The 56,737-nt window shown below is 62.8% G+C and carries 51 protein-coding genes (1 of these 51 cut by a window edge); 24 read left to right on the top strand and 27 right to left on the bottom strand.

The window, feature by feature from the left end; genetic code table 11:
• From fabV to PM2_RS25570, 3 genes are all read right to left on the bottom strand, one after another.
• Positions 1-535: the 5' portion of an enoyl-ACP reductase FabV gene (gene fabV / locus PM2_RS25585; RefSeq protein WP_016713467.1), read on the bottom strand. Its footprint begins 677 nt before the window's first position; only the first 535 of its 1,212 coding nucleotides appear in the window; the start codon lies at positions 533-535; its stop codon lies beyond the left edge, outside the window.
• A 250-nt stretch (positions 536-785) separates the two neighbouring features.
• Positions 786-1,319, bottom strand: a complete 534-nt coding sequence (locus PM2_RS25575; protein ID WP_028699868.1) for a cytochrome b/b6 domain-containing protein — start codon at positions 1,317-1,319, stop codon at positions 786-788.
• Positions 1,316-1,582, bottom strand: a complete 267-nt coding sequence (locus tag PM2_RS25570; protein ID WP_028699867.1) for a PepSY domain-containing protein — start codon at positions 1,580-1,582, stop codon at positions 1,316-1,318. Before PM2_RS25570 ends, PM2_RS25575 begins: the two co-directional genes overlap by 4 nt.
• Positions 1,583-1,757: 175 nt before the next feature.
• On the opposite strand from PM2_RS25570, the gene PM2_RS25565 reads away from it, so the two are divergent.
• Positions 1,758-2,936, top strand: a complete 1,179-nt coding sequence (locus tag PM2_RS25565) for an acetyl-CoA C-acetyltransferase (RefSeq protein WP_016713463.1) — start codon at positions 1,758-1,760, stop codon at positions 2,934-2,936.
• A 107-nt stretch (positions 2,937-3,043) separates the two neighbouring features.
• Here PM2_RS25565 and PM2_RS25560 read toward each other — a convergent pair whose 3' ends face one another.
• Positions 3,044-3,868 carry a 5-methyltetrahydropteroyltriglutamate--homocysteine methyltransferase gene (locus PM2_RS25560; RefSeq protein ID WP_028699866.1) on the bottom strand — a complete coding sequence of 275 codons (825 nt, stop codon included), beginning with the start codon at positions 3,866-3,868 and terminating at the stop codon, positions 3,044-3,046.
• Positions 3,869-4,076: 208 nt separating this feature from the next.
• On the opposite strand from PM2_RS25560, the gene PM2_RS25555 reads away from it, so the two are divergent.
• The gene (locus PM2_RS25555) at positions 4,077-5,564 is read left to right on the top strand and encodes a methylenetetrahydrofolate reductase C-terminal domain-containing protein (protein WP_028699865.1); all 1,488 of its coding nucleotides are present in this window, start codon (positions 4,077-4,079) and stop codon (positions 5,562-5,564) included.
• Here PM2_RS25555 and yjiA read toward each other — a convergent pair.
• From yjiA to PM2_RS25540, 3 genes are all read right to left on the bottom strand, one after another.
• Positions 5,524-6,501: a GTPase gene (gene yjiA, locus PM2_RS25550; RefSeq protein ID WP_028699864.1), complete on the bottom strand. Its 978-nt coding sequence runs from the start codon at positions 6,499-6,501 to the stop codon at positions 5,524-5,526. The genes PM2_RS25555 and yjiA overlap by 41 nt on opposite strands.
• 77 nt (positions 6,502-6,578) lie before the next feature.
• Entirely contained in the window at positions 6,579-6,776 is a 198-nt protein-coding gene (locus PM2_RS25545; protein WP_016713459.1) for a YbdD/YjiX family protein, read from the bottom strand.
• Between the two features lie 17 nt (positions 6,777-6,793).
• Complete coding sequence (locus PM2_RS25540) at positions 6,794-8,860, bottom strand: carbon starvation CstA family protein (protein ID WP_019098817.1); 2,067 nt, start codon at positions 8,858-8,860, stop codon at positions 6,794-6,796.
• A gap of 177 nt (positions 8,861-9,037) precedes the next feature.
• On the opposite strand from PM2_RS25540, the gene PM2_RS25535 reads away from it, so the two are divergent.
• Entirely contained in the window at positions 9,038-9,403 is a 366-nt protein-coding gene (locus PM2_RS25535; RefSeq protein WP_019098816.1) for a PilZ domain-containing protein, read from the top strand.
• Positions 9,404-9,666: 263 nt separating this feature from the next.
• The gene (locus tag PM2_RS25530; RefSeq protein WP_019098815.1) at positions 9,667-11,184 is read left to right on the top strand and encodes a nucleobase:cation symporter-2 family protein; all 1,518 of its coding nucleotides are present in this window, start codon (positions 9,667-9,669) and stop codon (positions 11,182-11,184) included.
• A gap of 95 nt (positions 11,185-11,279) precedes the next feature.
• On the opposite strand, the gene radA is transcribed toward PM2_RS25530, so the two are convergent.
• Positions 11,280-12,650 (bottom strand): DNA repair protein RadA, encoded by a 1,371-nt coding sequence (gene radA, locus PM2_RS25525; RefSeq protein ID WP_012274175.1) that lies wholly within the window; start codon positions 12,648-12,650, stop codon positions 11,280-11,282.
• Between the two features lie 176 nt (positions 12,651-12,826).
• Between radA and mscL the strand changes: the two genes are divergently transcribed.
• A complete protein-coding gene (gene mscL / locus PM2_RS25520; protein ID WP_028699863.1) occupies positions 12,827-13,246 on the top strand; it encodes a large-conductance mechanosensitive channel protein MscL in 420 nt (139 codons plus the stop codon).
• Between the two features lie 33 nt (positions 13,247-13,279).
• On the opposite strand, the gene PM2_RS25515 is transcribed toward mscL, so the two are convergent.
• Positions 13,280-14,056 carry a ferredoxin--NADP reductase gene (locus PM2_RS25515; protein WP_028699862.1) on the bottom strand — a complete coding sequence of 259 codons (777 nt, stop codon included), beginning with the start codon at positions 14,054-14,056 and terminating at the stop codon, positions 13,280-13,282.
• A 214-nt stretch (positions 14,057-14,270) separates the two neighbouring features.
• On the opposite strand from PM2_RS25515, the gene PM2_RS25510 reads away from it, so the two are divergent.
• Both PM2_RS25510 and PM2_RS25505 read left to right on the top strand, forming a co-directional pair.
• Entirely contained in the window at positions 14,271-14,978 is a 708-nt protein-coding gene (locus PM2_RS25510; protein WP_028699861.1) for an autoinducer binding domain-containing protein, read from the top strand.
• An 84-nt stretch (positions 14,979-15,062) separates the two neighbouring features.
• The gene (locus PM2_RS25505) at positions 15,063-16,187 is read left to right on the top strand and encodes a methyltransferase (protein WP_016713452.1); all 1,125 of its coding nucleotides are present in this window, start codon (positions 15,063-15,065) and stop codon (positions 16,185-16,187) included.
• A gap of 31 nt (positions 16,188-16,218) precedes the next feature.
• Here PM2_RS25505 and PM2_RS25500 read toward each other — a convergent pair whose 3' ends face one another.
• Genes PM2_RS25500 through PM2_RS25490 form a run of 3 tightly spaced genes read right to left on the bottom strand, consistent with a single transcriptional unit; the run spans position 16,219 to position 18,831 of the window.
• The gene (locus tag PM2_RS25500) at positions 16,219-16,374 is read right to left on the bottom strand and encodes a DUF2474 domain-containing protein (RefSeq protein ID WP_016713451.1); all 156 of its coding nucleotides are present in this window, start codon (positions 16,372-16,374) and stop codon (positions 16,219-16,221) included.
• Positions 16,375-16,383: 9 nt separating this feature from the next.
• The gene (gene cydB, locus PM2_RS25495; RefSeq protein WP_016713450.1) at positions 16,384-17,391 is read right to left on the bottom strand and encodes a cytochrome d ubiquinol oxidase subunit II; all 1,008 of its coding nucleotides are present in this window, start codon (positions 17,389-17,391) and stop codon (positions 16,384-16,386) included.
• A 3-nt stretch (positions 17,392-17,394) separates the two neighbouring features.
• The gene (locus PM2_RS25490) at positions 17,395-18,831 is read right to left on the bottom strand and encodes a cytochrome ubiquinol oxidase subunit I (protein ID WP_016713449.1); all 1,437 of its coding nucleotides are present in this window, start codon (positions 18,829-18,831) and stop codon (positions 17,395-17,397) included.
• 345 nt (positions 18,832-19,176) lie between these two features.
• Between PM2_RS25490 and PM2_RS25485 the strand changes: the two genes are divergently transcribed.
• The 5 genes from PM2_RS25485 (at position 19,177) to PM2_RS25465 (ending at position 24,493) form a co-directional block, all read left to right on the top strand.
• Positions 19,177-20,397, top strand: a complete 1,221-nt coding sequence (locus PM2_RS25485) for an MFS transporter (protein WP_016713448.1) — start codon at positions 19,177-19,179, stop codon at positions 20,395-20,397.
• A gap of 217 nt (positions 20,398-20,614) precedes the next feature.
• Positions 20,615-21,910, top strand: a complete 1,296-nt coding sequence (locus tag PM2_RS25480) for an NCS2 family permease (RefSeq protein WP_016713447.1) — start codon at positions 20,615-20,617, stop codon at positions 21,908-21,910.
• On the top strand, positions 21,907-22,992 hold the full coding sequence (gene trmA, locus PM2_RS25475) for a tRNA (uridine(54)-C5)-methyltransferase TrmA (RefSeq protein ID WP_016713446.1): 1,086 nt from the start codon (positions 21,907-21,909) through the stop codon (positions 22,990-22,992). Before PM2_RS25480 ends, trmA begins: the two co-directional genes overlap by 4 nt.
• Positions 22,993-23,049: 57 nt before the next feature.
• Positions 23,050-23,955 carry a LysR family transcriptional regulator gene (locus PM2_RS25470; protein WP_016713445.1) on the top strand — a complete coding sequence of 302 codons (906 nt, stop codon included), beginning with the start codon at positions 23,050-23,052 and terminating at the stop codon, positions 23,953-23,955.
• A 103-nt stretch (positions 23,956-24,058) separates the two neighbouring features.
• Complete coding sequence (locus PM2_RS25465) at positions 24,059-24,493, top strand: cupin domain-containing protein (protein ID WP_016713444.1); 435 nt, start codon at positions 24,059-24,061, stop codon at positions 24,491-24,493.
• A gap of 34 nt (positions 24,494-24,527) precedes the next feature.
• Here PM2_RS25465 and pcaG read toward each other — a convergent pair whose 3' ends face one another.
• Both pcaG and pcaH read right to left on the bottom strand, forming a co-directional pair.
• Positions 24,528-25,133: a protocatechuate 3,4-dioxygenase subunit alpha gene (gene pcaG / locus PM2_RS25460; RefSeq protein ID WP_028699860.1), complete on the bottom strand. Its 606-nt coding sequence runs from the start codon at positions 25,131-25,133 to the stop codon at positions 24,528-24,530.
• Positions 25,134-25,143: 10 nt separating this feature from the next.
• A complete protein-coding gene (pcaH, locus tag PM2_RS25455; protein ID WP_009682255.1) occupies positions 25,144-25,863 on the bottom strand; it encodes a protocatechuate 3,4-dioxygenase subunit beta in 720 nt (239 codons plus the stop codon).
• A gap of 200 nt (positions 25,864-26,063) precedes the next feature.
• Between pcaH and ypfJ the strand changes: the two genes are divergently transcribed.
• Together ypfJ and PM2_RS25445 are read left to right on the top strand one after the other, a co-directional pair.
• Complete coding sequence (gene ypfJ / locus PM2_RS25450) at positions 26,064-26,957, top strand: KPN_02809 family neutral zinc metallopeptidase (protein ID WP_016713442.1); 894 nt, start codon at positions 26,064-26,066, stop codon at positions 26,955-26,957.
• Positions 26,958-27,131: 174 nt separating this feature from the next.
• On the top strand, positions 27,132-29,051 hold the full coding sequence (locus tag PM2_RS25445; protein WP_016713441.1) for a methyl-accepting chemotaxis protein: 1,920 nt from the start codon (positions 27,132-27,134) through the stop codon (positions 29,049-29,051).
• 118 nt (positions 29,052-29,169) lie between these two features.
• On the opposite strand, the gene ggt is transcribed toward PM2_RS25445, so the two are convergent.
• The 3 genes from ggt to mdaB form a co-directional block, all read right to left on the bottom strand.
• Positions 29,170-30,837, bottom strand: a complete 1,668-nt coding sequence (ggt, locus tag PM2_RS25440; protein WP_028699859.1) for a gamma-glutamyltransferase — start codon at positions 30,835-30,837, stop codon at positions 29,170-29,172.
• Between the two features lie 117 nt (positions 30,838-30,954).
• Positions 30,955-31,851: a LysR family transcriptional regulator gene (locus PM2_RS25435; protein ID WP_028699858.1), complete on the bottom strand. Its 897-nt coding sequence runs from the start codon at positions 31,849-31,851 to the stop codon at positions 30,955-30,957.
• A gap of 30 nt (positions 31,852-31,881) precedes the next feature.
• Entirely contained in the window at positions 31,882-32,472 is a 591-nt protein-coding gene (gene mdaB, locus PM2_RS25430) for an NADPH:quinone oxidoreductase MdaB (RefSeq protein ID WP_028699857.1), read from the bottom strand.
• A 162-nt stretch (positions 32,473-32,634) separates the two neighbouring features.
• Between mdaB and PM2_RS25425 the strand changes: the two genes are divergently transcribed.
• Positions 32,635-32,949, top strand: a complete 315-nt coding sequence (locus PM2_RS25425) for a putative quinol monooxygenase (RefSeq protein WP_016713437.1) — start codon at positions 32,635-32,637, stop codon at positions 32,947-32,949.
• Here the strand turns inward: PM2_RS25425 and PM2_RS25420 are convergent.
• The gene (locus tag PM2_RS25420; protein WP_028699856.1) at positions 32,939-33,703 is read right to left on the bottom strand and encodes a sulfite exporter TauE/SafE family protein; all 765 of its coding nucleotides are present in this window, start codon (positions 33,701-33,703) and stop codon (positions 32,939-32,941) included. The genes PM2_RS25425 and PM2_RS25420 overlap by 11 nt on opposite strands.
• Before the next feature lie 138 nt (positions 33,704-33,841).
• On the opposite strand from PM2_RS25420, the gene PM2_RS25415 reads away from it, so the two are divergent.
• From PM2_RS25415 to PM2_RS25390, 6 genes are read left to right on the top strand one after another with little or no spacing between them, the layout of a single operon-like run.
• Complete coding sequence (locus PM2_RS25415; protein WP_016713435.1) at positions 33,842-34,453, top strand: CDP-alcohol phosphatidyltransferase family protein; 612 nt, start codon at positions 33,842-33,844, stop codon at positions 34,451-34,453.
• 24 nt (positions 34,454-34,477) lie between these two features.
• Positions 34,478-36,232: a bifunctional alpha/beta hydrolase/class I SAM-dependent methyltransferase gene (locus tag PM2_RS25410; RefSeq protein ID WP_028699855.1), complete on the top strand. Its 1,755-nt coding sequence runs from the start codon at positions 34,478-34,480 to the stop codon at positions 36,230-36,232.
• Positions 36,233-37,546, top strand: coding sequence for a phosphatase PAP2/dual specificity phosphatase family protein (locus tag PM2_RS25405; RefSeq protein WP_028699854.1), 1,314 nt, complete (start codon positions 36,233-36,235; stop codon positions 37,544-37,546). It abuts the gene before it with no gap.
• Positions 37,543-37,974 carry a hypothetical protein gene (locus PM2_RS25400; RefSeq protein WP_016713432.1) on the top strand — a complete coding sequence of 144 codons (432 nt, stop codon included), beginning with the start codon at positions 37,543-37,545 and terminating at the stop codon, positions 37,972-37,974. The genes PM2_RS25405 and PM2_RS25400 overlap by 4 nt, the downstream gene beginning before the upstream one ends.
• Positions 37,975-37,984: 10 nt before the next feature.
• A complete protein-coding gene (locus tag PM2_RS25395) occupies positions 37,985-38,608 on the top strand; it encodes a lysophospholipid acyltransferase family protein (protein WP_016713431.1) in 624 nt (207 codons plus the stop codon).
• Position 38,609: 1 nt separating this feature from the next.
• On the top strand, positions 38,610-39,542 hold the full coding sequence (locus PM2_RS25390; protein WP_019098796.1) for a phosphatidate cytidylyltransferase: 933 nt from the start codon (positions 38,610-38,612) through the stop codon (positions 39,540-39,542).
• Positions 39,543-39,634: 92 nt separating this feature from the next.
• Here the strand turns inward: PM2_RS25390 and PM2_RS25385 are convergent, their stop codons facing one another.
• The gene (locus tag PM2_RS25385) at positions 39,635-39,910 is read right to left on the bottom strand and encodes a metal/formaldehyde-sensitive transcriptional repressor (RefSeq protein WP_019098795.1); all 276 of its coding nucleotides are present in this window, start codon (positions 39,908-39,910) and stop codon (positions 39,635-39,637) included.
• A gap of 70 nt (positions 39,911-39,980) precedes the next feature.
• Here PM2_RS25385 and dmeF point away from each other — a divergent pair, with 70 nt between their 5' ends.
• Positions 39,981-40,916, top strand: a complete 936-nt coding sequence (gene dmeF / locus PM2_RS25380; RefSeq protein ID WP_028699853.1) for a CDF family Co(II)/Ni(II) efflux transporter DmeF — start codon at positions 39,981-39,983, stop codon at positions 40,914-40,916.
• Positions 40,917-41,012: 96 nt separating this feature from the next.
• A complete protein-coding gene (locus PM2_RS25375; protein ID WP_003258412.1) occupies positions 41,013-41,357 on the top strand; it encodes a cupin domain-containing protein in 345 nt (114 codons plus the stop codon).
• Between the two features lie 89 nt (positions 41,358-41,446).
• Here the strand turns inward: PM2_RS25375 and mmsB are convergent, their stop codons facing one another.
• Together mmsB and PM2_RS25365 are read right to left on the bottom strand one after the other, a co-directional pair.
• Positions 41,447-42,334, bottom strand: a complete 888-nt coding sequence (gene mmsB, locus PM2_RS25370) for a 3-hydroxyisobutyrate dehydrogenase (RefSeq protein WP_028699852.1) — start codon at positions 42,332-42,334, stop codon at positions 41,447-41,449.
• Between the two features lie 9 nt (positions 42,335-42,343).
• Complete coding sequence (locus PM2_RS25365; RefSeq protein WP_016713426.1) at positions 42,344-43,870, bottom strand: CoA-acylating methylmalonate-semialdehyde dehydrogenase; 1,527 nt, start codon at positions 43,868-43,870, stop codon at positions 42,344-42,346.
• Positions 43,871-44,002: 132 nt separating this feature from the next.
• On the opposite strand from PM2_RS25365, the gene PM2_RS25360 reads away from it, so the two are divergent.
• Positions 44,003-44,953 carry a LysR family transcriptional regulator gene (locus PM2_RS25360; protein ID WP_028699851.1) on the top strand — a complete coding sequence of 317 codons (951 nt, stop codon included), beginning with the start codon at positions 44,003-44,005 and terminating at the stop codon, positions 44,951-44,953.
• A 30-nt stretch (positions 44,954-44,983) separates the two neighbouring features.
• On the opposite strand, the gene yfiB is transcribed toward PM2_RS25360, so the two are convergent.
• From yfiB to recC, 6 genes are all read right to left on the bottom strand, one after another.
• On the bottom strand, positions 44,984-45,475 hold the full coding sequence (yfiB, locus tag PM2_RS25355; RefSeq protein ID WP_028699850.1) for an outer membrane lipoprotein YfiB: 492 nt from the start codon (positions 45,473-45,475) through the stop codon (positions 44,984-44,986).
• A 4-nt stretch (positions 45,476-45,479) separates the two neighbouring features.
• Complete coding sequence (dgcN, locus tag PM2_RS25350; RefSeq protein WP_028699849.1) at positions 45,480-46,751, bottom strand: diguanylate cyclase DgcN/YfiN; 1,272 nt, start codon at positions 46,749-46,751, stop codon at positions 45,480-45,482.
• Complete coding sequence (gene yfiR, locus PM2_RS25345; RefSeq protein WP_016713422.1) at positions 46,748-47,314, bottom strand: regulatory sequestration protein YfiR; 567 nt, start codon at positions 47,312-47,314, stop codon at positions 46,748-46,750. Before yfiR ends, dgcN begins: the two co-directional genes overlap by 4 nt.
• 100 nt (positions 47,315-47,414) lie before the next feature.
• The gene (gene recD, locus PM2_RS25340; protein ID WP_028699848.1) at positions 47,415-49,490 is read right to left on the bottom strand and encodes an exodeoxyribonuclease V subunit alpha; all 2,076 of its coding nucleotides are present in this window, start codon (positions 49,488-49,490) and stop codon (positions 47,415-47,417) included.
• Positions 49,487-53,161 (bottom strand): exodeoxyribonuclease V subunit beta, encoded by a 3,675-nt coding sequence (gene recB, locus PM2_RS25335; RefSeq protein WP_028699847.1) that lies wholly within the window; start codon positions 53,159-53,161, stop codon positions 49,487-49,489. The genes recD and recB overlap by 4 nt, the downstream gene beginning before the upstream one ends.
• A complete protein-coding gene (gene recC, locus PM2_RS25330; protein ID WP_028699846.1) occupies positions 53,158-56,637 on the bottom strand; it encodes an exodeoxyribonuclease V subunit gamma in 3,480 nt (1,159 codons plus the stop codon). Before recC ends, recB begins: the two co-directional genes overlap by 4 nt.
• Positions 56,638-56,737 lie beyond the last annotated feature (100 nt).

Raw genomic sequence — 56,737 nt, 5'->3', positions numbered from 1 at the left:
TGATGGTGTCCTTGTTAGTGTCGATGGCGGTCGACTTGTACGGCTGGCCAATTGGCTTCAGTGCCGAACGCACCAGTTCACCGGTCTGCGGCAGCTTGCGCACAGGCGAAGCCAGCGAGTAGATGACCAGGTCAACCTTGCCACCCATTTCGTTCTTGATCAGTTCGATGACTTTGGCACGGGCCTCGTCAGAGAAGGCGTCACCGTTGATCGACTTGCTGTACAGGCCCTCGGCCTTGGCAAACTTGTCGAAGGCGGCGGCGTTGTACCAACCAGCAGTGCCGGCCTTGGTTTCGGTGCCTGGTTTTTCGAAGAACACGCCCAGGGTGTCGGCCTTGAAGCCGAACGCTGCGGTAATGCGGGCCGCCAGGCCATAGCCGCTGGAAGCACCGATGACCAGGACCTTCTTCGGGCCATCCTCGCGCACGCCCAACTTGCGGGTGGCTTCGATCTGGTCACGGACGTTGAGCTCGCAGCCCTTCGGGTGAGTCGTGGTGCAGATGAAACCGCGAACCTTAGGATGAATGATGGCCAATGTCTGTACCTCGTCAGGTTTATGCCGGGGAAGCGCCGTTTGAGGCGATTCCGATTGATCAGAGGGTGAGACTACCCCCGCAGGTTATCCGACACATATTACGGGGTGATCATGGGGATGCAAAACCGGGGTTCTTCTATCCCGGCCTCTTCGAGGGTAAATCCGCTCCCACAGAGACCGCGCTGCCCACAAGGTCTGTGCAATTCCTGTGGGAGCGGCTTTAGCCGCGAAGAGGCCGGCACAGGCATACTCAATCGCGGCGCCGACGGCGCCCGGTAATCATCGACCAAGGCAGGTTTTCCCGCAGGCGCACGCTCTCGTAAACGGCCGCCAGCACATGCACGCAAACCAGCACCAGCACAGCATCGGCCAACCCGCTGTGCAGATCAGTCGGCCAGTCCTCGCCCCACAAGGCATCCACCTCCTGCGACGCCCATCCGGTCAGGACCAGGCCGACAATGCCGGTCAGCATCAGCAACATCACCAAGGCGCCAATCGGCGAATGCCCAAGGCGATGACAAGGCTCCCCCCGCAGCAGCTTGCGGGCATGCCCCGCCAGACGCGACGGGGTTGGCCAGAAGTCAGCCCAGCGCGCGCTACGTGGCCCGACAAAGCCCCACACCAGGCGCAACACCACGCAGGCCAATGCGTAGTAGCCCAGCCACTGGTGCCAGTTGTCACCTTCTTCGTTGAAAAAGTAATCAGCGAAGAACACACCGGCGATCGAGAGATGGCACAGCCGCAGGAGCGGGTCCCACAGCTGCACCGTGCCGTTGCTGTTCAATCGTGGTACTCGGACTTGACCGCCTTGCCGGTCACCGGGTCATGGTAGATCTCGACCTTGCGGCCGTCCTTGTCGAAACCGTAGATCTCGTAGCAGTTGCCCTCGGTCACCTTGAACTTGTTGATCTTGTAGCCCTGTTCCTTGAGCTGCGCCTGGAATTTTTCCTGGTCTTGCCAGGTGCTTTTGTCAGCGGTGGTGCATTGGGTGGCGGCGAATGCTGTGCTGCTGCCGATCAGGATAAGCAGGGCTATCAGGATACGCATGGGAATGAGCTCCATTCAGTTGGGTGAAAACAGCACGGGAAACAGCTTAGTTGGATAGCGCGCCTGGTGCTCATTGATTTGCTTTTCACATCAATCAGAAAGAAAAACAAACTTAACAAATAAGCCAAAGCCACCGATGCTTGGGCATTACGCCCATCGCACGGAGAACAACAACATGAACGACGTGGTCATTGTCGCCGCAACCCGTACCGCCATCGGCAGCTTCCAGGGCGCCCTGGCTACGGTGCCTGCGGTCGACCTCGGTGCCGCCGTGATCAAGCGCCTGCTGGAACAGACCGGGCTGGACCCGGCGCAGGTCGACGAAGTGATCCTTGGCCAGGTACTCACCGCAGGTGCCGGGCAGAACCCGGCGCGCCAGGCCGCGATCAAGGCCGGCCTGCCCTACAGTGTTCCGGCACTGACCCTGAACAAGGTCTGCGGCTCGGGCCTCAAGGCCCTGCACCTGGCGGCCCAGGCCATTCGCTGCGGTGACGCCGAGGTGGTGATTGCCGGCGGCCAGGAAAACATGAGCCTTGCCCCTTACGTGATGCCTTCGGCACGTACCGGCCAGCGCATGGGCCATGGCCAGCTGATCGACAGCATGATCACCGACGGTTTGTGGGATGCCTTCAACGACTACCACATGGGGATCACCGCCGAGAACCTTGTGGACACGTACAGCCTGAGCCGAGAGCAGCAGGACGCCTTTGCCGCAGAATCGCAGCGCAAGGCGGTGACGGCTATCGAGGCCGGGCGTTTCGATGACGAAATCACGCCGATTGTGATGCCGCAGAAAAAGGGTGAGCCCAAAGTGTTTGCGCGCGACGAACAGCCACGCCCGGACACCACCGCTGAATCCCTGGCCAAACTGCGCCCTGCGTTCAAGAAAGACGGCAGCGTCACTGCGGGCAACGCCTCCAGCCTGAATGACGGGGCAGCCGCCGTGCTGCTGATGAGCGCCGCCAAGGCCAAGGCCCTTGGGCTGCCGGTACTGGCGAAGATCGCAGCCTATGCCAGTGCCGGCGTAGACCCTGCAATCATGGGTATCGGGCCGGTTTCCGCGACCCAACGTTGCCTGGAAAAGGCCGGCTGGCAGTTGGCCGAACTGGACCTGATCGAAGCCAACGAAGCGTTTGCCGCACAGGCGCTGGCGGTGGGCAAGGCACTGGAATGGGATGCGGCACGGGTCAACGTGAATGGCGGGGCGATTGCGTTGGGCCACCCGATTGGTGCATCCGGCTGCCGGGTGCTGGTGACCCTGTTGCACGAGATGATCAAGCGGGATGCGAAGAAAGGCCTGGCCACCTTGTGCATTGGCGGTGGGCAAGGGGTGGCGCTGGCGATCGAACGTTGATCACAGCCTGAGTTGAACAGGCCCTTGCTGGCGCCGACCACCAGAACTCTCATCGCATCACTCCCTGTCGATTTGAATCGGAGTAGGCATTCTAGGGGGATTGAGGATCAAGCGGCGATAGCGACCTGTTTCAGCGCGTTATTCAGGGCCCTGACCAGTACAGCCACTTCCTGGCACTTCTGCACAGCCAGGTCCACTGGGCTGTGCAGCAACGCGCAAGATGGCGCCACCCACAGCCGCTCACCCAGACGCTCGTGGGCATCGCGCAGCAGGTCCAAGGTCTTTTCCAGGTCGCACGGCGAAGCATTGCGGCCGTCGACCAGGCCCAGCGACAGCACCTTGTAGGCCGGAAGGCGGTCGAGCATGGCGGTGTACTGGTCGGGCGCCTGCACCAGGTCGATGTGCAAGCCATCGACCGGCAGGTTCGCGGCCAGGCCAAGGTTGCCTTCAAGGCCACCCGCGTAAGTGGCGATCAACTTCTTCAACGGTGCGCGCTGAAGAATGTTGTAGCCGCGCTCGTAGGCGTTTTTCCAATCTTGCGGCAACTCAAGGGCGAGGATCGGTTCGTCGATCTGCACCCATTCAACGCCCAGGGCAGCCAGGCGGTTGAGAGCTTGGTCATACAGTGGCAGCAGGCTGTCGAGCAGCTCCAGCTTGTCGACATCACCGGCCTTGGCTTTGGCCTGCCACAGGTAGCTCAACGGGCCCAGCAACACCGGCTTGACCGCATGGCCAAGGGCTGTGGCTTGGGCTACTGCCTCGAAAAGCTGTTCCCAGTTCGGGGCAAACTGCTGGTGGTCACCGGCCAACACCTGGCCGTACCAGGCAATGTCGCCGACTGGCAGCAGTTCAATGCCGGCGTCTTTCTGCACCTGCCACAGCTCATTGTCGCAGCCGGTGTGTGGAAAGCCCAGGTTGTGTGCCAGTGCCATGTCTTGTCCCTTCAGCATGCATAAATGATTGAGGGGATTTTCCGGTTCTCGGACCGTTGAGACAAACTCATTAAATTTGAGATGAACTCAAGATTTCTTCATGATCATGTTCATGTCTCAATCAGAGCACCATCCTGCGCATCCGGACATGACCCGGTCCGCCTTGTGCCGCACAATGGCACCCTGACCACACCAGGTACCCGGCCACATGAGCCTGCTGAAAACCGCGCTGCGCGAACAGAATTTCGTCTGCGTGATGGAATTCGTCCCCAAGCCTTCCGCAGAACGCTTCGCCGCCATGGAAGCGATCATGGCCCGTGCGCACCTGTGTGGCTGGCCGATGACCGTGGCCATCGGCGACCGTGTCGGCAGCCCGCTGGACATGTCGCCGCTGGACGCCCTCGCCTCGTTCAGCAACCCGGTGCCTGCCCTGCCGCACTTTTCCGGCAAGGACCGCGAACGCCACCACCTGCTCGCCCAGTTGCAACGCATGGACGCCGCCGGCCTCGACCAGCTGTTACTGCTGACCGGCGACCGCCTGCCCGGCCACGAGCCTGGCCAGCGCCCGGTGCGTTATCTGGAGTCGGTCGCCGCCCTGCAAATCGCTCGCCAGGCTTGCCCACACTGGCTGCTGGGCGCTGCACTGAACCCGTTCAAGTACCACGAGGAAGAAGGCGGCGCCCAGTATTTCAAGGCCGAGAAAAAGCTGGCAGCGGGCGCCGACTTCCTCACCCTGCAACTGGGGTTCGATGGGGATAAACACCAGGAAGCCATGCACTGGATGCGCCGCCAGGCCACGCCCAAGCCCATGCTGGCGTGCCTGATGAGCCTTACCCACGGGCGCGCTGCGATGCTCGACCACGTGGCTGGTGTTACCGTCACACCGTCCATGCGCGACATGCTCGAAGCGGAGATCGTGCAGTCCAAGGCCTTTGCCCAGGCACGCAGCGTTGACCGCCTGGCCTTGCAGATCATCGGCGTGAAGCTGATGGGTTACGCCGGCGTACACCTGTCAGGGGTTCACGAACTCAAACAACTGCTGGCCCTTGAGGCCCGCATCGAACACTGGCAAGCCCGGATCCACACCCTGGATCAATGGGCGCCGGCGTGGCGCGCCAGCTGGCAGATGCCCGGCCTGCCGGCAGTCACCTTCCATCCGCCGCAGGCGGGTTGGCGCCAGGGCGAGTCAAGGGTCGATGCTTCGCTCAAAGAAAAAGCGCGCTATCACCTGATGCACGGCATGCATTCATTGCTGTTCAGCCGTCGCAATAGCCTGAGCAAGGCATTTGGCTGGGCGGTGCGCCAGCGGCTGTGGTCCACGCCCGTTGGCGCACAGGTGTTGCACAAGGTGGAGCGCGCAGTGAAACGGCCATTGGTGGGCTGCGACACCTGTGGCCGCTGCCGCCTGGAAGACACGTTGTACATCTGCCCGGAAACATGCCCCAAGGGCCTGGCCAACGGCCCATGTGGCGGTACCGCACTGAACCGCTGCGAGTTCGGCGACCGTGAATGCATACACAGCATCAAGTACCGCACGGCCAAGGCCGTGCGGCAAACTGCAGTGCTCACCGAGCGCCTGATCCCCTGCATCGAAGTCGAAACCCGCCACCGCAGCTCGTGGCCGCAGTGGTTCGCGGCGCAAACGCCGCGCCGGCTCAGCCCGCAGCCAACGCCTCGAAGCCAGCCCGAATCGTAGCCTCTGGCAGGTCATCGGCGATGAACACCATCACGCTTTCGCGGGTTTCACCTTCAGCCCACTCGGCATCCCAGTCGAAGCCGTAAAGCTTGAGCACACCCTGGAACACCAGCTTGCGGTCCTCTCCGGCAATGTTCAGCACGCCCTTGTAACGCAACAGCTGTTTGCCGTGGGTTTCAAGCAGGTCATTCATGAAATCGCTGAGGCGGTCGATGTCCAGCGCGGCTTCCGTGCGCAGTACCAGTGTGGAGATGCGGTCTGGGGTAGCAGGCTTGAGTAGCGGACGCAGCACGGGTTTCAGGTTCGCGCCCAGGTCGGGGTTGAGGTTGAATCCACGCACATCCAGTAGCTCAGCCAGGTCGATGCGACCGTGTTCGACCACTCGGATTGCGGCACGACCATTGATGCGGGCCAGGCGTTCGCGCAGGGCTTCTACCGCAGCCGCTTCGACCAGGTCGGTCTTGCTCAACAGCAAGCGATCGGCAAAGCCGACCTGGGCCTGGGCAATGGTTTGGGTCAGGTGCAGTTCCGCATGAGCCGCGTCTACCAGGGTGATGATGCCGTCGAGGATGTAGCGCTCACGCAGTTCCTCGTCGATGAAAAAGGTTTGCGCCACCGGCGCCGGATCGGCCAGGCCTGTGCATTCGATTACCAGGCGGTCGAAGGCGATTTCGCCTGCGTCCAGGCGTTCAAGCAGCAGGTACAGCGCGCGCGTGAGGTCGCCGTGGATGCTGCAGCATACGCAGCCGTTGGCCAGGGTCATCACCTGCACCGGTTCGTCGCCCAGCAGTTGGCTGTCAATGCCAGCCTCGCTGAACTCGTTTTCGATCACGGCGAGTTTCAGGCCGTGCTCGGCCTTGAGCATGTGCTTGAGCAAGGTGGTCTTGCCGGCACCGAGGAAGCCAGTGAGCACAGTTACGGGAATAGGCGTCTGCACGCAGTAAATCTCCTGAAGCTGAAATGACTGTGGGAGCCGGTTACCCAGGCTCCCACAGGTTCACACGTGTCGCAGGCTCAACAGCACTTGGGCCCGGACTTGCCACCGTAACGCGCTTCCTGACGTTCGCGGAAAAATTCCTCGTACGTCATCACCGGCTTGTCCGGGTGCGTCTTCTGCATGTGCTCGACATAGTTGTCGTAGTCGGGCATGCCGACCATCAGGCGGGCTGCCTGCCCCAGGTATTTACCCAGTCGACCCAGGTCGTTGAACATGACTGCATTCCTCTCGATTACGCGTCAGGCAGTGCCTGGAACGGGGTTTCCTTGTCGGTACGCTCCTTGCGGCCCAGGGCGGCATAGCCAACCTTGATGGCGAAGAACAGGATGCTGAACACCACCAGCAGGAACAGAATCGTCAGGCCCGCGTTGGTGTAGGCGTTGAAGATCACATGCTGCATCTGCCCGATGTCCTTGGCCGGGGCCAGTACCTGGCCGGCGTCCAGCGCGGTGCTGTATTTCTTGGCCAGGGCCAGGAAGCCAACTGCCGGGTTCGGGTCGAACAGCTTGATCAGGCCTGCAGCCGTGGTGCAGATCAGCAGCCAGACCGCCGGCACCAGGGTGACCCAGATGTAGCGCTGACGCTTCATCTTGATCAGCACCACGGTACCGAGCATCAGGGCGATACCGGCCAGCATCTGGTTGGAGATGCCGAACAGCGGCCACAGGGTGTTGATGCCGCCCAGCGGGTCGATCACACCTTGGTACAGCAGATAGCCCCAGAGTGCCACGCAACCTGCGGTAGCGAGCAGGTTGGCCCCCCACGATTCGGTGCGTTTGAGGGCCGGCACGAAGCTGCCCAGCAGGTCTTGCAGCATGAAGCGACCGGCACGGGTACCGGCGTCCACCGCGGTGAGGATGAACAGCGCCTCGAACAGGATCGCGAAGTGGTACCAGAAGGCCATGGTGTTCTCACCCGGCAACACCTGGTGCAAGATCTGCGCGATACCGACCGCCAGGGTAGGCGCACCGCCGGCACGGGCCAGGATGGTGTGCTCGCCGATGTCACGGGCGACGGCTTCAAGCTGCTCAGGCGTAATCAGGAAGCCCCAGCTGCTGACCGTCTGCGCCACCGATGCCACGTCTGCACCGACCACGGCGGCCGGGCTGTTCATGGCGAAGTACACACCCGGCTCGATCACCGAAGCGGCGACCATGGCCATGATGGCGACGAACGACTCCATCAGCATACCGCCGTAGCCGATGTAGCGGGCGTTGGTTTCGTTGTCCAGCAGCTTGGGCGTTGTTCCCGAGGAGATCAGCGCATGGAAGCCGGACACCGCACCGCAGGCGATGGTGATGAACAGGAACGGGAACAGGGTGCCCTTCCACACCGGGCCGGTGCCGTCGGTGAACTGGGTCAGCGCCGGCATTTTCAGCTCGGGCGCGATGATCAGGATACCGATGGCCAGGCCAACGATAGTGCCGATCTTGAGGAAGGTGGACAGGTAGTCACGCGGCGCCAGCACCAGCCATACCGGCAGCACGGCGGCAACGAAGCCGTAGCCCACCAGCATCCAGGTGATCTGCACGCCGGTGAAGGTGAAGGCCGGGCCCCACACCGGGTCCGCAGCGATTACACCGCCCAGCCAGATCGAGGCCAGCAGCAATACCACACCGACCACCGAGATTTCGCCGATGCGGCCCGGGCGGATGTAGCGCATGTAGATGCCCATGAACATCGCGATCGGGATGGTGGCCATCACCGTGAACATGCCCCACGGGCTTTCGGCCAGGGCCTTGACCACGATCAGCGCCAGCACCGCCAGGATGATGATCATGATCAGGAAGCAGCCAAACAGGGCAATGGTGCCCGGAATGCGGCCCATCTCCTCGCGCACCATGTCGCCCAGCGAGCGGCCGTTGCGGCGGGTAGACAGGAACAGGACCATGAAGTCCTGCACCGCACCGGCCAGCACCACACCGGCAATCAGCCAAAGCGTGCCGGGCAGGTAGCCCATTTGCGCGGCAAGCACCGGGCCGACCAGGGGGCCTGCGCCAGCGATGGCGGCGAAGTGGTGACCGAACAGAATGTGTTTGTTGGTCGGGACGTAGTCCAGGCCGTCGTTGTTGAGCACCGCCGGCGTGGCCCGCCGCGGGTCGAGTTGCATCACCTTGGTGGCGATAAACAGGCTGTAGTAACGGTAGGCAACCAGGTAGATGGCCACTGCCGCGACCACGATCCACAAGGCGTTGATCGCCTCACCGCGACGCAGGGCTACCACACCCAGCGCGCAGGCCCCTATGACTGCCAGCGCCAGCCACGGAAGGTGGCGTAGCAGGCTATTATTGTTGTTCATGGTTTGCTTCCAGCTGGTGGATTGGAAAGACCGCCCACCGAGTCTAGGGCCAGTCATCGCGCATTGCCACACTTGCTTTGGTCTAGAGCCTCTGCGGCCAGATTGCGGTACCTGATGCACATACCACGCTAACTATAGTCAGGATGTCACCTTAGGACCTACCCGAGGACCCATGCCATGAGCGATCACGACGAACGCCGCCGCTTCCAGCGTATCCAGTTCGACGCCCCGACCCGGCTGTGCCAGGGCGAACGCTGCTGGGAGGTGAAACTGCTCGACCTGTCCCTCAAAGGGCTGCTGGTCGAATGCCCGCAACCGTGGGATGCCGACCTGACCCAGGACTTCGAAGCGTACATCCTGCTCAACGATGAAGTGACCGAGGTGCAGATGCAGGTCGAGTTGCGCCACGAAGAACCCGATCGCCTGGGCTTCATCTGCCTCTACATCGACGTCGATTCGATGACCCATTTGCACCGTCTTGTGGAATTGAACGTGGCTGACAGCACCGAAATGATGCGTGAGCTGCGCGAACTCATCGAATAATGAAATCTCTTAGCTAGCTAATAGCTTTCCCACATGATGTTTCCTGTCTACCCAGACAGCTTTAAGCCTGGGTAGCAGTACTTTGTACACACCCCTCTAGCACCGTTTTCGATGAGTTGGTACGCCTTCTGCATTGGGTTTTCGCACACCCTGCGGTCGCTCCTGTACGCGCTCCGATCAAAATATTGTATACAATTTTTGTGGCAATAATTTGCAAGAAATGTCTACAGTAGCGACACAACAATAAACAGAGAGCCTGCTCCATGACTACGTCCCCTAGCACGTCTCCCACCAAGCGCCCCGAGGATGAAAACCTCGGGCTTGGTGCCAACCTGGCCTATGGTCTGCAGCATGTGTTGACCATGTACGGGGGGATCGTCGCGGTACCCCTGATCCTGGGGCAGGCCGCTGGCCTGAACGGTGCCGAAATCGGCATGCTGATCGCGGCCTCGCTGTTTGCCGGTGGCCTGGCCACCCTGCTACAGACCTTGGGGCTGCCGTTTTTTGGCTGCCAGTTGCCGCTGGTGCAGGGCGTGTCGTTCGCCGGTGTGGCGACCATGGGCGCGATCCTCAGCAGCGAGGGTGGCGGTGGCTTGCCGGGCGTGCTTGGCGCGGTCATGGCTGCATCGCTGATCGGCTTTCTGATCACGCCGGTGTTCTCGCGCATCACCAAGTTCTTCCCGCCACTGGTGACCGGTATCGTCATCACCACCATCGGCCTGACCCTGATGCCGGTGGCCGCACGCTGGGTAATGGGGGGCAACAGCGCCTCGCCAGAATTCGGCAGCGTTGCCAACATCGGCCTGGCCGGGCTCACCTTCGCCATCGTGCTACTGCTGAGCAAGCTGGGCAGCGCGACCATCTCGCGCCTGTCGATCCTGCTGGCCATGGTGGTCGGCACGCTGATCGCCTGGGCGCTGGGCATGACCGATTTCAGCAAAGTCACCGAAGGTCCGATATTTGCCTTCCCGACGCCGTTCCATTTCGGCATGCCGGAATTCCACATCGCCGCGATCCTGTCGATGTGCATCGTGATCATGGTGACCCTGGTGGAAACCTCGGCCGACATCCTTGCCGTGGGTGAGATCATCGATACCAAGGTCGACTCCAAGCGCCTGGGCAATGGCCTGCGCGCCGACATGGCATCGAGCATCCTGGCGCCAATCTTCGGCTCGTTCACCCAGAGCGCGTTCGCCCAGAACGTTGGCCTGGTGGCCGTGACCGGGGTCAAGAGCCGCTATGTGGTAGCTACCGGTGGTGTGATCCTGGTGGTGCTCGGCCTGCTGCCGATCATGGGCCGGGTGATTGCCGCAGTACCTACACCGGTACTGGGCGGCGCGGGCATCGTGCTGTTCGGCACCGTGGCAGCCAGTGGTATTCGCACCCTGTCGAAGGTCAGCTACAAGAATAACGTCAACCTGATCATCGTCGCGGCCTCGCTGGGCTTCGGCATGATCCCGATTGCCGCGCCGACCTTCTACCACCACTTCCCGAACTGGTTCGAGACCATCTTCCACTCGGGCATCAGCTCGGCGGCGATCATGGCCATCTTGCTGAACCTGATCTTCAACCACTTCACCACCGGCAACTCGGAAAACCAGTCGGTGTTCGCTGCGGCCTACGAGCGCACCATCCAATACTCGGACATTTCTGCGTTGCGTGATGGTGACTACTTCAAGGATGGCAAGCTGTTCGACGCTGAAGGCAATGAGGTACCGATGCTGGAGGTGGATGAGCATGGCAATGAAACCGTCAGGCGGGCGGCGGTTGCCGAGCATTGACTGCTGACTGAGTGGTGAAGTGGAGGGGCCGACGCGCATCGTCGGCCCCTTTTTCGTTTGCCTGTGCCCGCGAAGAGGTCGGTACAGGCTAGTAATTACTCGAACAGTGCATCCAGAGCCTGCTCCAGCCGAGTCACGGCAATCACCTGCAACCCCGCTGGCGGTTCTTTCGGCGCATTGCCCTTGGGCACGATGGCACGCTTGAAACCGTGCTTGGCCGCCTCCTTCAACCGCTCCTGACCGCTGGGCACAGGCCGTACCTCGCCCGACAAGCCAATCTCGCCAAACACCAGCAGCCCATGGGCGAGTGGCCGGTTGCGCAAGCTGGACATCACCGCCGCCAGCAGCGCCAGGTCCGAGGCAGTCTCCAGCACCTTCACCCCGCCCACCACGTTGAGGAACACGTCCTGATCGTGGGTCGGAATCCCGCCGTGGCGGTGCAACACCGCCAACAACATGGCCAGACGGTTCTGGTCCAGGCCCAGGGTCACCCGCCGAGGGTTGGCCAGGTGGCTGTCGTCGACCAGTGCCTGCACCTCGACCAGCATCGGCCGGGTGCCCTCCCAAGTCGCCATGACCACGCTGCCCGGTACTTCCTCCTGGGTGCGGTTGAGGAAAATCGCCGAAGGGTTGGAGACTTCTTTAAGACCACGGTCGGTCATGCCGAACACACCCAGTTCGTTGACCGCGCCAAAGCGGTTCTTCACCGCCCGCAGCAAGCGCAGGCGGCCATCGGACTCACCCTCGAAATACAGCACGGTGTCGACCATGTGCTCCAGTACCCGCGGGCCGGCCAGCGAGCCTTCCTTGGTCACATGGCCGACCAAGAAGATGGCCGTGCCGCTTTGCTTGGCGTAACGCACCAGCAGCGCCGTACTTTCACGCACCTGGGCCACGCCACCGGGCGCTGATTGCAACTGTTCGGTGAAGATGGTCTGGATCGAGTCGATCACCATCACCCGTGGCTTCTCGACACGTGCTGTGGCGATGATGGTCTCGATGCAGGTTTCTGTCATCACCTTGAGCTGGTCCTGGGGCAAGCCCAGGCGCCGTGAGCGCATGGCCACCTGCTGCTGCGATTCCTCACCCGTCACATACAGTGCCGGCATGCCCACGGCAATGTTGCACAACGTCTGCAGCAGGATGGTCGACTTGCCGATGCCGGGGTCGCCACCAATCAGCACCACCGAGCCATCCACCAGGCCTCCTCCCAGCACGCGGTCCAGTTCAGTGCTGCTGGTGGTAAAGCGCGGGATTTCCTCGACGCTGACTTCGGCCAAGGTCTTGATCTGTGCCTGTTGCCCGGTCCAGCCGGCGCGGCCGCTGCTGGGCGCCGCCGCGCCGCCGCTCTCGATCATGGTTTCGACCAGGGTGTTCCAGGCCCCGCATTCGCCACACTGGCCTGCCCATTTGGGGAAGGTCGCGCCGCACTCGGTGCAGCCATACAAGCGCTTGGCCTTGGCCATGGGTGGGGTCTCCTGGAAAAAACCGCCATGATAGCCGAGCCGAACGTGTCTCGAACGCTTCGGGATGCGACAAAACTATTCGTTCCAACTGCAGTCAGTAGGCCTGAACACCACGCATGAAGCGTTTTAGTGGCTTACACTGCGTTAACCTTACCTTTTGTTACAAGGAACCAAACATGGGCATGATCAGTGAGTTCAAGGCCTTCGCGGTCAAAGGCAATGTCGTCGACATGGCGGTGGGTATCATCATCGGCGCGGCCTTCGGCAAGATCGTCTCGTCCTTTGTCGGAGACGTGGTCATGCCGCCACTGGGCCTGTTGATCGGAGGTGTGGACTTCAGCGACCTGGCCATTACCCTGAAGGCTGCCGAAGGTGATATACCGGCGGTGGTGCTGGCGTATGGCAAGTTCATCCAGACCGTGATCGACTTCCTGATCGTGGCCTTTGCCATCTTTATGGGGGTGAAGGCAATCAACCGGCTCAAGCGTGAAGAAGCCGTGGCACCGACTGTTCCGCCAGTGCCAACGGCCGAAGAAACGCTGCTGACCGAGATTCGCGATTTGCTCAAGACACAGAACCAGAACCGGTTGCCTTGAGATAGCCGGGGCTGCTTGGCAGCCCCCTTGGCATTACCAGTAATTCTCTACCGCCACCTGCCCCGGGCGCTTGCTCAGGCTCAGTTGCAGGTCACGCGCCTTCAGCACCTTGCGCGTCTCGTCGATCATCTCCGGGTTGCCACACAGCATCACCCGCGAATGCTCCGGTGACAGCTCCAGCCCTGCGGCCTTCTCCAGCTCGCCATTCTCGATCAGCGTGGTAATACGCTGGTTCAACGCACCCGGGTGCTGCTCACGGGTCACCACCGGAATGAACTGCAACTTGCCAGCAAACTCGGCCAGGTAGTCGCGCTGCTCCAGCCCGGCGATTTCATCCACATAAGCCAGCTCTTTCGCTTCGCGCACCGAGTACACCAACTTAATGCTGTCGAAACGTTCCCAGGCCTCGAAGTCCTGCAGAATCGACATGAATGGCGCAATACCCGTGCCCGTGGCCAACAGCCACAAGTCACGCCCCCCGACAAAGCGGTCGAGGGTAAGGAAACCGAAGGCCTGGCGATCGATCAGCAGGGTGTCGCCTGCACCCAACCGGCTCAGCTCGCTGGTGAATTCACCGCCCGGCACAACGATGGAGAAGAAGTCGAGGTGCTCGTCATGCGGTGCGCTGACCATGGAGTAGGCGCGCCATACCACGCTGCCATCGGCCTTGGTCACGCCCAGGCGGGCAAACTGGCCGGAACGGAAGCGGAACCCCGCATCGCGCGTAACCCGCAGGCTGAAGAGGTTCGGCGTCAACGGCTGAACATCGAGCAGGGTCTGGCGGGTGAATTTTTCGGCGCTTGCGGTCATATCGGGCTCCAGGGTTGGCGAGTGCACAGTGTCGCTTAAAGTGGCCCGGATAAAAACCACCGCTTTGTAGGGCCTCATCAAGGGCGATCGTGCCGAACTCTCAGAAATTCCTGATCGCTATAACAAAAAAATCCCAACAAGGTGGTAGGACTTTTCCTACAATCATCCGGGTACTCAAACGGATTGGATCCTGGCACCCAAAGAGGAGCTTCAAATGCTTCATTGGAGACCCGAACACCTGCATGTGTTCGTCAGCGAGCGACGCCCAAGGAAGTTGTTCGACATCGCTGTGCACTTGGCTCAGGACTTGGGTATGGAATACCTTGGGCTGAACATTCGCATTCAGATCGCCACGCAGACACCCAGGGTTTACCTCTACAGCAATTATCCGGATGAATGGATCGAGCGCTATCAGCGCGACGAGTTCTACAAACAGGACCCCGCCGCAAACGTGAGCCACAGCTCGACGATGCCAGTGCTTTGGACCGAAGAACTGTACCGCGAAGCCCCTCAGTTTCGTGAAGAGGCTTGCCAACATGGCCTGCGTCATGGCTGGACGCAGTCGCTCTACGACTTACAGCACAACGAGAGCCAGATCAGCGTAGCCAGACCCGCCGGCAACATCGACATTTCCGAACTCTACGACAAGGCTGGCAGCGTGCAGTGGCTGTGCCACACCCTTCACGCCGTATTGGGCGAGCACCACCTGAACGCACTGTGCCCGCCCCAACCCAAAATGAGCGATCGGGAACTGGAAGTGCTGAAATGGTCAGCCGCCGGCAAGACCGCTGCCGACGTGGCCTGCATTCTATCGCTGTCGCAAAGCACGGTTAACTTTCATATCCGCAGCGTGATCACCAAAACCAACGCAGCAAACAAAGCCGGTGCCATCGCCATCGCAGCCATGCGTGGCTGGATCTGACCTACAAGGGCAAAGCCCTGTAGAATCGCCTGGCAAAGCCCGGAGCGAACCGCAACGGGCAGTTTCATACCCGAGCCAGACGCCATGCCCCTGTTGACCACCCCCTACGCCGAACTCGACCTGATCCGCCAGCCGGAGCAGGCCAACGACCCGCTGCAGGCTTTCGACGCCGCCGACGAGTACCTGCTTGCGCAACTGCACGAACAGGCTCCCGACGCCAGCTGCCGGGTGCTGGTGCTCAATGACAGCTTCGGTGCCTTGGCCGCCAGCCTGGCGGGCCAGCTGCAGGTAGTCAGCAGTGGCGATTCGCACCTGGCGCATCTGGCCCTGGAAAAGAACCTGGCGCGCAATGGCTTGCCGTTCGACAGCGTGCCGTTCGTACCGGCCAGTGAACACTGGCAAGGCCCGTTCGACCGGGTGCTGGTGCGCGTGCCAAAAACCCTGGCGCTGCTCGAAGAGCAACTGATTCGCCTGCAAGGCCACCTGGCGCCAGGGGCGCAGGTGATTGCCGGGGCAATGATCAAGCACTTGCCGCGCGCGGCCGGTGACCTGATGGAGAAGTACATCGGCCCGGTGCAGGCCTCGCTGGCGCAGAAAAAGGCGCGCTTGCTGACGGCAACGGTGGCCGAACTACCGACCGCCCGCTCGCCCTACCCTAGCCGCTATCGCCTTGAAGCGCCTGCGCTGGAGCTGGTGAACCACGCCAACGTGTTCTGCCGTGAAGGGCTGGATATCGGCACCCGGGCATTCCTGCCGCATCTGCCACGTGACCTGGGCAACGCGAGGGTAGCAGACCTGGGCTGCGGTAATGGCGTGCTGGCGATTGCCAGTGCATTGGCCAACCCGGATGCCCAGTACACGCTGGTCGACGAGTCGTACATGGCAGTGCAATCGGCGCGGGAGAACTGGCAGGCTGCACTGGGTGAACGCCCGGCGACCTTCGTCGCAGCCGATGGGTTGGCCGGGGTGGAGAAGCAGTCGCTGGACGTGGTGCTGTGCAACCCGCCGTTCCACCAGCAGCAGGTGGTGGGGGATTTCCTGGCCTGGCGCATGTTCCAGCAGGCGCGTGAGGCGCTGGTGGTGGGTGGGGCGCTGTACATCGTGGGTAACCGGCACTTGGGCTATCACAGCAAGCTGGCGCGGTTGTTCCGGGGGGTGGAGCAGGTGGCAGCGACGCCAAAGTTCGTCATCCTGAAAGCCCGTAAGTAAAGGCGCCGCTCCCACAGTTCTCCCCGCAACCTCAGTGGGTGGTAAGGCCCGCAGCCCCCATGAACAGCCGCATCACCCACGCCGCCACACCCAACGCCGCCACGCTCATCGCCCAGATCAGCAACAGCCAACCCAGCCGCTGCCACAGCGGTTTCTTCTCTTCCAAGCCATGTTTGCCGGTCATCATGCGGTCCTCCTAGTGATAGCCGTCTTCATGGGTCACCTTGCCGCGGAACACGTAGTAGCTCCAGAAGGTGTACATAAGGATGAACGGCAGGATGAATAACGTGCCCACCAGCATGAAGCCCTGGCTTTGCGGTGGCGCCGCAGCATCCCAGATCGAGATCGACGGCGGGATGATGTTCGGCCACAGGCTGATGCCCAGGCCGCTGTAGCCAAGGAAGATCAGCACCAGGGTGAGCAGGAACGGCGTGTAGTGCGCGTTGCGTGCCACCGCCTTGAGCAACCCGTAGAAGGTCACCAGCACCAACAGCGGTACCGGCATGAACCAGATCAGGTTAGGCATGCTGAACCAGCGGTCGGCGATCTGTGGATAAGCGATGGGTGTCCATAGGCTGACGATACCGATCACCACCAGCAGCACCAGCGCCAGCGGCCGGGCCATGTCGTGCATCTTCTGTTGCAGCGGCCCTTCGGTCTTCATGATCAGCCAGGTGCAGCCCAACAGCGTGTAGGCCACGATCAGCCCCAAGCCACAGAACAGGCTGAACGGGGTAAGCCAATCGAGGGTGCCACCGGCAAAATGGCGGTCGACCACCTTGAAGCCTTCGAGGAAGGCACCCAGGGCCACACCCTGGAAGAAGGTGGCAACCAGGGACCCCCAGATGAACGCCTTGTCCCAGATGTGGCGCTTGTCGGCCTTGGCCTTGAAGCGGAACTCGAAGGCCACGCCGCGGAAGATCAGCCCGATCAGCATCAGGATCAACGGCAGGTACAGGGCTTCGAGCACCACGGCATAGGCCATCGGGAACGCCCCGAACAGCCCCGCACCACCCAGGATCAACCAGGTTTCGTTGCCGTCCCACACCGGGGCGACGGTGTTCATCATTACATCGCGGTCCTGCTCGCCCTTGACGAAGGGGAAGAGCATGCCGATACCCAGGTCGAAGCCGTCCATCACCACGTACATCATGACGCCGAAGATGATGATCACCGCCCAGATCAGCGGAAGGTCGATACCCATGGCTCAGTCCTCCTTGCTCAGGCTGGCAGTCTTGGCCTCATGGCCATCATCGGCGGCAGACAGCGGCCGCGCCGGCGTACGTTTCTGGCCAGGGCCGCCCGGTGTGTGTTCGTCACCTTCGCCGGTCTGCGGTCCTTTGCGCACCAGGCGCATCATGTAGCCAAGGCCGGTACCGAACAGGGCGAAGTACACCACCACGAACGCCACCAGGGTGAAGCCGAGCTGTGCATAACTGTGGTTGGACACACCATCCGCCGTGCGCATCAGGCCATACACCACCCAGGGCTGGCGCCCAATTTCGGTGGTGAACCAGCCGGCCAGCAAGGCGATCAGCCCGGAAGGCCCCATCCATAGCGCCAGGTACAGGAACGGGCGCGAGGTGTAGAGCGTGCCGCGCTTGCGCAGCCACAGGCTCCACAGGCCGACGAAGATCATCAGCAAGCCAAGCCCGACCATGATGCGGAACGACCAGAAGACGATGGTCGAGTTGGGCCTGTCCTCAGGCGGGAATTCCTTCATCGCCGGCACCTGCTTGTCCAGGCTGTGGGTGAGGATCAGGCTGCCGAGCGCCGGGATTTCCAGTTTGAAGTGCGTCGTTTCGGCCTTCATGTCGGGGATGCCGAACAGAATCAACGGGGTCGGCTCGCCGGGCACGTTCTCCCAGTGGCCTTCGATGGCAGCGATTTTCACCGGCTGGTGCTTGAGCGTGTTCAGGCCATGGAAGTCGCCGATCACTGCCTGGATCGGGGCGACGATCAGCGCCATCCACATGGCCATCGACAGCATCTTGCGCACCGCCGGGTTGTCACGCCCGCGTAGCAGGTGCCAGGCCGCCGAGGCGCCAACGAAGAACGCCGTGGAGACGAACGCAGCAGTGGCCATGTGCATCAGGCGGTAGGGGAACGAGGGGTTGAACACCACCGCAAACCAGTCCACCGGCACCACCCGGCCATCGATGATCTCGTGGCCTTGCGGGGTTTGCATCCAGCTGTTGGAGGCGAGAATCCAGAAGGTGGATACCAGCGTGCCCAGTGCCACCATGCAGGTGGAGAAAAAGTGCAAGCCGCGGCCTACACGGTTCCAGCCGAACAGCATGACGCCGAGGAAGCCCGCTTCGAGGAAGAAGGCAGTCAGCACTTCGTAGGTCAGCAATGGCCCGGTGACGGCGCCGGCGAACTCGGAGAAGCGGCTCCAGTTGGTACCGAACTGGTAGGCCATGACCAGGCCCGAGACCACGCCCATGCCGAAGTTGACGGCGAAAATTTTCGACCAGAAGTGATAGAGGTCACGGTAGACCTGGTTGTGGGTCCGCAGCCAGAGGCCTTCGAGGACTGCCAGGTAGCTCGCCAGGCCAATGGTGATGGCCGGGAACAGGATGTGGAACGACACGGTAAAGGCAAACTGCATTCGGGCGAGCTCTAGGGCCTCTATTCCGAACATGGTGCTTCCTCTTCAGATAATCCGGCGTCCGGGCTTGTGGCCCCAGTCGCCCACTGCCCCCACTGGGTCGAGTACGGCGTGTTGGAATTGTTCTGTTCGATCGCAGGGATTCCGGCCCAAAGGGCCTATTCGTTGAATCTGGAACGATTGATCCAGATCAACGAATGCTAAGAAGCATAGTCCCGAATTGCCCGGCAAGCCGTGTGGTTGATTGCCGCGTGACCGGTTGCCCCACCCTCTTTCATTACGTGTGAAAAAGTGCCGATCCGGGCAAACAGCAACCGTTTGTTACAAACAGATGATACGCTGCGCCCCCCTCTACTGCGCCGAGGCCCCTGGTTTCCGATGTCTGATTCCGCACCGCAGTTGTTACGTCACCACCGCCCTTTCCTGGCGTTCTGGCTGGCCCGCGTGTTTACCGCCAGCGGCTTCCAGATGCTCACGGTGGCCATTGGCTGGCACCTCTATCAATTGACCGGCAACGTGCTGGACCTGGGCCTGGTCGGCCTGGTGGAATTTGCACCACGGGTGCTGTTCATGCTGCACACCGGGCATGTAGCCGACCGCTATGACCGGCGCAAAGTCGCCGCCCTGTGCCAGAGCCTGCAGGGGTTGATCGCCCTGGCGCTAGCGGTGGGCAGCGCGACTGACAACGTCACCCGAGAACTCATTTTCGCCCTCGCCTTCCTGCTGGGTGCCACACGCTCGTTCGAAATGCCGGCGACCCAGGCGCTGTTGCCCAACGTGGTGCCGCCTGGGCTGTTCCCAAGGGCGGTGGCGGCGTCAGCGTCAGCCACCCAATCAGCAACCATCGTGGCGCCAGCAGTGGGCGGCTTCCTGTATGCCTTTGGCAGCATCTGGGTGTATGGCCCCACCGTGGCCCTGTACGCCATCGCCTGCGTGCTCACCCTGAGCCTGCAGGCACGCGGCCAGGTCGTGCAGCGCGGGCGGGCCAGCATCGAATCGCTGCTGGCCGGCATTCGCTTCATCCGCAGCCGGCCTGACATCCTCGGCGCTATCTCGCTGGACCTTTTTGCCGTTCTGCTGGGTGGTGCCACCGCGCTGCTGCCGGTGTTCGCCAAGGACATCCTGCTGACCGGCCCGCTGGGCCTCGGCCTTTTGCGTTCGGCACCGGCAGTGGGCGCATTGCTGATGTCGGTATGGCTGGCGCGCTTCCCGTTCGAACGCAATGTGGGGCGCACCATGTTCACGGCAGTCGGGGTGTTCGGCGTGGCGACCATCGCCTTCGGCCTGTCGACCTCGTTCTGGTTCTCGCTGGCAGTGCTGGTAGTGCTGGGCGCGGCGGACATGATCAGCATGGTGATTCGCGGGGCTTTCGTGCAACTGGAAACGCCGGATGAAATGCGCGGACGGGTGAGCGCGGTGAACGGGTTGTTCATTGGTGCCTCGAACCAGCTCGGTGAGTTCGAATCCGGGGTGACGGCGCACTGGTTTGGCACAGTGCCAGCGGTGGTGATGGGCGGAGTGGGCACGTTGGTGGTGACCGGGGTGTGGATAAGACTGTTCCCAACACTGGCCAAGCGGGATCGGTTGCATAACAACTGAGCGCTAACCTGTGCGGCCTCTTCGCGGGTAAAACCGCGAAGAGGCCGCACAGGCTTGAGAAAATCCCATTCCCAACGGCCATAGGCCCCCGCCGAGCATGCTGGTATCATGCGCGGCTTTTTTCCTCCCCACACAAAACCACGGCAACCGGTACGGTCTGTGCTTTGCTGATGGGGTCGATACATTCATGGCGCCGGGGGCGCCTTGGGGAGCGGGCATGCTGGAAAGGCTGTTTCAACTAAAAGCACACAACACTAATGTGCGCACCGAGATTCTCGCGGGCGTCACCACCTTCCTGGCCATGGCCTACATCCTGTTCGTCAACCCGAGCATCCTCGGCGAGACCGGCATGGACAAAGGCGCGATCTTCGTCGCCACCTGCCTGGCCGCAGCCATTGGCTCGGTGACCATGGGCCTGATCGCCAATTACCCGATCGCCCTGGCGCCGGGCATGGGCCTGAACGCGTTCTTCACCTACACCGTGGTGCTGCACATGGGCCACACCTGGCAAGTGGCGCTGGGTGCGGTGTTCCTGTCGGCGGTGATGTTCTTCCTGCTGTCGATCTTCCGCATCCGCGAATGGATCGTGAACAGCATCCCGCTGCCGCTGCGCTCGGCGATTGCCGCCGGTATCGGGCTGTTCCTGGCGCTGATCGCCCTGCATAATGCTGGCATCGTCGTCGATAACCCGGCTACCCTGGTGGGCCTTGGCGACCTCAAGCAGCCAGCACCGGTCCTCGCTACCCTGGGCTTCTTCCTGATCGTGGGCCTGGAGTCGCTGAAAGTGCGGGGCGCCGTGCTGATCGGCATCCTGGCGGTGACCATCGCCTCGATCGTGATGGGCGTGACGCCGTTCGGCGGCATCGTCTCCATGCCGCCGTCGCTGGCACCGACCTTCCTGCAACTGGACATTGCCGGTGCGCTGGACGTAGGCCTGGTCAGCGTGATCTTCGCCTTCCTGTTCGTCGACCTGTTCGACAACTCCGGCACCCTCATCGGCGTGGCCAAGCGCGCCGGCTTGATGGGCAAGGACGGCCACATGCCGAAAATGGGCCGCGCCCTGATCGCCGACAGCACCGCCGCCATGGCCGGTTCGCTGCTGGGCACCTCGACCACCACCAGCTACATCGAGTCCGCTGCTGGCGTGAGCGCCGGTGGCCGCACTGGCCTAACCGCCATCGTGGTTGCCGTGCTGTTCCTGCTGGCGCTGTTCTTCGCTCCGCTGGCCGGTAGCGTGCCTGCCTTCGCCACCGCCCCGGCGTTGCTGTTCGTCGCGGTGCTGATGGCTTCGGGCCTGGCAGAAATAAACTGGGACGACGTTACCGAAGCCGCACCGGTAGTGGTGACTGCCCTGGCCATGCCGCTGACCTACTCGATCGCCAACGGCATCGCCTTCGGCTTCATTTCCTGGACTGCCGTCAAGCTGATCTCCGGCCGCCACCGCGACCTGAACCCGGCCTTGGTGATCCTTTCCATCCTGTTCGTCATCAAGCTGGGCTGGTTCAACGCATGAGTGCTGCTTTCGACCCCTCCTCCTACGCCACCCAGCTGGATGCCAAGGTGGCCCGGCTGCGCGAGCTGCTGGCGCCCTTCGGCGCGCCGGAGCCTGCTGTTTTCGACTCGCCACGCGAGCACTACCGCCTGCGCGCCGAGTTCCGCCTGTGGCGCGAGGATGGCCAGCGCCACTACGCCATGTTCGCCCCAGGCGAGAAGCACAAGGCGATTCTGATCGAGGATTTCCCCATTGCCAGCCAGCGCATCAATGCGCTGATGCCGCGCCTGAAGGCGGCCTGGCAGGCCAGTGAAGAACTGGGCAACCGCCTGTTCCAGGTAGAATTCCTGACCACCCTGGCCGGTGATGCGATGATCACCCTGTGCTACCACCGCCCGTTGGACGAGGCGTGGGAACTGGCCGCACGGCAACTGGCCGAAGCGCTCGGTGTTAGCGTGATTGGCCGCTCCAAAGGCAAACGCCTGGTGATTGGCCGCGACTACGCGGTGGAAAAACTCGACGTGGCTGGCCGCGTGTTCAGCTATCGCCAGCCGGAAGGCGCGTTCACCCAGCCTAACGGTGCTGTGAACCAGAAGATGCTGAGCTGGGCGTTCGACGCCATCGGCGAGCGTGAAGACGATTTGCTGGAGCTGTACTGCGGCAACGGCAACTTCACCCTGCCGCTGGCTACCCGCGTGCGACAGGTGCTGGCGACCGAAATCAGCAAGACCTCGGTCAATGCCGCGCTGAGCAACCTCGACGAGAACGCTGTGGATAACGTGCGTTTGGTGCGCTTGTCGGCGGAAGAGCTGACCCAGGCGCTGAATGAGGTGCGGCCGTTCCGTCGCCTGGAAGGCATCGACCTGAAGAGCTACGACTTCGGCACCGTGTTCGTCGACCCGCCGCGCGCAGGGATGGACCCGGACACCTGCGAGCTGACCCGGCGCTTCGAGCGGATTCTGTACATCTCCTGCAACCCCGAGACACTGGCGCAGAACATCGCCCAGCTGCAAGATACCCACCGTATCGAACGCTACGCGCTGTTCGACCAGTTCCCGTATACCCATCACATGGAAAGCGGGGTGTTGCTGGTCCGGCGCTGATCCGCTACCCGGAGGGGCCTGCAAGGCTCCACCGGGCGCTTCAGGAGAGCTGTGCCGATGGACCAGTTAAACGCCATGCAGGCCTTTCGCCGGGTCGTCGACCTCGGCAGCTTCAGTGCCGCCGCCAGCCAGGCAGGCCTGTCCCACACCGTGCTGTCACGCCAGGTGAAACAGCTGGAACGCCAGCTGGGCACACAACTGCTCACCCGCACCACCCGCCGCCTGCACCTGACCGAAGCCGGTACGCTCTTCTACCGCCACTGCGTGCAGATCCACGAGCAGATGCAGGCGATGACCCTGGAGTTGTCCGAGCATCAGCTGCAACCCACGGGTACCCTGCGCCTGGGCGTGGCAACGGCGTTTGGCGAGCTTGAACTAGGGCGCTGGCTGCCGGACTTCGTCGAGCGCCACCCGCGCCTGCAGGTCGAGCTCAATTGCAGCGATCGCTTCATCGACCTGCTGGAAGAGGAAATCGATGTTTGCCTTCGGATAACCGATCATCTGCCCGACTCCAGCCTGGTAGCCCGCCTGCTGGCGCACAGCGAGGTGCTGCTGGTAGCAGCGCCACGCTACCTGGAACGCCACGGCACACCGACTTGCCTGGAAACGCTTGTTGAGCATCCCCTGCTCGGCTACAGCAACCTGCCTCACCCACAGCGGCTGCATCTGACCAGCCAGGAGGGTGAACAGCGCAACATCCTGATGCCCCGGCGCCTCAGTGCCAACTCGCCGATGGCCCTGCGCGCGGCTGCCATCGGCGGGCTGGGCATTGCCAGCTTCGACCGTTTCATCGTGCATGACGCCTTGCTGGACGGGCGCCTGGTGCCGGTGCTCAAAGACTGGAAACTGCCACCACGCAACCTGTATGCGGTGTATCCGCAAAGCCGCTACCTGGCACCCAAGGTGAGGGCGCTGCTGGACTATGCACAAACCTACTACGCGCAGCCACGATGGCAGGCGTGATCTGTGCAAAACATGCACAAGTCATGCGCACCGCGAGGCGTATTTGTGCGGAAACTGTTTGGTTAGGCTTCGTTGCACTGTCACTCAACGAAGGAGCTCTACCATGAAAGCTTTGCAGGCGATTATTGCGGGCGTGGCGCTCGCCACCCTGGCCGCTGGCATCAACGCAGCAGAAGACACCGTGTCAGTACCCGATAGCGCAGCACTGAAGTGGCAGGACGTACCCAACACCAACGGCGCAGTCAGCTACGCCAACGTTGAAGGGGATATTTTCGGCAAGGGGCCTTACTCGGCCTATGTGAAATTCAAAAAAGGTACCGACAACGGTCTGCACCAGCACAGCCAGGCACTGCCGACCGTGGTGCTGAAGGGTACTTTCTACGCGGTGATCGATGGCAAACGCACGGAGTTTTCAGCCGGGTCCTACTACAAGCTGCCGGCCGACCTGGTGCATGAAAGCGGATGCACTGCGGCGGGCGATTGCCTGCTGTTCCAGTACCAGGCCGATGCGTTTGACCTGAAGCCCGTGAACAGCTGATAGCCCGGGGCCGCCTTGCGGCCCCAGGTTCCCATCAGAAGTCGAAGAACACCGTTTCGCCTTCCCCCTGAATACGGATATCAAAGCGATACGCCGTTTTCCCGTCCACTTCGCAACGCTTGGCAATCAACGTCTCACGCCGCTGCGGCTGCTCAATCAGGTTCAGCACCGGGCACTTGGCGTTGGCCTGGGCTTCGTCATCGAAGTACACGCGCGTGTGCAGATGAATGTTGATGCCCCGGGCAAACAGGCTGATGTTGATGTGCGGCGCCATCGGCACGCCAGCCGCGTTGTTCACCACGCCCGGCTTGACCGTGTGCAGCGTCCACTCGCCGGCATCGAAGGTGGTGGCGGTGCGACCAAAGCTGTTGAAGGCGTTTTCCAGGTTGTAGGCATCCTGGTATTCGCCATTGGCGTCGGCTTGCCACACTTCCAGGAACGAGTCGCGCACCAGGTGGCCGTTACCGTCATACACCTGGCCGATCAGCAGAATGTGCTCGCCCGGCGCGTCTGGCTTGGCCAGACGGTTCCAGATTTCCTGGTCGCGGGTCGGGTTGCCGGCCGCTTCCAGGGCCAGGCCGATGTGCACGTAGGGGCCGGCGGTCTGCGAAGGGGTTTCCGGCAGCAGTTCGATTGGCATGGCGGGGTCCTCAGCAGTTTTCGAAGTGGGTCTTGCGCTGGCCGCGCAGCACGATGTCGAAGCGGTAGGCCAGGCAGTCCATCGGGTTGGCGTTGCTCATGTCGAGCTTGGCGATCAACTGCTGCACGGCTTGCGGGTTGGCGATCGACTTGACGATCGGGCACATCGGGATCAGCGGGTCACCCTCGAAGTACAGCTGGGTGATCAGCTTGGTCGCAATCGACGGGCCGCTGATGGCGAAGTGGATGTGCGCCGGGCGCCAGTCGTTAGGGCCGTTGCGCCATGGGTACGGGCCTGGCTTGATGGTACGGAAGCTGTAGTAGCCATCACGGTCGGTCAGGCAACGGCCAACGCCACCGAAGTTCGGGTCCAGCGGTGCCAGGTAGCGGTCGTTCTTGTGGCGGTAGCGGCCGCCGGCGTTGGCTTGCCACATCTCCACGAGGGTATTCGGTACAGGCTTGCCGTACTGGTCGACCACACGGCCGGCAACGATGATGCGTTCGCCGATCGGCAGGCCACCGTTGTTGAAGTTCAGCAGCAGGTCATGGTCGTGGGCACCGAAGCCCAGGTGGGAAAAGTCTGGCCCCGTGGTTTCGCTGATCGACTGCGGAATGCTGACCAGTGCCTGGCGCGGCGAGCGGGCAACGGACGTCTTGTAGTCAGGCGTAAGAGCTTTGGGGTGCCAGTTGCGATCACGGATCACGAAGCGGCTGTTGTCCTGTGCGGGCATGCCGGTTTCCTCTCTTGGAATTATGTGAACGCCTGGGCGTGGCAGGCGGACTTGCAGTTTCAGGCATGTCGCGCGCGATGAATATTGAAATCAGCCCTCTCTCACATAACCATTTGGTTATGGTTTAACACCTTGGCCTGACACCTGCCGCTGTCGTGAACTAATCTTTGTCTTCTTGTTTCACGCTCGGGAGAGCACTCATGGAATGGCGAAAAGGCCGACGCAGCGACAACGTGGTCGATGCCCGAGGCGAAGGTGGCGGTGGCGGCGGCATGCGTTTCGGCGGCGGCAAGGGGCTGGGGCTTGGGGCGATCCTGCTGATCGTCGGCATCGGCTGGCTCACCGGGCAGGACCCTTTGCAGATTCTTGGCCAGCTCGCCGGCCAGATGGAACAGCAACAGACGCAGGTTGCACCGAGTGGTGCGGGCGGCAAGGCGCCACCGGCCAATGACCAACAGGCCGAGTTCGTGGCCTCGATCCTGGGCGACACCGAAGACACCTGGAAAGCCCTGTTTGCCGAAGCCGGCAAACAGTACCGCGACCCCAAGCTGGTGCTGTTCAGTGGCCAAGTCAATTCAGCCTGTGGTTTCGCCTCGGCGGCAGTGGGGCCGTTCTATTGCCCGGCAGACCAGCGGGTGTACCTGGACATGTCGTTCTTCCGCGAAATGGAAACCCGCTTTGCTGCCGCTGGCGATTTTGCCCAGGCCTACGTGATCGCTCACGAAATCGGCCACCATGTGCAGACCCTGCTGGGCGTTTCGGCCAAGGTGGATGCCGCGCGCCGCAACGGCCAGCGCATGGAAGGCGACAACGGCCTGCTGGTGCGCCAGGAACTGCAAGCCGACTGCCTGGCCGGCGTGTGGGCCTACCAGGCCCAAAAGCGCCTGAACTGGCTGGAACCGGGTGACGTCGAAGAAGCCTTGAACGCGGCCAATGCCATTGGCGATGACCGCCTGCAACAGCAAGGTCGCGGACGCGTAGTGCCTGACTCGTTCACCCATGGCACTTCGGCGCAGCGGGTGCGCTGGTTCAAGGCCGGGTTTGCCCAAGGCGAGGTGAACAGTTGCGACACCTTCAGTGCGCGTAACCTTTGATACTGATCGGGGCCGCTTTGCAGCCCCAATTTATCCAGTTACAAATCTGCTGAAAAAGCGTTTCAGCTTCCGCAATCATTGCCGATAACCCCTGAACGAATCAGCGGGCATCCAGAACAACAACGCCTGGCGATCGAAGATCAAGAGAGCGAAAACTACTTCTGGAGAGCGTGCATGAACAGCTGGTTCGCCAACATCAGCGTCAACCTCAAACTCGGCCTGGGCTTCGGCCTGGTGCTGGTACTCACCGGCCTGCTGGCCCTCACCGGCTGGACCAGCCTGGGCAGCCTGATCGACCGCAGCAACTGGATGGGCGACATCGGCCAGCTGAACAAAGACCTCACCGACCTGCGCATTGCGCGCCTGCAGTACATGATCGCCAACGGCGACGATGCCGCCGCCGCCAACACCCAGACCAAACTGGACGCCTTCAGCAAGCAACAGGCTTACCTGGCCAGCACCTTCAAGAGCCCGGAAAACATCAAGCTGCTGAATGAACTGGGCGAAACCATCAGCGCCTACAAGCTGTCGCTGAACAAGATGCGCCAGGGCTACGACGCCACCCGCAATGCGCGTGCGGCGATGGACAGCTCGGCCACCCGCGCCGACCAGGCCATGGATGTGCTCAGCCAGGAAGTCATGGCACGCCCCGAGGCCGACAGCGTACGCCTGGCCCAGTACCAACTGATCAGCAAGGCTCGCCAGCAACTGTTGCAGGTGCGCATCGACGTGCGCGGCTACATTGCCGACAACACCGCCGCCAACGAACAAGCCGCCCTGCGCCAGCTGGACGCAGCGCTGGCCGACATCGACAACCTCAAGCGCCAGCTGCCCGCCGAAGACGCTCGTCTGCAACAGTTCGAGCGCTCGGTGCTGGCCTACCGCGACGCCGTCCGCCAATTCCGCGACGCAGTCGCCGACATCACCACCTCACGCGCCGAAATGACCGTACAGGGCGCCGACATCGTCAAGCGCAGCGATGCGCTGTACCAGATCCAGCTGGAGCGCCGCGACATCGAAAGCACCCAGGCCCGCAGCCTGCAGGCCATCGCCACGTTGCTGGCGCTGTTGGTTGGCGTGCTGGCAGCGGTGCTGATCACCCGCCAGATCACCGGACCGCTGCGTGAAACCCTGGGAGCGGTGGAAAGGATCGCCAGCGGCGACCTTACCCAGCACCTGCGCGTCACCCGCCGCGATGAGTTAGGCGTGTTGCAGCAAGGCATCGCGCGCATGGGCACCACCCTGCGCGAGCTGATCACTGGCATCCGTGATGGCGTCACCCAGATCGCCAGCGCCGCCGAAGAGCTGTCGGCAGTCACCGAACAGACCAGCGCGGGCGCCAACAGCCAGAAGGTCGAGACCGACCAGGTGGCCACCGCCATGCACGAAATGGCCGCCACCGTTCAGGAAGTGGCACGCAACGCCGAGCAGGCCTCGCATGCCGCCACCGGTGCCGACGACGAAGCCCGTGCCGGCGATCGCGTGGTGGGCGAGGCGATTGGCCAGATCGAGCGCCTGGCCGAAGACATGCACCGCTCCACCGAAGCCATGAACCTGCTGCAGCAGGAAAGCCAGAAGATCGGCAGCGTGATGGACGTGATCAAGTCGGTGGCCGAACAGACCAACCTGCTGGCGCTGAACGCAGCGATCGAAGCGGCGCGTGCTGGCGAGGCCGGGCGTGGATTTGCCGTGGTTGCCGACGAAGTGCGCGGCCTGGCGCAGCGCACGCAGAAGTCCACCGAAGAAATCGAAGAGCTGATTGCCAGCCTGCAACATGGCACCCAGCAAGTGGCGAACGCCATGCAGGGCAGCCGTACCCTCACCGACAGCAGCGTCGAGCTGGCACGCAAGGCCGGGACTTCGCTGGAGAGCATCACCAGCACGGTGTCGAGCATCCAGTCGATGAACCAGCAGATTGCGGCGGCGGCAGAGCAACAGAGCGCGGTGGCTGAAGAGATCAGCCGCAGCATTCTGAATGTGCGTGATGTGTCGGAGCAGACGGCAGCGGCCAGTGACGAGACGGCGGCGTCCAGCGTGGAACTGGCGCGGCTGGGTGGGCAGTTGCAGACGCTGGTCAGCCAGTTCCGCGTCTGACCGACAGAAAGCATTCGCGGGAAAACTCGCTCCCACAGGTACAGCGCAAACTTCGAAGGTTGCGCTGTGCCTGTGGGAGCGGGTTTCCCGCGAATGCGTCAGCACTGCCTACAAAGCACTATTTGACGATCATCCCCACCCCACGCCCACGCGGATCCGAAGCGGTCTCAAGCTTCGCCCCATTTACCCGGATCGCCTGGATATCCCCCATCTCCCAGCCCTGATCCTCCAGCACATAACCCATCTTCTTCAACTTGTCAGCCTCCGGCCCGGTCAACGGCGCATAGGCATCAAAGTAGATAGTGTCCTTGGGCAGCAACTGATGGTGCACGCGCTGCGCCGCCACCGCCTTGTCCAGCGGCATGCCGTAGTCGTACAGGTTGTTCATCACCTGGAAGATCGAGGTAAAGATCCGCGAGCCACCCGGGGTACCGATCACCAGCTCGACTTTGCCATCGCGGGTCATCAGGCTAGGGCTCATCGACGACAACATACGCTTGCCCGGTTCGATGGCATTGGCATCGCCACCCACCACACCAAAGGCATTCGCCGCCCCCGGCTTGGCGCTGAAGTCATCCATCTCGTCGTTGAGCAGGAAGCCTGCCCCCTTCACCACCACGCCACTGCCGTAGTCGAGGTTGAGGGTGTAGGTGTTGCTGACCGCGTTGCCCTGCTTGTCGACGATGGAGAAGTGCGTGGTCTGGTGCGGCTCAAGGCCCGGCTTGACCTTGTCGGTTTCGGAAATGGCGTTCGGGTTGACCTGCGCGGCACGCTTGGCCAGGTAGTCCTTGGCCACCAGTTTATCCACAGGTACCTTTGTGAACGCCGGGTCACCGAGGTAGTCGGCACGGTCGGCGAACACACGCTTCTCGATCTCGGCCAACAGGTGGATGTACTGCGCCGAGTTGTGCGCCACCCCTTTGAAGTCCGCCGCACGGTCTTCCTTGATGCCCAGCAGCTGGGCCAGGGCCACACCGCCAGAGCTTGGCGGTGGCGCGGTGTAGACCACATTGCCACGCCAGCTCACGGCCATCGGCTCACGCCATACGGCCTTGTAGTCCTTCAGGTCTTCTTTGGTGATCAGGCCTTTGTCAGCCTGCATCTGCGCCACCAACAGGTCGGCGGTCTTGCCCTGGTAGAACTCGCTCACGCCTTTGTCAGCGATACGTTCCAGTGTCTGGGCCATTTCTGGCTGCTTGAACAGTTCACCGACCTTCATGTTGCCGAAGTAGTCGTTGAAATTGGTCGCCGTCTTGAACATGCCTTGGGCATCGTTGCGGTACTGGTACTGCTTTTCCGCCACCTTGAAGCCGTTTTTCGCATAGCCGATGGCCGGGGTCAGCAGCTCGCTCCAGGGCAGCTTGCCGAACTTCTTGTGGGCCTCCCACAGGCCCATCACGGTGCCGGGCACACCTGCTGCACGCACCCCGACCAGGCTGAGGTTCTCGATGACTTCGCCCTTGTCATCGAGGTACATGTTGCGCGTGGCGGCCTTTGGCGCGACTTCGCGGTAGTCGAGGAAGTAAGGCTTGCCGTCGACGAACAGGGTCATGAACCCGCCACCACCAATGTTACCGGCTTCGGGGTACGTCACTGCCAAGGTGAAGGCAGTGGCCACCGCGGCATCCACCGCGTTACCACCCTTTTTCAGGATATCGGCAGCCACCTGTGCACCATATTGATCGGGGGCCGCCACCGCGCCACCCTCCAGCGTGGCGGCGTAAACCGAGGAACAGCTCAGGATCGCGGCTGCGAGAGCCAGGTACTGGAATGGAACAATACGCATGACACTTCCTTGGTGTTGTTTTTGTTGAGCAGTCAGTAAGGCCGAAGCGGTTCGACTGCGCAATAACACGTAGGAGGTTTCGCCGCCTGCGGACAGGATCTGTCGCGTTCAGGCAACTCAGCAGGCGTACATCGCCAGCTTGCGCTGGATGAAATCGAGGAAGCACTGGATACGCAATGCCAGCTGGGTGTTGCGGTAGTACACCGCGTGAATCGGCTGGCGGTAGCCATTGTTGGCCTCGCTCAGCAGCACCTGCAGGCGCCCGGTGCGAATGTCCTCGTGGGTCATGAAGTGCGACAGACTGACGATGCCCTCGCCGGCCAGCGCCAGCTGGCGCAGGGTCTCGCCACTGGAGGCGATCAGCGCCGGGCGAATGCTCCAACGGTCACCCTGGGCATGGCGCAGTGGCCACTGGTTGAGCGATTCGGGCTGGCTGAAACCCAGCAGACAATGGTTGGCCAGGTCCTCGACCTGCTGCGGTGTACCGTGCTGCTCAAGGTAAGCCGGGCTGGCCAGCACCTGCACCGGGCTGCAACCGAGGTTGCGTGCGTGCAGGCTGGAGTCGGCCAGCTCACCGATGCGGATCGCCACGTCGGTGCTCTGCTCCAGCAGGTCGATGATCAGGTCGTCAGTGTTCAGCTCCAGCTCGATACCCGGGTACTGGCGGCGAAACTCGCCGATCCACGGCAAGATGGCATGCAGCATGAACGGCGCGGCCGCATTGATGCGCAGGCGCCCGGTAGCGGTCTGGCGGTTCATCGACAGGCGCTCTTCCATCTCGTCCATCTGCTCCAGTACCTGCCGCGAACGCTCAAGGAAAAAGCGCCCTTCCTCGGTCAGATCCATACGCCGGGTGGTGCGGTTGACCAAGGTAGTGCCGAGCTTGCCCTCCAGGCGCGACAAGGTACGGCTGACGGCGGACGGGGTCTGGCCCATCTGCTCGGCAGCGGCAGAGATCGAGCCGCAGTCGATGACGGCGACGAACACCTGGAGTTCTTCGGATCGGGTTTTCACATTCGGGCCTGCGGCAGCTAATTGCCTGGATTAGATCGCCTTGCCGAACACCTTGTCCAGATGTGCCCCATAAGCCGCCAGTGCCGCCGGTACATCCGGGCGTTTCATCACATCTACCGCCAGGAAGGTTGGCAGGCCGGTCATGCCGAGGAACTGGTTGGCCTTGTGAAACGGGAAGTACACCGCATCCACACCCTTGCCTTCGAAGAAATCGGCAGGGTCATCGAATGCCTGCTGCGGCGCGTTCCAGGTCAGCGACAGCATGTACTGCTTGCCCTGTACCAAACCACCGCTGCCGTACTTTTGCGAGTGATCCGAACGGGTGCGGCCATCGTTGGCGTAAAGGCTGCCATGGCCAGCGGTGAAGACTTCATCGATGTACTTCTTCACGGTCCAGGGCGCGCCCATCCACCACCCCGGCATTTGATAGATGATGACATCGGCCCAGAGGAACTTCTCCACTTCGGCCTGTACGTCGTAGCCGCCGTCGATGAACGTCTCCTGCACATCGAAACCGGCGCGGTCCAGGTGAGCGATGGCCGCTTCGTGCAAGGTCGCGTTGAGGCGGCCATCGGAGTGAGCGAACTGTTTACCACCATTGAGCAGAAGGATCTTTTTCATGCTGGCCTCCCCGGCCGGGTCAAAATTCATGCCGGCAGGTTAGAGACTCATGGGGGTGGGATACAGCGGTGAAGGGGCAAAATACAATTGACCAGAAGTCACGAATGCGCAGCATATTATTGCCGTAGAATCGGTTCACCTTTAATCACCGAGTACCACCCCATGAGCGAGCAGTTCGCCTTCATCCTCAAAGCCAAGACCCGCCCAGAAATGGCTGACGCCTTCGAAAACCTGTTCCGGCCTTACGTCGAGCCAAGCCGCCAGGAGCCGGGCTGCATCGAGTACCACATGCTGCGTGACCAGCAGGACCCGAGCCTGTTCGTGTTTTTCGAAGTGTGGGCCGACCAGGCTGCGCTGGATGTGCATTCGGCCCTGCCGCACATGGCCGCGTTCTTCGAAAAGCGCATGGATTACCTGGAGCGCGATTTCGATATCCAGCGGGTCGACATGCTCAGCGCCTCAAGCGCTAGCCGTTGATCAGCAAATGGCCGCCCAGTGCAGCCAGGCCGATGAAAAAGCAACGTTTGAACACCAGCGCGCTGATGCGCTGACGCAACCACTGGCCGACCAGCATGCCGAGCAAAGCTGGCGCCAGCATCAGCAGCGAAGCCCCCAACGCCTGGCCACCCAAGGCATCCTGCCCGGCAAGGCCAACGGCCAGCGCCAGGGTCGAAACCGTGAACGACAGGCCCAGGGCCTGGATCAGTTGCTCGCGGCTCAGGCCCAGGCTCTGCAGGTAAGGCACAGCCGGTATCACGAACACCCCGGTTGCCGCCGTGACGACCCCCGTCACCAGCCCACAAACCGGCCCCAGCCAGCGCTCGTGCGCCGCCGCCACTTGCAAACCTGAGCCAATCAGCCCGTACACCGCATACACCAGCAAGGCCGCACCCAGTGCGTGGACGGCCCATGGGCCGCTGTTGATGCCCAACCAGGCGCTGCCCAGCAAGGTGCCAATGAAGATGAGTGCCAGCATCGGGCCTAGCCGCACCAGCAAGGCCTGAAGGTGCCCGCCACTTGCCAATTGCCAAAGGTTGGTGAGGGTCGAAGGCACGATCAGCAGCGCAGCAGCCTGCGCCGGTGACATAGCCAGGCCCAGCAGGCCCATGGCGATGGTCGGCATACCCAGGCCGATCACCCCTTTGACGGCGCCGGCCAGCAGGAAGGTCAGCACCACCAGCAGCGAGAGCGCTGGGCCAATGTTCTGGTAGAAAGCGAGCAAGGTAGTCATGGGCCGATAATGGCGTGCGCCGGGCGCGCTGAAAACCCTGACCTCAACCGATGTGAGCAATTTCTCAGCCACTCACTTGCAGCCAGCAAAATCCTCGGCACACAATCGGCACATCGCACCACTAAAAAGGACTTTCCAGTGGCATCGATCTACCAGCTCAAACCGCGCTTCCAGGCCCTGCTGCGCCCAACCGTCCAGCGCCTGCATGACCGGGGCGTCACCGCCAACCAGGTCACCGTCACCGCCGCCGTGGTATCGATCCTGCTGGGCCTGCTGCTGGCCGCCATGCCCCATGCCACTTGGCTGTTCATCCTGGTGCCAGTGTGGATGCTGCTGCGCATGGCGCTGAACGCCGTCGACGGCATGCTGGCCCGGGAGTTCGGCCAGCAATCCACCCTCGGCGCCTACCTCAACGAACTCTGCGACGTGATCGCCGACGCCGCCCTGTACCTGCCCTTCGCCCTGCTGGCCGGGGTGTCACCGACGTTGGTGGTACTGGTGGTGCTGTGTGCCACCTTCAGCGAGTATGCCGGGGTCATGGGCCCGCTGGCCGGTGCCTCGCGGCGTTATGACGGCCCCATGGGCAAAAGCGACCGCGCCTTTGCCTTCGGCCTGCTGGGCACCGGCGTCGCATTTGGCCTGCTGAACGACAGCTGGATCAATGGTTTGCTGCTGGTCATCCTCGCGCTCTCGCTCTATACCCTCTACAACCGGGTTCGCCAGGGGCTGGCCGAAACCCGCAGAGCCTAAAATCGTCGCAAAAGGACATTGACCATGCGCCAAGCGCAAGCGCTGCACTTCTCCACCCATGACGGTGTCGAGCTGCACTACCGTCATTGGCCTGCCACCCGCAACGAACACCAGCCACGCAGGGCTGTGGTGATGTTTCACCGTGGCCATGAACACGGCGGGCGTATGGCCCACCTGGCCGATGAACTGGACATGCCAGGCTATGACTTCTTCGCCTGGGATGCGCGCGGCCACGGCCAGTCGCCAGGTGCACGCGGCGACAGCCCGGGATTCGCCACCAGCGTGCGCGACGTGCAAACCTTCATCGAACATATCCAGGCCCACCACGGTATCGCCGAGCAGGACATGGTGGTGCTGGCGCAAAGCGTCGGCGCCGTGCTGATTGCCACCTGGGCCCACGACTACGCGCCCAAGGTGCGCTGCCTGGTGCTGGCCTCGCCGGCATTCAAGGTCAAGCTGTACGTGCCGTTCGCCCGCCCCGGCCTGAAACTGCTCAAGGCCTTGCGCGGCAACTTCTTCGTCAACAGCTACGTCAAACCGCGCCTGCTTACCCACGACCCCGAGCGGGTGATGTCGTACGTGGCCGACCCGCTGATCAGTCGGCCAATCTCGGTGACTATGCTGCTAGGCCTGTACGAAGCCGCCGACCGGGTAGTGGCAGACGCCCAGGCCATTCAGGTACCGACCCAATTGCTGGTCTCCGGGGCCGACTTCGTGGTCGAGCGCCAGCCACAGGAGCGCTTTTTCGAACGGCTGGGCAGTGCCCGCAAGGAAATGCACATACTGCCCGGGTTCTTCCACGACACCTTGGGTGAACGTGATCGGGCCCATGCGCTGAGGCGCATCGAACGGTTTGTCGAACACTGCTTCACCCGCCCCGCCACACAGCCGTCATTGCTGGATGCCGACAAGACCGGCGCCAGCTGCGCCGAGGCCGAGAGCCTGGCCGCACCCTTGCCACGCAATTCGCCCCGCGATCTTTACTGGCGCGCCACCCGCGCGGGCCTGCAGTTGGGCAAGGGGCTGTCCGAAGGCGTGAAGCTGGGCTTCGACACCGGCTTCGACTCGGGCAGCACCCTCGACTACGTGTACCGCAACCAGCCGACCGGCAAGGGTAAACTGGGCCGCCTGATCGACCAGAATTACCTCGACGCCATCGGCTGGCGTGGTATTCGCCAGCGCAAGCTGCACGTCGAGGAATTGCTGCGCCTGGCCATCGCCCACCTGCGTGAACAACAACGGCCCGTGCACATTGTCGATATTGCCGCCGGCCATGGCCGCTACATCCTCGAAGCCCTGCAAGACCTTGAGCGGTTGCCGGATTCGATCCTGCTGCGCGACTACAGCGAACTGAACGTTCAGCAAGGCAGCGCGCTAATCAGAGAAAAGGGCCTGGCCGACATCGCCCGCTTCGTCCAGGGCGATGCTTTCGATCGCCAGAGCCTGGCCACACTTGAACAACCCCCAACGCTGGCCGTGGTTTCAGGGCTGTACGAACTCTTCCCCAGTAACCAGCTGGTGGGCAACTCGTTGGCCGGGCTGGCCGACGCCGTAGAGGATGGCGGCTACCTGGTCTACACCGGCCAGCCGTGGCACCCGCAACTGGAGATGATTGCCCGCGCCCTAACCAGCCATCGGGGTGGCGAGGCTTGGGTGATGCGCCGCCGCAGTCAGGCCGAGATGGACCAGCTGGTTGAGGCAGCGGGCTTCCGCAAGCTGGCCCAGCGTATCGATGAATGGGGCATTTTCAGCGTCAGCCTGGCACAGCGGGTACGCTGAGTGAGCCCGCCACGCGAGCCTGGGCTGATCCGCCGGGGCGTGTTCTGGCTTCTGCTGCTGGGGCCGTTGTTCTTCCTCAGCTATGGGCTGGCGAACCATTACACGGCCGGACGCAGTGATGTCGGCAGCCTGGTGTTCGGCTGGGAGCACGGCATGCCGCTGTGGCCCTGGACGATCATCCCGTACTGGTCGATCGACCTGCTTTACGGGCTGTCCTTCCTGCTGCCGCGCACACGCCAGGAAATGGACCGCCACGCGCTGGCGCTGCTCAGCGCACAGGTGATCAGCGTCTGCTGTTTCCTGCTGTGGCCGCTGCGGTTCACCTTCGAGCGACCGGTACTGGACGGGCTGTTCGGCTGGCTGTTCGATGTATTGATGGGCTTCGACAAACCCTTCAACCAGGCGCCTTCGCTGCACATCGCTTTGCTGGTTATCATCTGGACGATGTTTGCCCGGCATGTACAACGCCAGCCCTGGCGTTGGCTGATGCATGGCTGGATGGTGCTGATCGGGGTGTCGGTGCTGACCACCTGGCAGCATCATTTTATCGATCTACCCACTGGGGCGCTGGCCGGGTTTGCCTGCCTGTGGCTGTGGCCGTATCAAGGGCACCTGCCCTTCCAGGCGGCCCGCCTTGCACGGGATGCCAAGCGTTGGAAGGTCGCCGGTTGTTATGCTGTGGGCGCGCTACTGTGTGCACTCCCTGCCACTACGCTGGGCGGGGCTTGGTTGTGGTTATGTTGGCCGGCAGTGTCATTGGGGCTGGTGGCGTTGAACTATGCCGTGTTCGGGGCGGATGGTTTTCAGAAGGGTGCCGACGGGCGCTTGTCGAATGCGAGCCGGTGGCTGTTGGCACCCTATTTGGCAGGTGCGTGGCTCAATTCGCGGCTTTGGACGAAGGGCCACCCGCAAGCGGATGAGGTATGCGATGGCGTGTACCTTGGGCGGACTCCAGGACGTGGTGAGGGGGGGCAATTTGCTGCGATTGTCGATTTGTGTGCGGAGCTGCCGTGCACCGTATTGGCAACGCAGGATTACCTGCATTTCCCCACCCTTGACCTGATAGCACCCGACAGCATCCTGCTACAACAAGCCGCCAGCGCTATCGAGCACCTACGCACTCAAGGCCCCGTGCTGGTGTGCTGCGCTTTGGGTTATTCACGCAGCGCCAGCGCCGTGGCGGCCTGGCTGGTGGTGACCGGCCGCTGCGATGACGCCCAGCAGGCAGAATCCCTTATCCGTAAAGCACGCCCCAGCATCGTCCTGCGCAACGCGCATCGCCAGGCTCTCCAGCAACTGGAAGCACAGCCATGAACCTGCGTGTAGTGGCCAGCCTGCTGGGCCGAGGCAAACAGCTGGAGCACCTGTCTGACGGCCTCACCCTGCTGGCCCTGGCCTATGGCCTCGCCCCCTTGCTGAGTCTCCCTCTGACACCGCTGGCCAGCGTGCTGTGCAGCGTGCTGCTGGCGCTCGGCGTGCTGCACAAGTACTGGGCCATCCGCGTGGCGATCGATGCCGAACTGTTTGCCCACCTTGCCAATAGCGTAGACCTGGCGGCAGACACCCAGGCCCTGGACCACGCCCTGTTCGAACTGAAACTCAAACCACAGGCCACCGACGGCCGCGCCTGGCCTGCCCGCAGCCAGGCCGCACTAGGCCTGTTGCGCCGTCAGGCCGTATGCCTAGGCCTGCAGCTCTCGCTAGCCTTGGCTACCCTGCTGACACTGCATTTGAAGGGATAACGAACGCCCCATGCTCGCCAACCTGACCGCCTATGTCATCACCTCCGCCGCCCGCCTGATCACGGGTGCCCGCGCCCTATGGCTGGGTTGTACGCCGCTGCCGGTACAGCGCCTGTACTTCGCCAACCACAGCAGCCACGGTGACTTCGTGCTGCTGTGGGCCTCACTGCCGCAACCTCTGCGCAAGCGTACCCGCCCGGTGGCGGGCGCGGACTACTGGGCCAAACCGGGCATTCGCGACTTTCTCATTCGCAAGGTGTTCAACGGCGTGCTGATTGATCGGCAACGCAGTGAAGGCCAGGGCAGCCCGCTGCAACCGATCCTCGAAGCCGTGGCCCAGGGTGACTCGCTGATCTTCTTCCCGGAGGGCACGCGCAACCTGGGTGATGAACTGCTAATGCCGTTCAGAAGCGGCTTGTACCACCTGGCGGCAGCCAACCCCGACGTCGAACTGGTACCGGTCTGGATCGCCAACCTCAACCGGGTGATGCCCAAGGGCCGCGCCCTTCCGCTGCCCCTACTTTGCACACTGAGCTTTGGCGAACCGTTGCACCTGCACGCTGATGAAAGCAAGCAGGCCTTTCTAGAGCGGGCCAGCCAAGCCCTGCTGAACCTGGCCCCGAAGGATGCCTGACATGGACGACAACACCCTTTCCCTGTTCGGCGGTATCGGCGCCCTGCTGCTGCTCGCCAGCGTGATCGGCCGCCTGCTCAAGTGGCGCGCAGGCCCAGCGCCACACGCGGTAATCGACAACCTCAACGCGCGCATCAACGCCTGGTGGGTGATGGTGCTGGTCATCGGCATCGCTTTCCTGTTCGGCAAGTACGGTGTGATCGTGCTGTTCTACGGCGTGTCGTTCTACGCCCTGCGCGAGTTCATGACCCTTACCCCGACCCGGCGCAGCGACTACCCGGCGTTGGTGGCGGCGTTCTATGTGGCGCTGCCGGTGCAGTACGTGCTCATCGCCATGGACTGGTACGGCCTGTTCAGCATCTTCATCCCGGTGTACCTGTTCCTGCTGCTGCCGATATTGGCCAGCTTTGGCGGCGATACCACACGCTTCCTTGAGCGTGCATCAAAGGTACAGTGGGGGTTGATGATCGCGGTGTACTGCGTGTCATCGGTGCCGGCCTTGATGACGCTGGACATCCCGGGCTACGAGGGGCGCAACCTGCTGCTGATCGCCTGGCTGATCCTGGTGGTGCAGATCAGCGACGTGCTGCAGTACGTATGCGGCAAGCTGTTCGGCAAACACAAGGTGGCACCCACCCTGTCGCCGTCCAAAACCGTCGAAGGCCTGGCCGGCGGCGTGGCACTGGCCACCTTGATAGGCGCCCTGCTGTGCTGGATCACCCCGTTCACCTTCTGGCAGGCCGCACTGATGGCCCTGACCGTGAACACCATGGGCTTCTTCGGCGGGCTGGTGATGTCGGCGATCAAGCGCGACCGTGGGGTGAAGGACTGGGGACACATGATCGAAGGCCATGGCGGCATGCTCGACCGTATGGACTCGGTGTGCTTTGCGGCGCCGGTGTTCTTCCACTTTGTGCGGTATTGGTGGGCGTAGCCACATACCCCTGGGGGGTATAGATCAACTGCCCAACCCAATTTCCAATCGCCTGCACCATCCATGTGGGAGCGGGTTCCGCTCCCGCGAGATTACTTGAGGTAAGACCGCAACAACGCAGCCACCTTGTCCGCCTCATCCTGCCGCTCCTCGGCGCTAAGCCCGTCCGCCACCAGATGTTCGCGGATATGCCCTTCCATCACTTCGGCCATCAGCCCGTTCACCGCGCCGCGCACGGCGGCGATCTGCTGCAGGATCGCCAGGCAGTCCTTGTCCTGCTCCAGCGCCGTCTCAAGCGCGGCCGCCTGGCCCTTGATCTTGCGCACCCGGGCCAGCAGTTGCTTCTTGCTCTTCAGGGTATGTGCCATTGGATTCCACACCATGCTAGGTATACTGGGGTATAGTATATTTCTCGATCGTCCGGGAGCATGATAAACCATGGCGACACAAACCTCAGACCGTTGGCAGCACAGCCATCAGTTCCACACCAGCAACCTGGGCGCCGAGCGCAAGACCCGCCTGGCGGTGTGGCTGACCGCCGTGATGATGGTGGCGGAGATTGCCGGTGGCTGGTTCTTCAACTCCATGGCACTGCTGGCCGACGGCTGGCACATGAGCTCTCACGCTCTGGCCCTTGGCCTGTCGCTACTGGCCTACGCCGCCGCACGGCGCTATGCCGCTGATCGACGCTTTGCCTTCGGTACCTGGAAAATCGAGATTCTCGGTGGTTATTCCAGCGCGCTGCTGTTGCTGGGCGTGGCCGGGCTGATGGTGTTCCAGTCGGTGGAGCGGCTACTGGCACCGGGACCCATCCATTATGACGAGGCCATCTTCATCGCCGTGGTAGGCCTTGCCGTCAACCTGATTTGTGCCTGGCTACTGCGCGATGACCATCACCATCATGATCATCATGGGCACGACCATCACCATGACCACGGCCATCACCACCACGACCTGAACCTGCGCTCGGCCTACCTGCACGTGATGGCCGATGCCGCCACTTCGGTACTGGCCATCGTTGCCTTGCTGGCCGGCAAGTTCTGGGGCGCCAGCTGGCTCGATCCGGTCATGGGCCTAGTGGGTGCGCTGCTGGTGGCGCTGTGGGCCCGCGGCCTGCTGCGCGATACCGGGCGGGTGCTGCTGGATGCGGAGATGGACGCGCCGGTGGTGGAAGAAATCCGCGAAGTGGTGGCGCAGCTGCCCGTGCCGGCCAGCATCACCGACTTACATGTATGGCGGGTGGGCAAGGCCCAATACGCCTGCATTCTTGGTTTGGCCACCTCAAGTGCCCTCAGCGCCGACAGCGTGCGCCAGGCCTTGGGTGTGCATGAAGAACTGGCGCACATCACCGTCGAGGTAAACCGCCTGGCATAGCGCGACCAGACAGCTGGACGTCGAGCCCAGGCAACTGCGGCTCGGCCGATGGCCCTATGGTGACGAGTCATTCAGCCAGTCACCAGGAGTTGTGCCATGTCCGATTTCATCACCGTCCTGCGCGAAACCTGCCCGACGCCGGTCGTGGACGCCACCAAGTGGAAGCGCATCGGCGGCGATCCGCACACCGTCAACCTCAATGCCTACCTGTCGGCCGACGGCAGCAAGATCATGGGCACCTGGATCTGCACCCCGGGCAAGTTCGAGGTCAACTACGAGAAGTGGGAGTTCTGCCACTTCCTCGATGGCTACTGCATCATCACCCCGGAAGGCGAAGAGCCGAAGCACCTGAAAGCCGGTGACGTGTTCGTCATCGAACCGGGGATGAAAGGCACTTGGGAAGTGGTCGAGACTGTACGCAAGTACTTCGTTTTCGCCTGATAAAAAAATCGCGGGGCAGGTGCCCTTCCCTCTGGTGCGCAGTTACAGAGGGAAGGCCACCTGGCCCGCGATGAAGTCCACCTCGCTCGTCAATCCTTCTTGCGATACCCCTCGACGATGGCCGAGAAGTCCTTGCCCCCTTCGCCGCGCAGGCTCATGGCCTGATACAGCTGCTGGGCCACGGCCCCGAGGATCACCGGCTGGTGTGCCTGGCGTGCCGCTTCGGTGGCCAGCCCCAGGTCCTTGAGCATCAGTTCGGCGCCAAAGCCTCCGGTATAACCGCGCGACGCAGGCGCCGTTTCGATGATGCCCGGCCACGGGTTGTAGGTGTCCGAACTCCAGCAACGCCCGGTCGAGCTGTTGATGATGTCGGCCAGCACCTTGGTGTCGATGCCCAGCGCGTTACCCAGGGCCATGGCCTCGGACACGCCGATCATGGAGATGCCCAGCAGCAGGTTGTTGCAGATCTTGGCGATCTGCCCGGTGCCGACATCACCGCAGTGCACGATGTTGCGGCCCATCTGCTCCAGCACCGGCTTGAGGCTGGCGAACAGCTCGGCGCTGGCACCGACCATGAAGGTCAGGGTGCCTGCTGCCGCGCCGCCGGTGCCTCCGGACACCGGCGCATCGCCCATGTCCACGCCCTTGGCCGCTGCGGCCTTGGACACATCGCGGGCGGTCTGCGGGTCGATCGTGCTGCAGTCCACGGTTGGTGTACCGGGGCGAATGCCGGCCAGCACGCCGTCGTCGTTCAGGTACACGCTGCGCACATGGGCCGCCGCCGGCAGCATGGTGATGACCAGCTCGCTGTTGGCCGCCGCGTCCTTGGGCGACGGGCTGATCTGCCCGCCCAGTTCTGCCAGCTCGGCCAGCACGGTTTTGTTCAGGTCGAACAGGTTCAGTTGGTGCCCGGCCTTGATCAGGTTGCGGGCCATGGGCGCGCCCATGTTGCCGAGGCCAATGAATGCAATACGCATGACGTCTCCTTAGCGCAGGCTGATGGTGGTGTTCACACCGTCATTGACACTGTCGTCATCGAACCAGCGGGCGGTGACGGTCTTGGTCTGAGTGTAGAACTGCACCACCTGCTTGCCGTACGGGCCGAGGTCACCGAGCTTGGAGCCACGCGAACCGGTGAAGCTGAAGAACGGTACCGGTACCGGGATCGGGATGTTGATGCCGACCTGGCCGATGTCGATTTCGCTCTGGAACTTGCGGGCTGCGGCGCCGCTTTGGGTGAACAGGCCGGTGCCGTTGCCGAACGGGTTGGCGTTGACCAGGGCGATGGCCTCATCGAGGGTATCGACCTCCAGGGTCACCAGCACCGGGCCGAAGATTTCCTGGGTGTACACCTGCATGTCGGTCTTCACGCCCGAGAACAGGGTTGGGCCGACGAAGTTGCCTTGCTCGTAGCCCGGTACCTTGACGTCACGGCCGTCGAGTTCCAGCTTGGCGCCTTCCTTGATGCCGCTTTCGATCAGGCCCAGCACACGCTCCTTGGCGCGTTTGGAAACTACCGGGCCTACATCGGTACCAGGCTCACAGCCGGCATTGACCTTGAGCTTGCTGGCCGCTTCCTTGATATCCGGCAGCCATTCACGGGCCTTGCCCACCAGCACCGCCACCGAGGTGGCCATGCAGCGCTGGCCCGCCGCGCCGAAAGCAGCACCGACCAGGGCGTTGATGGTTTGCGTGCGGTTGGCATCGGGCAGCACAACGGCGTGGTTCTTGGCGCCCATCATCGACTGCACGCGCTTGCCGTGCTGGCTGCCCAGGTTGTACACGTGGGTGCCGACTTCGGTAGAGCCAACGAAGGAAATGGCTTTGATGTCTTGATGGGTGCAAATGGCATCCACCACTTGCTTGCCACCGTGCACCACGTTAAGCACACCGGCCGGTACGCCGGCTTCCAGCGCCAGCTCGACCAGCAGCATGGTCGAGAGAGGGTCCTGTTCGGACGGCTTGAGCACGAACGTGTTGCCGCAGACGATGGCCATGGGGAACATCCACAGCGGGATCATCGCCGGGAAGTTGAACGGGGTGATGCCGGCGCATACACCAATCGGCTGGCGCAGGGTGTAGGTATCGACACCGCCCGCGACGTTCTCGGCGAATTCGCCCATCTGCAGGGTGCCAATGGACGCCGCGTGCTCGACCACTTCCAGCCCGCGGAAGATATCGCCTTCGGCATCAGCCAGGGTTTTGCCCTGCTCTGCGCTGAGCACCTGGGCAATGCGTTTGGTGTGTTCGCGAATCAGCGCCTGCAGCTTTAGCATGATGCGCATGCGTGCGCCAATCGGGGTGTCGCGCCAGGTCTGGAAAGCGCGATGGGCAGCAGCCACGGCAGCGTCGACTTCTTCGACGGTGGCGAACGGCACCCGCGCCAGTACTTCCTGGGTGGCAGGGTTGACGATGTCGCGCCATTCGGTTGTTTTCGACTCGACCCATTGGCCGTCGATCAGCAGCTTGACCTGCTCGACCTTGGTCGGGTTCGGGGATTGCGGTGCGTTCATCTGCGTTCTCCTTGGAATTATTGTCGGGACGAGATCGCCAGCGCCAAGCAAACGCAAGGTGGCGTCCTGAGGCTTGTTTCGAGTATAGATGTGCAAACATCCAACAAGAACGCACAAAAAAACCGGATCATCATGCAAAAAGACCTCACATCCCTGAGTGCCCTCAACTGGGACGACCTGAAGTTTTTCCTTGAAGTGGCCCGCACCCGCAAGGCCAGCAGTGCCGCCAAACGGCTGAGCGTGGACTACACCACGGTGTCGCGGCGCATCAGCTCGCTGGAGGGGGCGCTGGGTACATTGCTGTTCGAAAAATCGCGGACCAACGGCTTTGTCCTCACCGCCGAAGGCCAGCGCCTGCTGGGCTATGCCGAGTCGATCGAAAGCACGCTGCACATGGCCTGCGAGCAGGTGTCCGGGTCGGGCGTGGCGTTGTCGGGGCATGTGCGCATGGGTTGCACGGAGGGCTTCGGCAGCTTCTTCATTACCCCGCAGCTGAGCCACTTCGTTGATGCCTACCCGGCGATTTCGGTGGATATCCTGCCGCTGCCGCACTTCATCAGCCTGTCCAAGCGCGAGGCGGACATCGTCATCGCGCTGGAGCGACCGGAGCATGGGCCTTATGTGTGCTGCAAGCTGTGTGATTACCGCTTGCGGCTATACGCGACGCAGGATTACCTGGACAGCCACGCACCGATTCGTCAGGTGGCGGACTTGGCCAAACATCCCTTTATCAGTTACGTGGATGATTTGGCGTTCAGTTCGGAGCTTTTGTACCTCGCCAACCTGATCCCCGGCGCCACTGCGCACCTGCGCAGTACCAGTGTGATTGCACAGTACACGGCGGCGTTGCAGGGGCGTGGGTTGGCGATATTGCCGTGCTTTCTGGCGGCGCAGGATCCGCGATTGGTGACGGTATTGCCGGAGGAGATCGAGGTGACGCGGCAGTTCTGGATGTATTGCCGGGAGGATTTGAGGAAGTTGAAGCGGATTACCCTGCTGTGGGATTACATCCGGGGGGTGACCGAGGCGAATGCGCCGTTGCTGATGGGAGAGACGCGGGAGATGCGGTTTGCTCAGGAATGATCAGGGCGCTCTGCGCCCTGATATAACCAGTCAGTAAGACGCCACCACTATGGATACACGCCGGTTTTCGGTACGCCCGGCGCTGGTGCGGTTGTCTGCCACTGGCTGGGTGCTGCCCAGGCCACGGCGCTGTATGTTCTGGGCCTGCATGCCCACCCCGACCAGCGCTTTGGCCACGCTTTGGGCACGGCGCTCGGACAGTTGCTGGTTATACGCCGCCTTGCCCGACGAATCGGCATGCCCGTCCACCCGCACGCCCTGGATGCCAACACCCAGCAGCGCCTTGCCAATGCGCTCGACAATCGCCTGGCTCTGGCCGTTGAGGCTGTCCAGGTCGCTGCCGAACAGCACTCTGCCGGACAGGTCGTAGGCCCAGCCTTCATCGGTGGGGATAAATCCTTCGCGCTTGAGTACGGCAATCTGTTCAGGGGTAAGGCCCTTGGGGGGTGCGCTCTGGCAACCGGTCAGCGCCAGCATAGCGAGCAACAAGGCCCAAAGGGGGAAACGTAAAGCGTGCATCACGGGTTCAACTCCTGTTCTTGATTTCACTGGCGGACCGTTCCGTCTGCGCCACTTGCCAATGGCCACGGCGTTTACACTTGGCCTCGTACATCGCCGCATCGGCGGCATTGAGAAGACTGGCGGGGTCAGCGCCGTCATCCGGGTAATAGGCAATACCGACACTCAGTGAGGTGGCAATGCTGCGGCCGCTGTCCAGATGCACCGGCAGCTTCATGCTGGCCACGATCTTCTCGGCAATCTGCTCGGCGTCCTTGCGCGACTGCAAAGGTGTCAGCAACACCGCGAACTCGTCACCGCCCAGGCGTGCCACCAGGTCGTGCTCGCGCAGCTGGGCGCGCACGCGGTCGGCCACGCTGATCAGCACTTCGTCGCCCACGGCATGGCCAAGGGTGTCGTTGATCTGCTTGAAGTGGTCGCTGTCGAGGAACAAAAGCGCCAGGTGGTCCCGCTGCCGCGCGGCATTGCGCACGCTGCGGTTCAGGCGCCCTTCGAAGAAGGCGCGGTTGGGCAGGCCGGTCAGGCTGTCGTGGCTAGCCTGGTGAGCCAAGGTCTGGTTTTCGCTCTGCAGGTGGCTGTGCCACACCTCCAGTTCGTCCAGCAGGGCATTGAAGTCGTTGCCCAGCTCGTTGAGCTCGGCAATCGGCGCCTCCGGCACGCGCCGGTCGAAGCTGCGCTCGCGGCGGGCGGCGTGGGCGACACTGGCCAGGCCGCGCAGCGGGCGGGTGATATTGCTGAGCAGGCGCCGCGACAGATACTGGGCAGCCAAAGCGCTGAGTATCGTGCAGAACAGGATTCCGGCCAGACCGCTGAGCAGGAACAGCAGCAGGCTACGGCCCTGGCCGACCAGTTCGGTGTGCCCGACTTTTTGTTGCTGGTGCAGGATCGGCAAGTTGACCGGCTCATCCAGCAAGGCCGTGGCCACCTGCACTTCGAGCTTGCCGAGCATGCCCGTATCACCGCGTTGCCAGTGCGCCAGCAGCTCGCCTTCGTTATTGAAGACCTTGGCCTCGGCCACCTCCTCGTTACTGGCGATCAGCGCCAGTGATTCGTTGGCTGCAGCACTGTCATCGAACACCACCGCCGCCTCAACGGTGTAGTTGATCGAGCGGGCGATCAGGTGCAGGTTGTGATTGGCATAGACGCGCAGGGCGAGCACACCCAGCAGCGTAAGCGAAATGCCGGCCAGGCCTACAGCGAGCAAGGCAACGCTGAGGTGGCCACGGCCCAGCACCGAGCGCAGGGTCGGGCGTACGCCCTGCTTGCGGGTCGGCTTCATGGCTGCACCGCCCGGCGCCGCGACAATTGCAGCACGCTGGGGTGGATGCGCACGCCGGAACGCGCCACCGAATCCAGGTTGACTTCAAAGGCCACTTGCTGGTCGCTGACCCGCAGGCAGAACAGGCTGCCGACCGTGCAGGGGTCGTTCGCTTCGCTGATGCTCAGAACCGGGTGGCCGCTGATACGCTCGAACAGTTTGTCGCGCTCGCCCTGGTCAAGCTTGCCAATGTAGATGGCATCGCAGGCCTGGGCGACCTGGGTATCCTCTGCCAGCAGCCGCCGCACCTGCAGCGGGCGGCCGGACTCCTGTACATGGCCTTTGATCAGATCATCGGCATACTCGGTGGGGCCGACCAGGCACAGCCGTAAGGGGGAGGGTTCGACCGGCCAGCGGGCATAGCTGAAGATACCCAGTACGACCTGGGTCACGGCCTTGGCGCGTTGCTGGGCCTGGGCGGTGGTTGTGGCGGTATCTGCCCGGGCGCAGCCCATGGAAATGAACAGGGCGGCCAGCAACAGCGAAAGTGCACAGTTTGGCGCTCGCCTCCCGGCCACGTTCATGTGGGAAATCTCTTAGGGTCCTTTCCGGTATCGGCGCAACGATAGCACATAGCCGCTTCCTTGTATGGAAGAGCGGCCAGGTGCATCGGGTTGTATGCCCCTAGACCTGCTCCAGCATCAACCCGGAAATACGCCGTACCTTACGTGCCACCGCTTCTTCGAAAATGCCCTGGCGTGGCTCGACCAGGCTGAAGCAGTGCTTGGCGCGGGTAATGCCGGTGTACACCAGCTCCTTGGTCAGCACCGGGTTGAGCGCATCCGGCAGTACCAGCGCGGTGTGGCTGAACTCCGAGCCCTGGGACTTGTGCACGGTCATGGCGAATACCGTTTCCACTTCGTTAAGCCGGCTCGGCAGGACGAAGCGCACCCCGCCACTGCCATCGTTACGCGGGAAAGCCACGCGCAGCAGCGGCTCGCCTTGCTCATCCGGCAGGCGCAGGGCGATACCGATGTCACCGTTCATAAGGCCCAGGCCGTAGTCGTTGCGGGTCACCAGCACCGGGCGCCCTTCGTACCAGGGTTGCTGGCTGTCGATCAGCCCGGCATTGTGCAGCACCCGCGCCACCCGCTCGTTGAGGCCTTCGACACCCCAGGCGCCGCGACGCACCGCGCAGAGCAACTGGAAGTCCTCGAAGCTGTGAAGCACCTTGCCCGCCCACTGCTCCCATGCCGGGTCGTCAAATGCGGTTTCGAGTGCCGGCCTGTAACGGCCAAGGGTGCGCAGGTAGCTGCGATAGCCTTGCGGGCCTTCGGCACCACGGTTCAGGCCGTCGAGCAGCAGGCGGTCAAAAGCACGGTCCTGCTCGTGCTTGAGCGCCAGACTGTGCACATCCTCCGGTGGCGTGGCCAGCAGGTTGCGTGCCGCGTAAGCGTCCTGACGATTGACCAGCCTGGCCAGTTGACCAATCCCGCTGCCTTCGCCGAAGCGTCGTGAAAAGCGCAGCATTACCACCTGCTGGGCCAGCGGGTTACGCTGCTCATCGCCGGCCTTGAGCCCGCTGCCGGCCAGCGACTCGCCGCTAACCTGCTCCAGCCACGCGGTGGTTGCCGGCGAGTAATAGCCTTCCTCGGCATCCCGGCACAAATCTCCCAGCACCGCGCCGGCCTCGACGGAGGCTAACTGGTCCTTGTCCCCCAGCAGCACCAGGCGTGCCCGTGGCGGCAAGGCATCAAGCAGGTTGGCCATCATTTCCAGGTCGATCATCGACGCCTCGTCGACCACCAGCACGTCCAGCGGCAACGGGTTGCCAGCATGGTGGCGGAAGTGCCGCGAGCCTGGGCGGCTGCCAAGCAGCCGGTGTACGGTGCTGACATCAGTGGGGATTTGCCTGCGGACTTCGGCGCTGACTTGCAGCCGCTCGACTTGCTGGCCAATCGATTCGGTCAGACGCGCAGCAGCCTTGCCGGTCGGTGCGGCCAGGCGTATGCGCAGCGGCCTGCCCAGCTCCACCGCCGGCCCCTGAAGCAAGGCCAGCAGGCGCACGACGGTCGTGGTTTTACCCGTGCCGGGGCCGCCCGTGATGATGCTGAAACCGGCACGGGTGGCCAGCGCACACGCAAGCTTCTGCCAGTCCACCTGGCCTGCTGGCGCCCCGCCCGCGAACAGCTGCGCCAGGCGATCTGACAGGTCGGTCAGCGGCGCTTCGGCTTGGGTCAGGCGCTGGCGCAGGGTATGGTCGATGCGCCGCTCGTAGCGCCAGTAACGGCGCAGGTACAGGCGCTCGCCGCTGAGCACCAGCGGCCGCGCTTGCTGGCCTGGGTTATCGCCGAGTGCCACCAGCGAGCTGGCGGCGATGCGCTGGCGCCAGGCATTCAAGTCGAGGTTGGCCAGCAGCTGCGAGGGTAACAGCAGAGGGCCAGTCAAGGCGTCGCCTTCCGGTGGCAGCGACAGTGCAAAGTCGGGCTCGGCCAGGGTTTGCTGCAAATCGAGGCACACATGGCCATGGCCCAGTTGGTGGCTGGCCAACGCTGCCGCCAGCAACAGCAAGGGGTCACTGCCAGGGGCGCGCTCTTCAAGGAACGACACGAATGCACGGTCCAGGGCACGCAGCCAGCCCCGCTCTACCCAGCGGTCGAGCAGTTGCAGCAGGTCACCGCTGTCATGCTGAGGTGCCAGCGCCAACAGGTGCTCGGCGTGCAGTGGGGTGGGCAAAAGGTCGAGTAGGCTTCGGCTCATGGCGCGACTCCGGCTAACAGGTCCTGCTGTGCGGGCGCGCGCTCGCCACGGAACAGCGCATCCAGGCGTTCAATCAGCTCACGCGGTGGCTTGGCGTGGTACACGCCGTGGCCGCTGCTGCTGGCGCCTCGCAGGAAGATGAACAGGGCGCCACCGACATGGCGGTCGTAATCGTAATCCGGCAGGCGTGCGCGCAACTGGCGGTGCAGGGCCAGCAGGTACAGCACGTACTGCAGGTCGTAGCGGTGCTCGATGATGGACTTTTCCATGGCCATTGTGTCGTAGGCCTGGATGTCCGGGCCCAGCCAGTTGGACTTGTAGTCGGTCACGTAATACCGCCCGTCCAGCTCGAACGCCAGGTCGATGAAGCCTTTGAACATGCCGTTGAGCACGGTTGGCTGCGCTGCCGGGCGTGCCAGCCCAGGATGGGTGTGGCGAGCGACCAGGCGGTCGAGTTGTTCGGCGTCGACCTGGTGGCTGGCGAACCAGAACTCCATTTCGATCTGGTAATGGCGCAACTGACCGAGCGTTACACTCAGGTCGTTGCCCGGCAACGGCAGCGGCTCGTTCAACAAGCGTTGCAGCCACTGGGTGAGGGTGGGAATCCACCCGGTCCAGTCACGGCGGTTGCATCGCTGGCCAACGATTCGCTCGATCAGCTGCGAGTTGCCGGTGACCTGGCTGAAGCCCTCGCGCCCTGCCCATTCCAGCAGGCCATGGAGGAAAGTGCCCGGGTTCGGCCCCCGTGGAAAGCGGTGGATATCGCCGCTGTCGGGCGGGACCTCGCGCAACACCTGGGCATCGAGCACCTCGTCATCCAGCAATTGCTGGGCCTGCGAGCTGTCGGCGCCGAGGGTCTGGTCGCCGACGCGCAGGGCGCTGTACGACGCGATCCACCAATGCTCGGCTGCTGCGCGGCGAGGCTTGCGTGCAGGCAGCAGCTCACGCTCGGCATGGGGCATGCGATACACCTGCTCATCCGCCTGCGGCAGCCCCGGGCAGGTGATGTGCGGGCACGTCGCCGCCAGCGCCTGCAACCAGCCCGTCAACTGCGTCGATTCGGCCAGAGCAAGGCCGCCCCCCAGCAGGTAGCCAAATGCCGAGCGGTGCAGCTGCGAACGCTTCTGGTTGCCACGCTTGAGGTCGGCAACACCCAGCCAGCAAGCATACTGTGCCCGGGTCAGGGCTACGTAGAGCAGGCGCAGGTCTTCGGCCAGGCGCTCGTCATCGGCGCGCTCGATCTGCTCCTGGTTCGGCGTGAGTGTGAGGTGGGCATTACCGTCGCTGTCATGCCAGGCCAACGGCAGTCGGGTACCGTCGACGGGTTTGCTAATGCAGATGAACGGCAGATAGACCAGGGGATATTCCAGGCCCTTGGACTTGTGGATCGTTACCACCTTGACCAGCTGTTCGTCGCTCTCCAGGCGCAGGATCTGTTCTTCACCGGCCTGCCCGGAACTGGCCAGGTGCTCGGCCAAGTGGCGGATCAACGCCTGCTCACCGTCCAGCTCGCCTGCGGCCTGTTGCAACAGCTCGGCCAGGTGCAGCAGGTTGGTCAGCACCCGCTCGCCATCACTGCGGCGAATCAGCGTGCGCGGCAGATGGAAGTCATGCAGCAGGTGGCGCAACATCGGTAGCACCCCTTGGCGCTGCCAGGTGTCGCGGTAAAGGCGAAAACGCATGACCCAGCCTTCCCAGACCCGCTCGTCCTGGTTCAGCCGGTCCAGTTCGGCCAGCGACAGGCCCAGTGTGAGGCTGGCCAGTGCGGCCTTGAGCAGGCGTTCCGAGTCTGGCTCGGCGCAGGCCTTGAGCCAGGCCAGCAGGTCGTGGGCTTCCTGGGCGGCGAACACCGAGTCCTTGTCGGACAGGTACACGCTGCGCACATCACGCGCGGCCAGCTCGGCGCGGACCATCTGTGCTTCATGGCCATCACGCACCAGGATGGCGATGTCCGAAGGCAGGCAGGGGCGCAATTCGCCCTCGGCATTCTGGAAGCCCGCCGTGCCCTGCTGGCCACCGTTGAGCAAGGCGACGATATGGCTGGCGCAGCTGGCGGCCAGTTGCTGGCGGTAGACGCTGCTGGACACCGGCTCTTCGCTCTCCAGCTGCCAGCATTGCAGGGCTGCGCTGGCTTCACCGCCAATCAGCAGCTGTTCGCCACGGCCCTTGGCATGCACCTCGATGAACGGTAACGGGTTGTCATCGGCCTCGCGGAACAGGAATGCACCCCGCCCCGTTTCACGCGCCTCGGCCTGCAGGAATACCTGGTTGACCGCCGCAACCATGGCTTTGCTGGAGCGGTAGTTGGTGTCCAGGCTGTGCAAGCGGCCGCTGGTGGCGCGCCGCGCAGCAAGGTAGGTGTAAATGTCGGCACCCCGGAAGGCGTAAATCGCCTGCTTGGGGTCACCGATCATGAACAGGCCGGTTTGTGCACGGTTTTCGCTGATATGGTAAATGCGCTCGAAAATACCGTACTGCACCGGGTCGGTGTCTTGGAATTCGTCGATCAGCGCAACCGGAAACTGCTCGCGAATCAGGCTGGCCAGGCGCTCACCGGCCTCGCTGGCCAGGGCGTGCTGCAGGCGCAGGAGCATGTCGTCGAAGCCCATTTCCGCACGGCGGCGCTTCTCCACTTCGAATCGCGCCGATACCCAGCCGGCAGCATGCTCAAGCAACGGCGCATCTGGGTTGTCCAAGGCCTGCAATTGCTGTTGCAGCGTCTGCATGGCGTCGAGGGCCGGGTGGTCGGGCGGTTCGCCCTTCCAGGCTTCAGCCATGCCCGCCGGGGTGAGTCGGGTGAAGCCGGTACCCAGGTCGAGCTCCACCAGATGCTCATCGGCAGCCCAGGCGCAAAGTTTGTCGAACCAAGGTTCGAAGTAACGGGCCTGCATCTTGCGGCCGTCAACCTGCTTGGCGGCCAGTGCATCGCGGCAGATTTGGCGCAGCTCTTCGGCCCACTGCGCCCACGGCGCCTTTAGCCGAGCCAGCTGTTGGTCACGTTGCTGCAGTGACGCCTGGATCAACCCGGCGGGCTCTGGCCCGTCGTGCTGAGCGCGTATGCGGCCAAACAGCGGGCGGATGCGCGGCAGCAAGGCATCGGGGCTCCCCCAGTTGCTGCGGACCCAGGCCAGCGCATCACCGTGCATGCCGTAGCAGAAACGCCGCCAGTAATCGCGCATCACCTGGCCCAGCAGCTCGCTGTGGTCGGTTTCCAGGGTCTGGGTGAACAGGCTGCCACTGTCGAAGGCATGCTCGCGGAGCATGCGCTGGCACCAGCCATGGATGGTCGATACCGCCGCTTCGTCCATCCACTGCACAGCGATTTCCAGGCGGCCGGCACACCGCGGCCAGGCCTCTTGTGGATAATCGTCACGCAGTTGATGCAACAACGGGTCGGCGCCTTCCAGTTCACCACGGAAAAACCGTGCAGCCTCAGCCAGGCGGGCACGAATGCGCTCGCGCAGCTCTTTGGTGGCAGCGTCGGTGAAGGTCACCACGAGGATTTGCGGTGGTAGCAGCTCGCGCTCGAAGCCCTGTTCGCCACCGTGGCCGAGGATCAGGCGCAGGTACAGCGCCGAAATGGTGAAGGTCTTGCCCGTACCGGCGCTGGCCTCGATCAGCTGGCTGCCGTGCAGGGGGAAACTCAGTGCCAAGGGACGGACCTGGGTCATACGCCTTTCTCCGGATTGCCCAAGGTCTGCCAAGGGGCGGTGAATAACGGGCGGTACAAGGTTTCGCACCAGCCTTCGAAGGTTTCGTCAGCGGTGAGTGCGGCAAAGTCACGGAACTGGCGAGCCAGGGCAATGCTTTCACCACGCTCGCCAAAGCTGGTGCGCTCGTCGCCTTCGTAGGCGCGGGCTGCGGCGGCCAGGGCCTTGTCGGCCTCGTCCTGGGCCAACCATGCAAACGCGGTTTTGGCTGCAACGGGCAGAGGCGCATTCATCCCTGCCTGACGGGCCACCAGCAAATCGCCCAACAGTTGCGTGGCCAGCTCGGGCGGCAGCGGTGCAAGCAACAGGGTCAGGTCACTGGCTACCAGTGCACTGTTATAGGGGTAGCCTGCCGCACAGGCGGCCAAGTGCGTGACCCAAGGGGCAATCAGGCGGTGCCACTTGAGGTTGTTGCGCCCGGCACTGATGGTGTTGGGTACGGTGGTGATGCTGAGCAGGCTCTGGTCATCCGCCTGGAACACACGGCCCAGCCAGCCTTCGAGCCGGTGCTGGCCGTGCTCGAAATGCACCGGCAAAGCGCCCTCGACCAGCTGTGGCCAGCGTTGCAGCAACTGCTGGTGACGTTGCAGCAGGTCGGGTAGCGGTTCGATCAGCTCGTGTTGCAGTAGCTCGCCGAAGCCGGCCAGTGGCAACAAACCGCAGGCTTGCAGGCGCCGGGCCTGGGCCTGCAGGGCCTGTTCGGCATTGCCCGGCTCGGCCAGAGCGGCGCCGAGCAGGCTCTCACTGGCACCGTAGCGTTGCAGGGTATCGAGGACAAAGGGTTCTTCGTCCGGGGTCGGCGCCTCCAATGCTTCGAAGTACACCTTCAAACGCTGGCTGAAGAAGTGCCGTACCGGGTGGCGCAGGAAGTCATTCAGCTGGGTCAGGCTCAGGGCTTCATCGTCGAAATAAGGTGGCAAGCCTGGGTCGCCCTGCTCTTGCTCTTCGCCTTGCTGGTGCAGCACCTGCCATTCGTGGGCAAAACTGAACAGCGGGCTACCCTTCTGGAAATAGCGGGGGCTGAACGGCTGCAGTGGGTGCTCCAGGGTCAGTGCGTGCAGCAGTTGCTCGCCCGGCTCCGCGGGTTGCCCTTGCTCGGTGCCGGTCAACTGCCAGCCCGCAGCGATGTGATCGCGCAACTGGCCGATCAGTACCGAGGCCGGGCGCTCGCTGTTGTCGCGAATACTGCGCCCGACCCAGCTGACATACAGTTGGTCACGTGCCGACAGCAGCGCTTCGAGCAGCAGGTAACGGTCGTCTTCGCGGCGTGAGCGGTCACCGGGGCGGTAATCGCTGGCCATCAGGTCGAAGTCCAGTGGTTGCTGGGCGCGCGGGTAGTCGCCATCGTTCATGCCCAGCAGGCAGACTACGCGGAACGGGATGGCGCGCATGGGCATGAGGGTGCAGAAGTTGACCGACCCGGCGAGGAAGCGTTGCGACAGCTTGCCCTGGTCGAGGCCTGACAGCCAGGCTTCACGCACCACGGTCAGCGGCAACGGGTCATTCAGCCCAACAGCCTCGCACACTTCAAGCCAGCCATCGCGCAGGTCCTGTAGCTGCATCAGCAGGAATTCGTCGTGCTCATCCTCGGCGAGGAAGAATACCTGCAGCAAGGCGTGCAGGCGCTCCCCCCACTGACTGACAGTGGCAGGCTCGGAAAACGCCTGGCAAGCGACGTCGAGTGCATCGAGCAGTGCGACCAGCGGACCGATCAGTGCTGCGTCCAGGCCTCCGATTTCATCGTAGGGCTCGATGCCATCGCAGGCCTCTCCCACACCTACGGCATAGCCCAGCAGCATGCGCCGCAGGCCGAAGCGCCAACTGTTCTGTTCAAGCCCGGCGGGCAAACCCAGGCTGGCCCGCTGCTCGGCGTTGAGGCCCCAACGAATACCGGCACCCTCGATCCAGCGGTGCAGCGTAGGCAAGTCGTTTTCGCGGATACCGAAGCGGGCACGGACTGCCGGGACGTCCAGCAGGTCGAGCACTTCGCTGACCGCGAAGCGGCTATCCGGCAGTTTGAGCAGGTGTTCAAGGGCAATCAGTAAAGGCTCACGCCCACGCTGGCCTTGGTCGGTGAGCGTGAAGGGGATGTAGCGCGGGTCATTGCGCTGCAACTGGCCGAACACGGCGCGAATATGCGGCGCGTAAGTGTCGATGGCTGGCAGCATGACGATTACGTCACGCGGGCGCAACGTAGGGTCGGCGCTAAAGCGGGCCAGCAGCTGGTCATGGAGAATCTCCACCTCGCGTTGCGGGCTGTGTGCAATGTGGAAGCGGATCGAGCGGTCTTTGCCTGGATCGACTGGTTGCCACAGCTCGCGGGTTTCGGCGAGCGGGCGTAGTTCAAGAATGTCGTCCTGCAACTGGTTGAGCAACGTGGTAGGCGAGCCGTCGCTGAACAGGTCGATGCGCCCATCGCTGAACGCACCCTGGTAGCTGCCCGGGTCGTCATAGCTGTCGAGCAGGTTGATGTAGTCACGGCCCTGTTTGCCCCAGGCGGCCAACAAAGGATGAGCATGCTGGTGCAGCGACTGGTCGTCCAGTTGCAGGGGCATGCCCTGTTTGCGTTGCTGGCGCCTGTACTGGTGGCGCAACAGGTCCTTGTCGGCAACGATGTCGGCCCAGTGGTGGCGGCAGGGGTTGTGCACGCACAGCAATACCTGGCTAAAGCGCGCCAGGCCTGCCAGTGCTTCCAGGGCCTGCGCAGGCAACGAGGAAATGCCAAACACGATCACCCGCGGTGGCAGCCCCGCAGGTGCCTGTTCCAGATTGTTGATGCGCTCGGTGAAGCGCTGATGTACCCCGGCGCGGCTTTGCGCCATGCCCTGCTCACCAACATCCTCCAACAATGCTCGCCACAACTCGGCTTGCCAGCGGTTGCCCGGCGGCAGGGCTTTGCGCTCACCACGGGCAGTATTGAGGATGTGATTGCCAGCAGCCCAGTCCTTGAGCCAGTCGGCGCGGTAAACCTGGTACTGGTCGAACAGGTCGGCCAGCCGCTCGGCAAGCTGGTAGCGCTTGCGCAGGTCGCTGTCGTCATTGAGGAAGCGCTGCAGCGGCTCGAAATGCGGGCGCTCTATCAGGGCTGGCAGCAGGCGCATCAGGCGCCAGGTCAGTGGGGCCTTGTCGAGCAGGGATACTTCGGGAATTTCGTCGTGGCCCAGCACGCTGCGGTACAGCTGCCACATGAAGCTGCCAGGCAGTTGCACATCGATTGCGGCAGCGATACCGCAGCCACCCAGGTCATTTTCCAGCGGGTCTTCAGCCAGGGCCAGTTTGAGCCATTGGGCGATACCATTGCTTTGGACAAGGGCGATTTCGTTTTCCAAAGGTGCCAAGGGGTAACGGCGCATCCAGCTCACCACCAGGCTGCGTAGGTCATCGAGGCGGTTGCCGTGGACGATCATGAAACCTGGGTTGAGCGTGGTAATAGCCATTGAGCATTCCCTGGAAGGCAGTTGGTTCAGATGCGGAACCATATCACGGGGCGTGGCACGGACCGTGGCACGCTTGGAGACAAATCTTTTCCTGGCCGGA

It is taken from the genome of Pseudomonas monteilii NBRC 103158 = DSM 14164 (assembly GCF_000730605.1).
GTDB lineage: Bacteria > Pseudomonadota > Gammaproteobacteria > Pseudomonadales > Pseudomonadaceae > Aquipseudomonas > Aquipseudomonas monteilii.
Note: the sequence above shows the minus strand (reverse complement) of the source record. Positions and strands in the feature narration are given on the sequence as shown.

What these genes read in the sequence shown, in the direction of transcription:
- PM2_RS25540 (WP_019098817.1), bottom strand. Translation starts at nt 8,860, where the DNA reads ATGAACAACAATAATAGCCTGCTACGCCACCTTCCGTGGCTGGCGCTG.
- PM2_RS25490 (WP_016713449.1), bottom strand. Translation starts at nt 18,831, where the DNA reads ATGTTCGGAATAGAGGCCCTAGAGCTCGCCCGAATGCAGTTTGCCTTT.
- PM2_RS25375 (WP_003258412.1), top strand. Translation starts at nt 41,013, where the DNA reads ATGTCCGATTTCATCACCGTCCTGCGCGAAACCTGCCCGACGCCGGTC.
- ggt (WP_028699859.1), bottom strand. Translation starts at nt 30,837, where the DNA reads ATGCGTATTGTTCCATTCCAGTACCTGGCTCTCGCAGCCGCGATCCTG.
- PM2_RS25515 (WP_028699862.1), bottom strand. Translation starts at nt 14,056, where the DNA reads ATGACCGCAAGCGCCGAAAAATTCACCCGCCAGACCCTGCTCGATGTT.
- recC (WP_028699846.1), bottom strand. Translation starts at nt 56,637, where the DNA reads ATGGCTATTACCACGCTCAACCCAGGTTTCATGATCGTCCACGGCAAC.
- PM2_RS25360 (WP_028699851.1), top strand. Translation starts at nt 44,003, where the DNA reads ATGCAAAAAGACCTCACATCCCTGAGTGCCCTCAACTGGGACGACCTG.
- recD (WP_028699848.1), bottom strand. Translation starts at nt 49,490, where the DNA reads ATGAGCCGAAGCCTACTCGACCTTTTGCCCACCCCACTGCACGCCGAG.
- PM2_RS25465 (WP_016713444.1), top strand. Translation starts at nt 24,059, where the DNA reads ATGAAAGCTTTGCAGGCGATTATTGCGGGCGTGGCGCTCGCCACCCTG.
- mmsB (WP_028699852.1), bottom strand. Translation starts at nt 42,334, where the DNA reads ATGCGTATTGCATTCATTGGCCTCGGCAACATGGGCGCGCCCATGGCC.
- radA (WP_012274175.1), bottom strand. Translation starts at nt 12,650, where the DNA reads ATGGCCAAGGCCAAGCGCTTGTATGGCTGCACCGAGTGCGGCGCGACC.
- PM2_RS25420 (WP_028699856.1), bottom strand. Translation starts at nt 33,703, where the DNA reads ATGACTACCTTGCTCGCTTTCTACCAGAACATTGGCCCAGCGCTCTCG.
- pcaH (WP_009682255.1), bottom strand. Translation starts at nt 25,863, where the DNA reads ATGCCCGCACAGGACAACAGCCGCTTCGTGATCCGTGATCGCAACTGG.
- dmeF (WP_028699853.1), top strand. Translation starts at nt 39,981, where the DNA reads ATGGCGACACAAACCTCAGACCGTTGGCAGCACAGCCATCAGTTCCAC.
- yfiR (WP_016713422.1), bottom strand. Translation starts at nt 47,314, where the DNA reads ATGAACGTGGCCGGGAGGCGAGCGCCAAACTGTGCACTTTCGCTGTTG.
- recB (WP_028699847.1), bottom strand. Translation starts at nt 53,161, where the DNA reads ATGACCCAGGTCCGTCCCTTGGCACTGAGTTTCCCCCTGCACGGCAGC.
- PM2_RS25545 (WP_016713459.1), bottom strand. Translation starts at nt 6,776, where the DNA reads ATGTTCAACGACCTGGGTCGACTGGGTAAATACCTGGGGCAGGCAGCC.
- mscL (WP_028699863.1), top strand. Translation starts at nt 12,827, where the DNA reads ATGGGCATGATCAGTGAGTTCAAGGCCTTCGCGGTCAAAGGCAATGTC.
- PM2_RS25425 (WP_016713437.1), top strand. Translation starts at nt 32,635, where the DNA reads ATGAGCGAGCAGTTCGCCTTCATCCTCAAAGCCAAGACCCGCCCAGAA.
- cydB (WP_016713450.1), bottom strand. Translation starts at nt 17,391, where the DNA reads ATGGGTATCGACCTTCCGCTGATCTGGGCGGTGATCATCATCTTCGGC.
- PM2_RS25505 (WP_016713452.1), top strand. Translation starts at nt 15,063, where the DNA reads ATGCCCCTGTTGACCACCCCCTACGCCGAACTCGACCTGATCCGCCAG.
- PM2_RS25510 (WP_028699861.1), top strand. Translation starts at nt 14,271, where the DNA reads ATGCTTCATTGGAGACCCGAACACCTGCATGTGTTCGTCAGCGAGCGA.
- dgcN (WP_028699849.1), bottom strand. Translation starts at nt 46,751, where the DNA reads ATGAAGCCGACCCGCAAGCAGGGCGTACGCCCGACCCTGCGCTCGGTG.
- PM2_RS25365 (WP_016713426.1), bottom strand. Translation starts at nt 43,870, where the DNA reads ATGAACGCACCGCAATCCCCGAACCCGACCAAGGTCGAGCAGGTCAAG.
- PM2_RS25560 (WP_028699866.1), bottom strand. Translation starts at nt 3,868, where the DNA reads ATGGCACTGGCACACAACCTGGGCTTTCCACACACCGGCTGCGACAAT.
- trmA (WP_016713446.1), top strand. Translation starts at nt 21,907, where the DNA reads ATGAGTGCTGCTTTCGACCCCTCCTCCTACGCCACCCAGCTGGATGCC.
- PM2_RS25535 (WP_019098816.1), top strand. Translation starts at nt 9,038, where the DNA reads ATGAGCGATCACGACGAACGCCGCCGCTTCCAGCGTATCCAGTTCGAC.
- PM2_RS25500 (WP_016713451.1), bottom strand. Translation starts at nt 16,374, where the DNA reads ATGATGACCGGCAAACATGGCTTGGAAGAGAAGAAACCGCTGTGGCAG.
- pcaG (WP_028699860.1), bottom strand. Translation starts at nt 25,133, where the DNA reads ATGCCAATCGAACTGCTGCCGGAAACCCCTTCGCAGACCGCCGGCCCC.
- PM2_RS25470 (WP_016713445.1), top strand. Translation starts at nt 23,050, where the DNA reads ATGGACCAGTTAAACGCCATGCAGGCCTTTCGCCGGGTCGTCGACCTC.
- ypfJ (WP_016713442.1), top strand. Translation starts at nt 26,064, where the DNA reads ATGGAATGGCGAAAAGGCCGACGCAGCGACAACGTGGTCGATGCCCGA.
- PM2_RS25530 (WP_019098815.1), top strand. Translation starts at nt 9,667, where the DNA reads ATGACTACGTCCCCTAGCACGTCTCCCACCAAGCGCCCCGAGGATGAA.
- PM2_RS25485 (WP_016713448.1), top strand. Translation starts at nt 19,177, where the DNA reads ATGTCTGATTCCGCACCGCAGTTGTTACGTCACCACCGCCCTTTCCTG.
- PM2_RS25385 (WP_019098795.1), bottom strand. Translation starts at nt 39,910, where the DNA reads ATGGCACATACCCTGAAGAGCAAGAAGCAACTGCTGGCCCGGGTGCGC.
- PM2_RS25390 (WP_019098796.1), top strand. Translation starts at nt 38,610, where the DNA reads ATGGACGACAACACCCTTTCCCTGTTCGGCGGTATCGGCGCCCTGCTG.
- PM2_RS25480 (WP_016713447.1), top strand. Translation starts at nt 20,615, where the DNA reads ATGCTGGAAAGGCTGTTTCAACTAAAAGCACACAACACTAATGTGCGC.
- mdaB (WP_028699857.1), bottom strand. Translation starts at nt 32,472, where the DNA reads ATGAAAAAGATCCTTCTGCTCAATGGTGGTAAACAGTTCGCTCACTCC.
- PM2_RS25555 (WP_028699865.1), top strand. Translation starts at nt 4,077, where the DNA reads ATGAGCCTGCTGAAAACCGCGCTGCGCGAACAGAATTTCGTCTGCGTG.
- PM2_RS25410 (WP_028699855.1), top strand. Translation starts at nt 34,478, where the DNA reads ATGCGCCAAGCGCAAGCGCTGCACTTCTCCACCCATGACGGTGTCGAG.
- PM2_RS25395 (WP_016713431.1), top strand. Translation starts at nt 37,985, where the DNA reads ATGCTCGCCAACCTGACCGCCTATGTCATCACCTCCGCCGCCCGCCTG.
- PM2_RS25565 (WP_016713463.1), top strand. Translation starts at nt 1,758, where the DNA reads ATGAACGACGTGGTCATTGTCGCCGCAACCCGTACCGCCATCGGCAGC.
- PM2_RS25400 (WP_016713432.1), top strand. Translation starts at nt 37,543, where the DNA reads ATGAACCTGCGTGTAGTGGCCAGCCTGCTGGGCCGAGGCAAACAGCTG.
- PM2_RS25570 (WP_028699867.1), bottom strand. Translation starts at nt 1,582, where the DNA reads ATGCGTATCCTGATAGCCCTGCTTATCCTGATCGGCAGCAGCACAGCA.
- PM2_RS25445 (WP_016713441.1), top strand. Translation starts at nt 27,132, where the DNA reads ATGAACAGCTGGTTCGCCAACATCAGCGTCAACCTCAAACTCGGCCTG.